Origin of the sequence: Gelidibacter sp. (assembly GCF_035577925.1) — a bacterium.
Taxonomy (GTDB): Bacteria; Bacteroidota; Bacteroidia; order Flavobacteriales; family Flavobacteriaceae; genus Gelidibacter.
The window spans coordinates 1-49029 of the sequence record NZ_DATJCY010000202.1 but is presented as its reverse complement, the minus strand read 5'-3'; the positions used below and the strand labels follow the sequence as shown (position 1 = coordinate 49029).

The following is a 49029-nucleotide window of genomic DNA, read 5'->3' as shown; positions in this document are numbered from 1 at the left end:
AAATAGATGATCGAAATTATAAGGAATCGAGAATGTTGGATGATATTGCTAATTATTGTAGAATAAACCTTTCAATGATTATCTTTAGAGCCTGTTTAAAAATTATAGTTTGAATTTTTGTAGTTGTTTTCAGATAGATTTTAATCTTTGACCATGCATATTTAGCGGGCTAAAGCAAGTAATCAACAGCTAAAAGATGCTAAAAAGAGCATAAAAATACAACTAAGAAAAATAAGGACTTTCAAAATAAATATTTCGTTAAAATTTAAACAAGCTCTTAATAAAAATTTTAATCACTTAAACAAAAATTAAAATACACCAAATTACTGTGTAACATTAGTTGCTTAAACTTTAATACAAGTTTTTTAATTTTGAAAAACACAAAAAAAAATGACGAATAAATTAATAGCTATTATGGTACTTATTGTTTCATTTTTTAGTGCAAATGCACAACAAAATGATCAATATTTGATTTTAGAAGTTCAGGCTTTCAAAGATTCCATATCTCATAAAAAAGTACAACTAATTGATGTAAGAACGCCTGAAGAATATAAAGAAAAACACATTAAATACGCTGAAAATATCGATTTTTTCTCCAAAGAATTCAATGCCGAGTTTAGTAAATTGGATATGCAACAACCTGTTTATATTTACTGTAGAAGTGGAAATAGAAGTAAACGGGCCGCAGACAAGTTATCTGCCTTGGGATTTAAAAAAATATACGATTTAAAGGGCGGGATTTTAAACTACGACTAAACTTATGAAAACTACAATACAGGTACAAAATATTGTTTGTAGTGGTTGTGCAAATACCATCACCACTAAACTTTCAAATCTTGAAAACATCACACACTTACAAGTAGATGTAGAACGTGGTAAGGTATCTTTCAATCATTCATCTGAAGGAGATGTGCCACTAGTAAAGGAACAATTGAAAATACTTGGATATCCTTCAATAGATTAAAAAACAATTTTTTTCCATCTAATTAAAAATGAGCAAATTTTCAGAATTAATCAATCAGGACACACCTGTTTTAGTAGATTTTTTTGCTGAATGGTGTGGACCGTGCAAAATGTTAGCACCTGTTTTAAAAGAAGTAAAAGATGATTTGGGCGACACTATTTCCATTATAAAAATAGATGTCGATAAAAACCAGGCTTTAGCAACAAAATACCAAGTAAGAGGTGTCCCTACCATGTTATTGTTTAAAAATGGCAAACAAGTTTGGCGGCAATCCGGATTACTTCAAAAGGAGGAAATTATAAATATCATAAAGACGTCCAATTAATGAATTTATCAGAGGCATTTTGGGACAATCGTTATAAGAACAAAGATACAGGTTGGGATTTGGGCATGATCTCTTCGCCTCTCAAAGCTTATTTTGACCAATTGACCAATAAGGATTCAAAGATATTGATTCCTGGAGGCGGAAATTCGTATGAAGCCGAATATTTGCACCATAATGGGTTCAAAAACGTGCATGTTGCCGATCTTTCAAAAACGGCGTTGGACAATTTTAAAAAGCGCGTGCCACTATTTCCATCCACACATTTGATCCATCGTGATTTTTTCGATTTAGAAATGTCTTTTGACCTCATTATCGAGCAAACTTTTTTTTGTGCAATCGATCCAAAATTAAGGGATTCTTACAGTAAAAAAGCTTCAGAATTACTTCGTGGCAATGGAAAATTGGTAGGTTTACTTTTTAATGACACCTTTGCTAATGACACACCCCCTTTCGGAGGTACAAAAACTGAGTATCTTAGTTATTTTGAACCTTATTTTGATATATTGATCATGGAAACCGCTTATAATTCGCATCCAAAGAGAGCGGACAGGGAATTGTTTTTCAAGATACAGAAGAAAAATTAATTGATCTCTGCGAACCATCAACACCAGAAAATAAAGCCCGATATCCAAATATTTATAATGTTTGTAATGATTTTCCTGACATTCTCAATGACATCCCAAAAATGCTATATGGTAAGTCCAATAGATTACAAAACAGCCTTTTATTAAACTTTATTTCTAAGCGAACAAATCAACAAGAATTGTTGAAAATCCAAATTTCTGGCTTCTTTTTAAAATTAAAACATGGAAAAGAAAAACAATACGAAATGCAATTTAATGTTCCGTATAAAATGGAGCACAACCACGCTATTGCAACCAAAGCTTATACCATAACACCTCAAGATATTGTCATCGATTTGTTTTGAGCAGAAGAAGAAATTAATTTTGTGCACGATCAAAACTCAATGGGATATCAAGAATTAGTCCCTGAATTGGTTCCTTTTTTATCAGATTCTGAACGCAATCGAAGTGAACGATATCATTTTAAAAAAGATCAAAACAGATTTATTATTTGTAGAATTATACTAAAACATCTCCTGGCTGAACATATAAATGAGGATATTACCAAAATAATCATTGATATTGATTCACACAAAAAACCCTATTTACCATTACATCCATCAGTTTTTTTTAATATCTCACACACGGCCAATTATGCTCTTATTGCCATTGCCAACAGTGCAATAGGTGTTGATATCGAATATATAAACACCGATTTTAATTATCCCGAAATTTTATCAAATATATTCAGTACGAATGAAATGGAAGGGCTTAACATGCGCCGCAATAAACATTTGACCTTTTATAAATTCTGGACACGAAAAGAAGCCATTGTAAAAGCCATAGGAAAAGGTATTGATGACCATTTAAAACACATTCCGGTAACTGACGGAGTCCATACCATCTCATCAGAACTAACTGATGGCTTCCATAAAATCAAGGCTTTGAGCTTCAATCTCAACAATGCATATGTTGGTACTTTAGCATTTACCAAAAACTTAAACGATTTTGATAAGATCGCCTTCCAGACTTCTCCATCCGTGGAAGAACTAAAAAAATTATTCCATAAAAAATAACACCCGGTTCAAGGTGCAAGTCCAATTATAAATAAGAAATACAACAATTTTATCCTTTTCGAAAAACAGAAAACAGCAATCAATTGTTAGATCGTAAAATTCGACAATCTAAGTTTTTACCGTATTTGTAACCCAAGTTACATTCATTCTACCACAAGATCGTTATCTTTATACAATCTCAAAATCAGCAATTTCTGTTTTCAGAATAGCAACAATATACCAATAAAACAAATGATGAATACAAAAGAACATTGGGAATCCTTATATAAAAACAAAAATCCGGATCAAGTTAGCTGGACGCAAATAAAGCCTGAAATTTCCTTAGCTTTGGTTAAAGAAGCAAATATGCCCAAAACAGCCAAAATAATTGATATTGGAGGCGGCGACAGTAAATTGGTAGATTTTTTGCTGGAAGAAGGCTACACAAACATTACTGTTTTGGATATTTCTGACCATGCTCTGGAAAAAGCAAAGAATAGATTGGGTACAAAAGCCGATAAAATACAATGGATTGTCTCTGACATTATTTCGTTTCAACCTACAATGACCTACGATTTGTGGCACGATCGTGCTGCGTTTCATTTTTTGACCTCAGCGTCAGAAATAAAAACCTACACAAACCTTACCAACAAATTTGTGACAGATAGATTGATTATCGGTACGTTTTCAACCCAAGGCCCTACCAAATGTAGTGGCTTGGAAATTTCGCAATATGATGAAAATGGATTGATTAAAACATTTGAATCGGGCTTTGAAAAAACAAGATGCCTAACAGCAGATCATTTAACTCCTTTTGGGACCACTCAGAATTTTCAATTCTGCAGTTTTAAAAAACTGACCACATGATTTCAACAATCCATAAAAATTACAGTCGTTTATAATATTTTTTATTTTTAAAATTTGAACATTATGAATATCAAACAATTTGAATACAAGCCTCTATCCCACTATTCCTACGCTATAGTGAGTGATGGCAAAATGGCCATTATTGACCCCGAAAGAGATCCGGAGCAATATTATGATTTTGCAAAAGCAAACAACGCCGATATAGTCGCCATTATCCAAACCCATCCTCACGCCGATTTTGTGAGCTCACATCTCGAAATCCATAAAAAAACCGGAGCAACCATTTATAACAGTAAAAAACTTGGTGCTGATTATCCACATATCGGATTTGATGATGGTGATACCATTACTTTAGGAACTGTCACTTTAAGCGCCATTAACACACCTGGTCATTCACCAGATAGTATTACGATTGTTGCTACTGAAAATGACAAAACCGCAATGTTTACGGGAGACACCTTATTTATTGGCGATGTAGGGCGACCTGATCTTAGAGAAAATGTGGGAAACATGACGGCCAAACGCGAAGAACTAGCCAAAATGATGTATGATACGGTTACCACAAAATTCAAGGACTTACCCGATAACGCCATTGTATATCCGGCCCATGGTGCAGGTTCTTTATGCGGAAAAAACTTGAGCAGCGCAGCAAGTAGCACTTTAGGTGACGAGCGCATGCATAATTGGGCCTTTAAAGAAAAGTCCAAAGAAAAATTTATAGATACCTTGCTTGATGGACAACCGTTTATCCCATCTTATTTTGGATTTAATGTGGACACGAATAAAACCGGTGCAGATAATTTAAAATCAACCATTGAAAAAATTCCATTTACCGAAAAAGCCTCGGCCACAGGCCTTATTATTGATATTAGAGATGGCAAAAGTTTTAAAAACGGCCATTTAAAAGGAAGTATCAATATCCAAGCGGTTTCAGATACTTCAAAATTTGAAACCTGGATTGGCGCTATTGTTTTACCGAATGAACCTTTCACTTTAGTTATTGATCACAAAGAAAACAAAAACAAAATTTTAAATCGTTTGGCCAAAATAGGCTATGAAAAACAGGTTAAAAAAGTGATTACTCTCGCTGATGAAAACCTCGTTAAAACACCATCATTGGATCTTGCCGATTTCAAGAAAAACCCAGATAACTATACCATTATAGATATTAGAAACCAAAGCGAAATCAGTGAAGGAAAAATTTTCAAAAACGCACTTACACATCCTCTTTATGATTTGCGAGAAACTTCAAAAAATATTCCAATCAACAAACCTATTGTAGTTCACTGTGCGGGCGGTTACCGCAGTGCAGCAGGAAGCAGTATCCTAGAAAATGAATTGAAGGGAATAGAAATATATGACTTAAGTGATGCCGTTGAACAATTTAAAAATTGAGCCCTAAAAGACAATTAAGATTCATTTACCACTATGGCAGCCTCACAAAAACAGAACAAGTTTTACGCGTTGTGCTTGCCCAAAATGCCATTATAGCTTAAGTTTATAAATTAAAGAACAAGATAACAATTATGGAAACAAATTTAGAATTACAAAACGTTAGGTCAATACCTAGAATTGGTGACAATGCGCCAGATTTTGAGGCCGTCACAACCAAAGGGAAAATAAAATTCTCGGATTTTGCAAAAGATAAATGGGTGGTCATGTTTTCGCACCCTGCCGATTTCACTCCGGTTTGCACTACAGAATTGAGTGGATTTGCATCTCGAAAAAGTGAATTTGATGCTTTAAATACTGAGTTATTAGGTTTAAGCATTGACAGCATCCACTCGCACATGGGATGGGTACAAAATGTCAGGGAAAAAACGGGCGTTTATTTTGACTTTCCAATTATTGCAGATATCGATATGAAAGTAGCAAAACTATATGGCATGCTACAACCTAATGAAAGTGAAACTGCCGCTGTTAGAGCCGTGTTTTTTATAGATCCGAGTAAAAAAATACGACTGATCATGTATTATCCTTTAAATGTAGGTAGAAACATGAACGAAATTTTACGAGTTTTAGAAGCACTTCAAATTTCGGACAAGCACAAAGTTGCCATGCCGTTAGATTGGAAAAAAGGCGATAAAATTATCGTTGGACCACCAAAAACATTAGACGAACTCAATGCAAGATTAGCTGACGATTCTGTCGAAAAAGTAGATTTCTATCTGGCAAAGAAAGATCTTTAAAACTTCCTTATCAGTCTTGATTGCTCCTTACTAATCAAGACTGATATTTAACGGTTTTTAAAAAATATTTCAAAATTACACCACAAATCTTCGTGGTCATCTTTAAGATAAAACAAAGCTTGTTTTTATAAGAAAGAATGATTTTAATTTAGGGCATTTGCTTCTAACAGTATGTTTACAATCTCATCCATACCCCTATTTTTAGCATGTTGCAAGGGTGTTATTCCTTCTTTATCTTCAATATTAACATCGCAACCTGCCTCTACCAATATTTTTACAATTGCAACTTGTGCTTTACCTTTTGGCCCCAAAATAATCGCCTCCAATAAAGCCGTCCAACCAAGATTGTTTATATGATCAATAGGATAATCAGGTAGTTCTGACAATACTTTGACAACTTCCAAATGTCTTTTTTCAGCTGCCGGTATTAAAGCTGTTCCACCATAGCGATTATAAATGTCAAAATTAGCACCATTAGCAAGACACAATTTTAAAATCGTCAAGTTTCCACTGGCACCCGCGTATAAAAAAGGACTATTCAACATGCTATCTTGTGCATTAACATTAGCACCAGCTTTTATAAGCATTTCAGCAATCAAATTATCTTGATTATATGTGGCGATCATCAAAGCCGTTCTTCCTTTGTTATCTTTTACTTCCATATCTGGTTTAGATCTTAATATTTCAGCCACAAGCTTTAAATCTTTTTTAGAAACAGCACTTATTAATGGCGATGTAAAATCGTTATTGGAATTTATCATATAATTAGTTGTATTTGAACCACTACCACATTCAACGGATGCTGTGCTAAAGGTTACTAACAAAATCATTGCATGGATCAGGTTCATGTTTAACTAAATTTAATCGATTACAATCTTAAAATACAAAATAAAAGCGAATATGATTGTTAAATTTTACCGCTTTATAATATTTAAAAGCTTTGTCTTTCTTGATATTGGAATTAAAAAAGTGATTTAACCACTTTTGAAAAAATATTCAATCCGGAAAGATCGACGAAAAAATCACTAAAAATTAACTAACAATACTTTTTAGTTTTCTTGATTATCATAACCGTATAGAAAAAGGATTATTTTACTAATACCTTTTAAAATAGTGCTAAACAAAAAAGATTCTGTTATATAAAAATAACAGAATCTAATAAGTGTTAAATATCATTCTAATTTCTATGAAGATATTATTTTAATATACATAGCAATAGTCAACTATTTTATTGTGGATAGATAACCATCTTACTAATTGTGGTTAGATGTCTTTCCAATTTAGCTGGCAATCTGTCCAATGCACCAAAATGCGAAACATAACCACGACGTGCAGAAACCATAACAATAAAGTCGGTCTCAGAAATTTCTCGTGAAAGAACAAAAAACTCTTCCCAATCTTCAAAAACAGAAAAGCTTATTGGAAGAGAGATCTTGTTGGTTTCTGCAAATTTTAAAATGGCATCATGGGTTTTTTCGGTACAATTGAGTTGGATAGGAATTGAAAGCTCTACCGATAATTTCGCTATTTTATTAATCCAAATAGCAAAACCTTCTTCAAATTCTGCATCAGGCGGAACAATCAAAAAAATGCGTTTATGGTTGACCAATGGAATTTGAAAATCGCATATAAAAAGTGTTTTATCTGTATTATCCAGAATACTTTCCATTTTATCGCCAATTAATTTATCCAAGAACCCTGTTTTCTGTGGCCACCCCAACAAAATAATATCGGCCATAAGCTCACGGGCACTACGCGAAATACCACTTGCAGCGTTGTGATCTATAATTACTTTAACTTTTAACTGCGTATCTGAAGCAGAAGTTTCAGCAACAAATTTTTCGAGCTCCTGACGGGATTTGATAATACTTTTTTCTGCTTCATCCGTATTTGGAACTACGGTCAAGATGGATACTGGATTGACCGACTTTTTATCTTTGATAAGAACCGCAAAATCCAGTACCTTTTCAATATTTACAAGATTCGCAATAGGTATTAAAATTTGCTCTTCCTTTATGGTATCGTCCAGGGCAGGATCACCATTTTCCTCAATTTCCTTGACCATGGCTTTGGCAGCATGTTCTGTAACAAATGATGCAACCAAACAAGAAACCAAAATAATGATAACGGTGGCATTCAAAATAGCATCGTCCACAATACCTTCACGATGTCCAACCATAATTACAGCCAACGTTGCGGCAGCGTGTGCACCACTAAGTCCAAAAATAAGATTGCGCTGGGTATTGCTAAACCTAAAAGCGAGTTGGGTCAAATAGGCCGCTAGCCATTTTCCAAACAATGCCGCAACGGTTAGAACAGCAGCGATAGCCAATGCTGTCCATCCACTAAAAATGACACTAACATCAACAATCATCCCGACACTGATCAGGAAAAAAGGAATAAACAACGAGTTTCCGATAAACTCAATACGGTTCATCAATGCTGACGAACTTGGAATAAGTTTATTTAATGCCAAACCAGCCGCAAACGCACCAATGATAGCCTCAAGTCCTGCAATTTCTGCTAAAAACGCCGAAAAGAAAACAACCGAAAGCACAAATATATAATGCGAATGTTTTTCGCTTTCCAATTTCCTAAAAAACCATGATGCAATTCGTGGAATAACCAAAAACATAACCAAGGAATATAAGAAAAGGGATATTACCAAACGGATCCAGAATTCCTGCGTTAGTCCACCAGTATGCGATCCCAATATAACTGCCAAAATAATAAGGACCGCGGTATCTGTCAAAATTGTCCCTCCTACAGCAACAGCAACTGCTTTATCTTTAGAAATACCAAATTTACTGACGATTGGATAAGTTAAAAGTGTGTGCGTTGCAAACATACTCGCTACAAGCAAACTTGCTCCAAAATTGAAGTTCTCATCCCAAATACTCAATAGGTAATAACATAATGGAAAGCCAATACTGAGTGGGATAATAAACGTAAAGATACCAAATACAATACTTTTGTTTTTATTGACTTTAAACTGGTTCAGATCGAGCTCCAAGCCGGCAATAAACATAATATACAATAGTCCAATTGTTGAGAATATCTTAACAAACTCATTATCTTCCAGAATGTAGAGACCTTTTGGTCCAATAATTATCCCTGCTATAATTAAACCGATAATACCCGGAATTCGGATGCGCTGCAACAATATGGGCGCTAACAAAATAATAAAAAGAATTAATGAAAAAATCAGAACAGGATTATGAAGTGGCAATTGAAACTCTTTGATAAGTAAATTAATTATAGCATCCATGTTATATCGGCGAATAAAATATTAGACTGAATAATTTAATAATTAAATTTTAAAATGATAAATCAAATATTAAAAATTCAATTATAAGGCTTTTGTTAACTATTGCCATACGTTTTAGCAATTCATTTGACAAAAATACAACTCCAGTTTAAATATGAAATAAAAAAATCATATACTTTCATATAAAACTAGTCGTCTACACAGTACTTAATCAAACTGCGTTAAAAAACACCAAACAATATGAAAATCAAAAACATAACACTTTTAACAATCAAAGATCAATTGATTAAAATGATCATGAATACTCTTTAAAAGTTAAAGACATTAAAAAATATCTATAGGTCAGTCAACATTTTTTATCGCCAAATTTAATTCCAAAATTAAAATTACAATACTTTGTAACTAATATTACACTAAAATATTTATAAGTAAACTATTTTTGACACCTAACGTATTTTTATGGAACTTATAGAACTTTTTGGCTACCTCAGTGCCTTAGCCATTGGCATATCTTTAGGCCTCATTGGTGGTGGCGGTTCAATTTTAGCAGTTCCCGTTTTGGCTTATTTATTTGCCATAGATGAAAAAGCGGCAACGGCATATTCTTTATTTATTGTCGGAACTAGCTCATTGGTTGGGGGATTAAAACAGCATTCAAAAGGTTTTGTAGATTGGAAAACGGCAATAGTATTTGGCATTCCATCTGTCATTGGCGTTACAATGGTCAGATATTTTATAGTACCTATACTTCCAGAAGTTTTATTTACGCTAGCCGATTTTGAGTTTACAAGACGTATGGGCATGTTCGGTCTTTTTGCCTTATTGATGATTCCTGCCGCCTTTTCAATGCTTAAACAAGAAAAGGAAAAGTTACTGGTTCCGAATGAAAATGTAACCTACAATTATCCTTTAATATTGGCTGAAGGATTAATAGTAGGTGGAATTACAGGATTGATCGGTGCTGGCGGTGGATTTTTAATTATTCCAGCGCTGGTTTTATTGGCCAAAGTCGAAATGAAAGTTGCCGTTGGAACTTCATTAATAATTATTGCTTTCAAGTCCATTTTGGGTTTCTTTTTGGGAGATGCGTTGACCATGACCATAGATTGGCCTTTTTTAATGACCTTTACCGGAATATCACTGGTCGGGATTTTTATTGGAAGCTATCTTAGCAGTTTTATGGATGGTGATAAATTAAAGAATGGTTTTGGCTATTTTATTTTTGCAATGGCCATTTTTATTTTCTACATGGAATTTATTATTACCCAATAGTTTTATCCTTTGGTTAAATTTTATTGAAAACCTCTTCCGTTTTTAAAGCACATTTTATACTTATTTGATTATAAGATAATTATTACCAAGTATTATATTTTTGAAACCAAAAATAGTATCTCAAAGATATTTTATTATCTTTGTTAACCAAATGGTTAAACTGATTGGTTGAAATGAAAAAAGAAGAAACTACAGAACAGCAAATACTTGATGCTGCTAAAAAGGTTTTCCAATCCAAAGGAATGGACGGTGCCAGAATGCAAGAAATTGCTGATGTTGCAGGTATTAACAAAGCCATGCTCCACTATTACTATAAAAGTAAACAAATGCTTTTTGAAGCGGTTTTTAAAAATGTATTCGCACTACTTGCACCTCAATTAAACATTATTTTAAATGATGATTCTTCTATTGAAGATAAAATCAGGGATTTTACAAGTCATTATATTTCGTTTATGTCAAAACACCCTTACCTTCCAAATTTCATCATTAGCGAACTGAACAGAAATGATAGTTTTATTCAAAAAATAAAACAAACACCAGGGTTTCCAAATCTCGAAAAATTTAAAGCCAAAGTAAACTTTGAGATCAGTCAAGGCATCATAAAGCCAATAGATGCCGAACAACTTTTTGTAAATATTTTGGCACTCAATATCTTTCCATTTATAGGAAAACCGTTAATAAAAGCGTTTACAAGAAAAGATGAAGCGGCTTATAATCTATTTTTAGAAGATCGAAAAATAGAAGTTGCAAATTTCTTGATTAATTCTATAAAATGCCCATAATATGAAACGGATAATCATCATTTTCATAGGATTGATAAACTTCTCAATGGTTTCACAACAAAGCCTATCGCTTGATGATTGTTATAAACTAGCAACCTTAAATTATCCTTTAGCCAAACAGTTCCAATTGCTGGCGACTCAAAATCAATTGGAACTTGAGGCAATTACCACTGCCAAATTTCCACAATTAAGCTGGGATATGCAGGCTACATATCAATCGGAAGTGACCGAAGTTCCTATTCCGAATACTGGTATTAATCCACCAAACAAAGACCAATACCGCACTACAATTTCGGTCAATCAACTTATTTATAATGGTGGTGCCACGGATGCATCTTTAAACTTAAAATCCGCGCAGTTCAAAGCCAAACAAAAACAAGTTGAAGTCAGTTTATACCAGATCAAACAAAAAATCAATCAGCTTTATTTTTCGATTTTATTGGCGCAGGAAACAGATACTTTGTTAAAAGCAAAACAAAATCAACTGGAAACCAAGTTGAAAGAAGTGAAATCTGGCATTACTCATGGTGCTCTTTTGCCTGCATCGGACAAAATTATTGAAGCCGAACTTTTAAAATTGAATCAACAATTTACCGAAGTAAAAAGTTCAAAATCAACGTTTATTAAATCGCTTTCACAACTTATAGGTCAGCCTTTGGATACTTCAATTACTTTTCACAATCCTTTAATCGAAACAAAAATAAATTCGGATTTGAGCCGACCAGAACTGGATTTATTTCAACTTAAAAAAGAAGAAATTGAAAGTAGCTCACTTTTGCTTTCCAAGCAAAACGCTCCTAAACTTATTGGCTTTGCATCGGGCGGCTATGGCAATCCTGGATTAAATATGTTGGATAATTCTTTCCAAGCTTTTTACATGATTGGTGCAAAATTGAACTGGAACATTTTTGACTGGAATTCCAATAAAAAACAACGCGAATCCTTAGCTATCAATAAAGATATCATCGATACCGATACCGAAACATTTAAGTTGAATACCACTATTGAACTGATGCAACAACAAAAAGAAATTGAAAAAATTGAAACATTTATCACCTCCGATCAAGAAATAATAAAACTCAGGGAAGACATTCTAAAATCGGCAAGTTCGCAACTCAAAAACGGCGTTATTACCACTTCGGCATACATCACCGAGCTGACCAATTTGTATGAAGATCAAACCAATTTGATGAAGCATAAAATTGAATTACAACTGGCAAAAGCCAATTACAACCTCATTAAAGGAAATTAAATTATGAAAACCAAGAGCTATATATTAGGATTAAATCTTTTGGCCACCATTTTATTTTCTTGCGGAAATGGTCAAAAGAAAGCAGATGGCTATGGTAATTTTGAAGCTACAGAAATAACCATTTCTGCTGAAAACAACGGAAAACTGATGCAATTTGATGTTAATGAAGGCGACAAGCTCAAAAAAGAGCAATTCATTGGTTATATCGACACCATTCCATTGGCATTAAAACGTGAACAATTGGAAGTTTCAAAAGCAGTCATCATCTCAAAATCAAAAGGTGTACTATCTCAAATTGACGTACTGAACGCCAAATTAAAAACAGCGAATACCAATAAATCGCGTGTTGAAAATCTGATAAAAGATAATGCCGGAACGCAAAAACAATGGGATGATGTTCAAGGAGAAATCGATGTGATCAAAAACCAAATTCGCAGTATTGAAATCCAAAATGCGCCCGTGGTCAACGAACTAAAAAGTATTGACGTACAGTTAAAACAATTGGACGATCAAATCCAAAAAAGCAAAATAATCAATCCGATAAATGGTACTGTTTTATCCAAATATGCTGAGCCCAATGAAATTACCGTATTTGGAAAACCACTCTATAAAATTGCCAATTTAAATACGATGCAATTGCGCGTGTATGTAAGTGAAACACAATTGGCAAGCATAAAAATAGGCCAAAAAGTAACCGTTAAAATTGATAGTGCCGATACGATGGCATCTTATGAAGGCAAGATCAGTTGGATCGCTTCGGAAGCAGAATTCACACCAAAAATCATCCAAACCAAAGAAGAACGCGTTGCATTGGTATATGCCGTAAAAGTAGATGTTGTCAACGATGGCAGTCTAAAAATAGGAATGCCTGCCGAATTATGGATCGAATCATCAACCACTTCCAAAGAAAAGGGAGATTAACAAAAACAAATAGTTCAAATAATTAATAATAATCACTAAAATCAAAAACAATGAAACATTTATTTTTTACAATCGGCCTATTGGCTTTAGTAGGCTGTAAAGACAGCAAAAACGCAGAAACGATCACAAAATCAGACGCCGTTGAACACGCTGTTGCAGTTGCAAACGAACATCATGACGATGAACACTCGGACGTGTATGGCAATGCCTGGAAAGAAGAAATTGAAATGGACAATGGCTCCAAATGGCAATCTGATGCAACAACAAACGAAGGTGCTCAAAAACTGCAAAATACTTTCAATTCGCTAACAACAAGCACCTTGCAAGACTATCACAAATTGGCCGAACTGTTAAATGAGGACAAAAATTATGTTGTTAAAAACTGTACAATGCAAGGCCCGTCACATGATAACCTACACATTTGGCTACATCCACTGATCGAAAAAATTGCGGCACTTTCAAAAACCGAAACCGTTGAAGATGCTTCGAAAATCAAACACAGTATTGAAGAAAACATCTCTGGATATTACGAATATTTCAAGTAAATGGATATTTCCATTTCCAACATATCAAAATCATATAAAAATGTAAAAGCCTTACAAAACATCTCTTTTGATGTTAAAAAAGGTGAACTTTTTGGACTTATAGGCCCTGATGGCGCGGGTAAAACTACGCTATTCAGGGTTTTGACCACATTGTTGGTCGCGGATGAAGGTTCAGCTTCTGTGGCAGGTTTTGATGTTGTTAAAAACTATAAAGAAATTCGGAAAAATGTTGGGTATATGCCGGGGAAATTTTCATTATATCAAGATTTAACGATTGAAGAAAACCTCAGTTTTTTCGCCACTATTTTTGGAACTACCATCGAAGAAAATTATGAGCTGATAAAGGATATATATATCCAAATTGAACCTTTTAAAAACCGTAGGGCCGGTAAGCTCTCCGGTGGCATGAAACAAAAACTCGCCTTATGCTGTGCGCTCATTCATAAACCAAAAGTGTTGTTTTTAGACGAACCAACAACTGGTGTTGATCCTGTATCTCGAAAAGAATTTTGGGAAATGTTAAAACGCCTGCAACAAAAGGACATTACCATTTTGGTTTCAACGCCATATATGGATGAAGCCGAACTTTGTGACCGAGTGGCACTTATTCAAGATGGGAAAATATTGGAGATTGACACACCTGAAACTATCGTGAAAAACTATCCAAAAGCAATCTACAATGTTAGCACGGATAATATGTACCAATTAATCAATGATTTAAAGGCCTATGAATTCAGCCATAGTGTTTATCCTTTTGGTGAATTTGTGCATTACACCGATAAAAGATCCGATTTTAATCCGAAGGAATTACTTGGATATTTAGAATCAAAAAATCTATCAAAAATTGAAATCGAAGAAACCAAAGCTACAATTGAAGACGTTTTTATGGAATTGGCTAAATAGCTTACAAGTTATCCCATCCTGCAAGGTTTCCAAAACCTTGTAGGTATAAATCAAACCTTGTAGGTATAAATTTAAAAAAATGAACAAAGTCATTCAAGCAGAAGGATTAACAAAGACATTCGGCGATTTCATAGCGGTAAACGCCATCACTTTTGAGGTTGAAAAAGGCGAAATATTTGGTTTTTTAGGTGCCAATGGCGCAGGAAAAACCACCGCCATAAAAATGCTGATCGGTATTTCTACACCAACTTTTGGCAAAGCTTCTGTAGCAGGATTTGACGTTTATAAGAACCCAGAAAACATCAAAAAGAATATTGGCTATATGAGCCAAAAATTTGCTTTGTATGATGACCTAACCGTTAAAGAAAACATTACTTTTTTTGGTGGAATTTATGGTTTATCAAGAAAAACAATCAAAGAAAAATCAGAAGCATTAATTAAAGAATTAGGTCTTGAAAAAGTTGCCGACCAGTTGGTAGGCTCGTTGCCATTAGGCTGGAAACAGAAACTATCGTTTTCAGTGTCCTTGATCCACGATCCTAAAATCGTGTTTTTGGACGAACCCACAGGAGGAGTTGACCCCATAACGAGACGTCAATTTTGGGAACTAATTTATAAAGCGGCCGATCAGGGCACCACGGTTTTTGTGACCACACATTATATGGATGAAGCTGAATATTGTGATCGTGTTTCCATCATGGTCAACGGAAAAATAGAAGCTTTGGACACACCAAAAAAGCTTAAAGAACAGTTTGGAGTGGACAGCATGAATGATGTGTTTTTGAAATTGGCGAGAGGTTAGAAGGAGTTTTCAGTTAGAGTTTACAGATTTAAAAATCTGCGGGAAATATTAATATAAAAAATAAAGATTTCTGCTTTCGCGGGTAGTAGCATGAAAAGATTCAAAGGTTTTGTACAAAAGGAATTCTACCATATTTTTAGAGATAGACGCTCGCTGTTTATTCTCTTCGGAATGCCCATTGCCCAAATTTTACTGTTTGGTTTTGCCATTACCAATGAAATCAACAATGTGGATATTGCCATTTTGGACCATTCAAAAGATGCCAATACGGAAGAAATTATTAATAAAATAGCAGCTTCAAAATATTTTAGCATCAAGCAAATCATCACGCGCGAAACGGATATTGCTGCTGTTTTTCAAAACGGAAAAGTCAAAGCCGTTTTAAATTTCGAAAAGGACTTTAGTAAAAACCTCATTAAAGACCACAAAGCAACGATTCAGATTATTACAGATGCCACGGATCCGAATACCGCAAATACCATTACCAATTATGTAAATGCCATTCTCCAACAATATCAAAAGCAACTGAACAAGGATATTACACTTACTTACCAAATAATACCACAAACGCGCATGGTTTATAATCCGGAACTGAAAAGTGTTTATATGTTTGTTCCCGGCGTGATGACCATTATTTTGATGTTGGTTTCCGCAATGATGACCTCGATTTCTATCACTCGAGAGAAAGAATTGGGTACTATGGAAATCCTTTTGGTATCGCCTTTAAAACCCTTTCAGGTCATCGTAGGAAAGGTATTTCCCTATATTTTTCTGTCCATCATCAATGCCATAATCATTGTGGCGATGAGCATTTTTATATTTAAGATGCCCGTTCAAGGGAGTTTGTTTTTGCTAGGATTGGAAAGCGTATTGTTCATCATCACCTCATTGGCATTGGGCATATTAATCTCTACTATATCGGCAACCCAACAAACGGCAATGATGATATCATTAATGGGCTTGATGCTTCCTGTAATATTATTGTCTGGATTTATTTTCCCTGTTTCGAGCATGCCTATACCGCTTCAAATCATTAGCAACATCATTCCTGCCAAATGGTTTATCATCATTATAAAAGGCATTATGCTAAAAGGCGTAGGGCTGCAATTTATATGGAAAGAAACCCTGATTTTATTGGGAATGACGCTATTTTTTATTGGATTGAGCGTGAAAAAGTATAAAATTAGACTGGAGTGAAGTTTAGTGGGTAGAAAATCCTGCAAGGTTCTGGAAGCCTTGTAGGTCTCAAAAAAAACATCATCAACCGTCAGGTTTACAGCACATTTAGAAAGAACGAACAACTTAAAAAGAGATTCCTTCCCGATAACTATCGGAATCGCAGGAATATTATGAAAACAATCCTTTATATCATACAAAAAGAGTTCAAGCAAATCTTTAGAAATAAAGGCATGCTTCCGATCATTTTTGTTCTGCCTCTACTCCAACTCGTTATTCTGTCGAATGCTGCTACTTTTGAGGTTAAGAATATCAAATTTAGCTATATCGACAATGATCATTCGTCCACATCAAGAGCATTAATAGAAAAATTCAACGCCTCAACTTACTTCGATGTGTTAACAGATTTTCCTTCAGAAGCAATATCAAGTGCCGCGATGTTAAAAGGAGAAATCGATGTTGTATTGGAGATTCCGCGGCATTTTGAACGTGATTTACAAAAAGAAAAACACAACACGTTAGGGGTCACTATAAATGCCATTGATGGTGCCGCCGCTGGTGTTCAGAATGTATATATAACACAAATAATACAAAGTTACAACAAGAATATTAGAACCAATTTAGCGCAAATTTCAGATCTTCAAATTCAACCTATACATATTGATACCATCCCTCTATTTTGGTATAATGAAACCTTAAACTATAAAACTTTTATGGTACCTGGCATTTTAGTTTTGTTGGTGACCATGATCACCCTTTTTCTATCAGGAATGAATATTGTCAGAGAAAAAGAAATTGGCACGTTGGAGCAGATTAACGTAACGCCCATCAAAAAAAGTCAGTTCATCATCGGAAAACTCTTTCCGTTTTGGGTTATTGGAATGGGATTATTAACTGTTGGATTGGTATTGGCACGCTTGATATTTAACATTCCCATATTAGGTAGTTTGGTACTCCTGTACTTCTACACTTCCATCTACATTTTAGTGGTTTTGGGCATTGGTTTATTCATTTCAAACTTTACGGACACGCAACAACAAGCCATGTTTATTGCTTGGTTTTTTATGGTGATATTTATTTTAATGAGCGGCTTGTTTACACCCATTGAAAGTATGCCAAAATGGGCACAGATCATTACCGAATTTAATCCTATAAAATACTTTGTTCAAGTGATGCGGATGGTCATGCTTAAAGGTTCTGGGTTTATGGATATTTTGCCTCAAATTATCAAAACACTTGTTTATGGTCTTGTCATGAACGGATTGGCGGTTTGGAGTTATAAAAAAACAAGTTAAGTGTAAAATATGAACAAAAAAACAAGAAGCTATCATAACTATTAGGTTAAAAACCAATCACAAATAGCAACATTTAAAAAAATAGTATCGCTTTTACAAATTTATAGTAACTTTATTGACCGTTTGTAGTCTTATAGACAATCAAGCTTAACAAGAACACCTCGCTTTTATGTTTTCATTATTCAAAGAGAATATCAGAATTGCATTCAATTCCATTCGTACTCAACTGCTTCGTACCATTTTAACTGTTTTGATAATTGCCATTGGTATCACGGCTTTGGTGGGAATTTTGAGTGCGGTATCTGCTTTGGAAAACACTATTTCGAGCGACTTTTCATCTATGGGTGCCAATACTTTCAATATTCAACGCTATGAATTTAATACGCAGCGTGAAAGTGGCAAGGAAGTTCAAAAAATCAATCCAATCATAGGTTATCGTGATGTCAAAGATTTTGAAACCCAATATAATTTTCCATTCACACAAGTATCTGTTTCATTTATAGGAACGCAATCGGCCGAAGTAAAATTCGAAAACAAAAAATCAGATCCTGAAGTAATGGTTTTGGGCGTTAATGAAAATTATATCCAAAACTCTGGATTGGAAGTAAGCGAGGGGCGCGAATTTAACTTTTTTGATATAGAAAACAGCAGTTCACTCTGTGTTATCGGAAGTGATTTGGCAAAGGCACTTTTAAACAACGTCAATCCAATTGGTCAGACACTAAGCGTAAGAGGTGCCAAATTTAAGGTAATAGGCGTTTTAAAGGCCAAAGGTTCGAGCTTTGGAAACAATCAAGATTTGCGCATGATGCTGCCCATTCAAAAAGCACGAACACTTTTTACGAATCCAAATATTAACTATAGTCTAAGTGTCAAAACCGACAACAAAGACATGTTGGAAGGCGCGCAAGACGATGCTATATTGACTTTTAGAAATATTAGAGGGCTTAATCCTATCGAAGAAAATAATTTTGGAATAGAACGCAGTGACGACTTAATCAACCGCATTGGATCTATAACCAATTACCTGTATGTTGCGGCATGGATCATAAGCCTGATTACCATTTTAGGATCGTCCATAGCTTTGATGAATATTTTATTTGTATCGGTCACTGAGCGAACGCGTGAAATTGGCGTCCGTAAAGCCTTGGGTGCCAAACGAAAAACCATCGCTACACAGTTTTTTATGGAATCCATCATCATCGGGCAACTGGGTGGGATATTGGGGATAATTTTAGGTGTGCTGATTGGCTATGGCGTTTCGGCTGCAGCCGATTTCCAGTTCTCCACACCATGGTTGGCCATGTTCAGTGCATTTACAATAGCATTTATTGTAGCAGTTGTAGCGGGATTATTACCGGCTGTAAAAGCTGCTAAACTAGATCCGGTGGAATCATTGCGCTATGAGTAAAATTTGAAATTGAAGTTGAAATTGAAATTGGATAGAACCCATAAGAGTTTAAATATCTCTTGACTTTCAAAAAACAATTTTAGTTTGATTCTTAAATATTAATTTTATTCTCCAAGCACTAACTTCTCAAAATACTTAAACAAATTACCTTTGGTAATAACACTTCCTTGTTGAATGAGCTTAAATTTATCTAAGGCTTTATCTTCAGAATAGTCTTTATTGGCTGTTAAAAATTCGACATCATCAGAAAGTAGATTATTTCTCAACCAGTCAAAACCTTGATTGGTGGTTAAATCTATAGTGTCAATTTTAAGCTTTATTGCTATCAACTGCATATTTTTTTCCGTCAGATGGAATAAATGTATTTGCTGTGGAGAAATATGTTCCAGATAAGCTACTTTACTCAAAACACCTTCCCATACCAAATCACTGAACACATCCAATTCTTCCTCAGCTACTTCTGGTGTATTTGTTTTTATAGCAGCCCATTCATCAGCCGTTATGGATTGTGTTGCCAAAAAATTGATGAATTCCTGATGCAGTTCCTCAAACTGCTCTTTGCTAAGTCTTGTATATTTCATGATTCCTTCTTGATCTCCCCAAAGGGAAGAAACCTATTTTAACATAAATGTGAAGTTATTGAAATGTTGGTTCTTTTTATTAACAATAACTTTAATACTTAATTAAGAATAAAAATTATGTTTATGAAAAAAGCCTCATTCCATTAAAGGATTGAGGCTTTTACAGTTTTTATTACAAAAATTATGCTTCTGCAATAACGTCAAAAGTCATATCAACTGTTACATCTCTATGCAATCTGATCACAGCAGCATATTGACCTAAACGTTTGATGATACCACCAGTTACAGCAATGTATTTTCTATCTACAGAAATACCAGCTTCTGCCAAAGCATTTGCCAAATCGATATTCGTAATAGATCCAAATAACTTATCGCCAGCAATTGCACCTGCAGCTGCTTTAGAAGTCAATCTGATTTCCAATGCTTTAATTGCTTCGGCTTGTTTTTGAGCCTCTTCAATAATTTGTTTTTCTTTAAAAGCACGTTGTTTCAAGTTCTCAGCCAATACTTTTTTAGCCGAAGCCGTCGCCATAATAGCTTGTCCTTGAGGAATTAAGAAATTTCTACCATAACCGTTCTTAACCGTTACAACATCGTCTTTAAATCCTAAATTTTCAACGTCTTGTTTTAATATAAGTTCCATAGTTATGTTTTAATTATTTTAATAAGTCTGCTACATAAGGCATCAACGCCAAGTGACGCGCTCTTTTTACTGCTACAGATACTTTTCTTTGATATTTTAATGATGTTCCTGTTAAACGTCTTGGCAACAATTTGCCTTGCTCGTTTACAAATCCTAACAACCAATCAGCATCTTTATAATCAACATATTTGATACCAGATTTTTGAAAACGACAGTATTTTTTCGTTTTGCTTGTGTCAATATTCAATGGGGTCAAATATCTGATTTCCCCATCTTTTTTTCCTTTGGCTTGTTGTTCTATTGATGACATAATTATGCTTTTTGTTTTAATTTAGTTCTTCTTCTTTCAGCCCAAGAGATTGCATGCTTATCCAATTTCACTGTCAAATAGCGCATAAAACGTTCGTCACGTCTAAACTCTAATTCTAGTGCGTTGATAACTTCACCAGGTACAGTGTACTCAAACAAGTGATAAAATCCACTTTTTTTGTTTTGGATTGGGTAGGCCAATTTTTTTAAGCCCCAATCTTCTTTGGATACCATCTTTGCTCCTCTAGAAACAAGAAAATCTTCGTATTTCTCTACTGTTTCCTTTATCTGTGTTTCAGATAAAACGGGATTTAAGATGAAAACAGTTTCATAATGATTCATATTATTCAATTTATTAATTAAAAATGTCTGCAAAAATAATCATTATAAATGGTTCTCACAACTAAATATTATTTAAATTTACGCTAATATTATAATGGTAAAAATATGTTAAATTGAACACTTTGCCGACGATATTAGGTTTTTATCCGAATTTTTTGTACTATTGTCGATATCTTAACCTAAATAAATGAAATGTTATGACTTTAAACTGTGTAGTAGTTGATGACTCTGCGATACAACGCTTATCGATTGTAAAGTTAATTGAAAACCATCCTTCACTTAATCTTATTGCTGAATACAGCAGTGCCCTTGAAACCAAAAACGGTTTAAATACCCATAAAGTGGACCTCATCTTTTTGGATATTGAAATGCCTGTTCTCAATGGTTTTGAATTACTTGATGTACTCAACAACAAACCTCAAATTATTTTTGTTACTGGTAAAACCGAATATGCGTTTAAAGCCTTTAACTATGATGCTACAGATTATTTGCACAAACCGATCACAAGAGAACGTTTTAATGTTGCCGTAGAAAAAGCTGTAGAACTACATAAATTGAAACTCGATTTCAATGAGGCCGATGGCGAGCACATCTTTGTTAAAAGTAATCTTAAAAAACGTAAGGTTTACATCAAAGACATTAAGTGGATTGAAGCACTTGGTGATTATGTAAAATTGGTCACCGAAGAAAACAGCTTAGTGGTGCTTTCGACCATGAAAGCTTTTGAACAGGAACTTCCGGAAGGCAAGTTTTTAAGAATCCATAAATCGTACATTGTCAACTTGGACAAAGTAGATCGATTTAACAGTAAAAATGTTGAAGTCGGTGCCTATGAGATCCCATTAAGCAGGAACAAAAAGACCGAACTTGTAGATGCCTTAAATAACATCTAAACATTGATAGATCTGTCCCAAACCAAATCTAATCAATCATGAAAATTTTATCGTATTAGTAATTATCGACATTTAGAATTACCCTAACCAACCTAAATTCCTTAATGCTCAAAAAGCTGTTGTTAATCTTAACGATGGCTTTTTTTGTTTTTGATAAGGATTGTTGCTGTGGAATCTTAATCAAAATATTTTTATGAAACTGATTCCTGATTCTCGAAATAGGTGGAAACTCAGGCCCTAGAACATTACTTTTAAACACCTGCTTTAGTGCCGTAGCATACCATTCGGCGCCAATATTTACAATATTAAAATCTTTGTGCCTTAAGGTAATTTTAATCAACCTATAAATTGGCGGATATTTAAAGTTATGACGTTCGTCCATTTGCTCGGCATACATCTCGACATAATTATTGGTCGAAACTTGTTGTAAAATCTTGTGGTGCGGATTATAGGTTTGAATCAGCACTTTTCCTCTTTCATCGGTTCGTCCTGCCCTACCCGATACCTGCATCATCAATTGGAAACTCCGTTCATGCGCTCTAAAATCAGGGAAATTGAGCATATTATCGGCATTCATAATCCCTACCAACTTCACATTCCTAAAATCCAATCCTTTGGTCAGCATTTGTGTACCTACCAAAATATCAATTTCGTTTTGCTCAAAAGCGGTTATTAATTTATCAAAACCAAATTTGCCGCGCGTCGTATCCAAATCCATACGCGCCACTTTATATTCTGGAAAAAGTGCTTGGGCTTCTTCTTCAACTTGCTCTGTGCCAAAACCTTTATTATCCAGCTCGACACTGCCACACGCCATACAGTTTTTGAGCATCACGGTATAATAACCACAATAATGGCAGCGCAACTCATTTTTGTATTGATGGTAAGTTAAACTCACATCACAATTGGGACATTGTGGCGAATGACCACAGGTTACACACTCTACAATAGGCGAAAAACCACGTCGGTTTTGGAACAATATAATCTGATGGCCTTCTTTTAAAGTAGCGGTCATTTCTTCAATCAACCGATCACTAAAATGACCCGTCATCCGTTTGCGTTTTTGCTTATCCTTAATATCTACCAATTCAATATCGGGCATCAACACATTATTATAACGGTGTGAAATTTCTACCAAACCATATTTTCCCTGTTTTACATTATAATAGGTTTCCAAACTAGGTGTTGCCGATCCTAAAAGTGTTTTACTTTTAAAAAGAGAAGCCAAAACAATAGCTGCATCACGAGCATGATAACGCGGTGCCGGATCAAATTGCTTAAACGACGTTTCGTGTTCTTCATCAACAATGACCAATCCTAAATTTTGGAATGGCAAAAAAATTGACGACCGGGCACCCAATACAATTTGCGCTTTAGGTTGATTATGCAACACATTGTTCCATAGTTCAAGCCGCTCATGCGATGAGTATTTGGAGTGATAAACAGAAACATTGCCGCCAAAATAAGTTTCTAATCGACTCACCAACTGCGTAGTCAACGCAATTTCAGGAAGCAAATACAATACTTGTTTACCTTGCGCAATCACTTCTTCAATGAGTTTTACATAAACTTCAGTTTTTCCGGAAGATGTCACCCCATGGAGCAAAGTAATATTAAACGCATCAAAAGACTGCTTAATTTCCTCAAGCGCTTTCTCTTGATAAATATTCAAGGTTTTTGAAGCTTCGTTGTCATCTCCAGAATAATTGATGCGGTCTTCCTGAAAATAATACTCTTCCAAAATCAGCTTATCGATCAATGTTTTAACAATCGATGAGGATGCACCGCTCGTTTCGATCAAATCTGAAACTTTAACAGGTTTTTTGGTTCGGGCCGAAATCGAAAACAAGGTCATGATCACATCCCTTTGCTTAGGTGCCCTGCTCAACTCTTCTAATAATTCTTGAAGTTTATCGGCTGCTGAATATTGGGAATTCAACTTGACATAACGCACCAATTTCGGTTTATATTTTTCATATACCTCCTCTTGAAGTAAGATCGCCTCCTTTTCTAAAAGTGAATTGATCACAGAAAGCACATTTTTCTTATCAAGAATATTTACTAAATCATGAAGTTTTAATGATGACTGATGATGAAGTGCCTCATACACCAAAAACTCATCGTCCCTTAAATCACTCTCATTAATAACCTTATCATCATTTTTTGTAATTACGGCCTCGCTTTCAAGCAAAAAAGAATTAGGCAACGCGGCGCGAAGCACATCGCCTAATGTGCACAAATAATAATTGGCTATCCACTGCCAATGCGCCAATTGGTTCTGCGTAATTATTGGCGCCTCATCCAAAATTTGATGGATATCCTTAGCTTCGTATGCCAAGGGTTGTTGTTGATGAATAGCGAAAACCAAACCCGTATAAATTTTACTTTTCCCAAAAGGCACAGCTACGCGCATACCGGGTTTCAAAAACTCTGACTCGGCTTGGGTAATACCGTAAGTGAAAAGTTTTTCAAGAGGAACAGGAAGAATAACATCTATAAAATGGGACATGTAAAAAATTAAGAAAGTTCTTTTAATGATTTGTTCCGATTAAATTTTTTCAATAATCTGATGGTGGCATTAAGCTCAAAACCAAGCAATAATATATTCGAATTTAACCATAGATAAAACAATAGAATCAATAAAGCACCAATTGAACCATAAAGTTCATTATAGGTTGAAAAATACGTAACATAAACGCCAAACAAGTACGAAAACACGATAATTAATATGGTTGTTAGCAAAGCACCGGCCGAAAAGAATTTAGAGTCCTTACCTTCACGAGTACCAAAATAATAGAGAGTTGCCGTAGCAATATAAACCATAATCACAAAAAACACATACTTAGCAATGGCCACCATAAGCAAACCTTGCTCATAGGTTTCATAACCTTGTCTATCCATATAATACAGCAAGCGTTGAATAATATAAATTTCAAAATATCCTAAAACAGCAATCGTCACAATCAATAATAAAACTAAGATAAGGGCCACCATCACGGAATACAAATACTGCTTGACCACACTGCGCGTAAGCTGCTGATGATAAGAACTTTCAAATCCCGAAAAAAGGGCACTAATTCCGTTGGCCATTAAAAAAACAGACAATAAAAATACCGTTGAAATCAATCCGCGGTTGTCCTTTTTATAAATATTCTGAAAAATATTTTCAAAGAAGAAATCGGAGGTTTGTGGTGGCAGTACAGAATTTAAAAACTCTTTAAACTCATTTTCAAATCCTGGCACAGGAATATAAGGAATTAAAATAATAATGAATAATAAGAACGGGAATATGGCCGTAAAAAAGCTAAACGCAATGGCACTTGCCCTACTGGTCACCGCTCCTTTTATGATACCTTTGACATAAAGCCTTAAAAAATAATATAAGGTAAGTCCCTCAAGCGCAGGTAGTTTTATTTTTTTTAATAGTTTGACAACATGTTTTAATACGGGGATTTTTTCAAGTTTATCCTCAATTTTATCCTCGATATTTACATCTGTATTATCCGACATCTACACGGCTTTTAAACTTAAGTCCATATTATATACCGAATGGGTCAATGCTCCCGACGAAATATAATTAACGCCACACAATCCATAATCTCTTACGGTGCTTTCATTGATCCCGCCAGACGATTCGGTTTGACATTGGTCGCCAATCATTGCCACCGCTTTTTTGGTGTCTTCATAATTAAAATTATCAATCAAGATCCTATAAACACCATCTGATTTAAGAATCTCCTCGATCTCATCAAGGTTTCTTGCTTCGACAATAATTTTTAAATCCAGATGATTGTCTTTTATATACGCTTTGGTTTTTGTAATGGCTTTGGTTATGCCACCAGCAAAATCTATATGGTTATCTTTCAGCATGATCATGTCATAAAGCGCAAATCTATGATTTTCACCACCGCCAATTTTTACAGCCCATTTTTCTATGGCCCTAATTCCTGGTGTGGTTTTTCTGGTATCCAAGATTTTCGCACCTGTTCCTTCCAACAAATCAGCAAAAATTTTAGTTTTTGTAGCAATAGCGCTCATCCGTTGCATAGCATTCAAAACCAAACGTTCGGCCTTTAGGATAGATTGCGATGACCCTTCAACATAAAACACAATATCACCATGCTTCACTTCGGCACCATCATCGATCAAGGTTTCCACTTTAAGATCTTTATCAATATATTCAAAAACACGCTTTGCAAAAGCAACCCCAGCTATAATGCCATCATCTTTTACCAATAACTTTGCCTTTCCATGTGCATCAAAAGGAATACATGCCAACGAACTGTGATCGCCGTCGCCCACATCTTCCCTAACAGCATTGGCAATGATAAGCTCTATTTCTTTATTGAATTGTTCTTGTGAAATCATTTTTGGGATATTTTAGGTAAAAATACTAATTGATTCTGAAACTATACAAATTCCAAATTCTAAATCCTGCTTAAATTTGTAAATTTGTGATATGCAAATAAAACTTCTTGCCATCGGTAAAACCGATAATCAGCAATTACAACAACTTATTGATGACTATCAAAAACGCTTGGGTTTTTATATTAAGTTTGAATTTGAAATTATTCCTGATATAAAAAACGCCAAAAATTTAAGCGAAAAGCAACAAAAACAACGCGAAGGTGAATTGATTCTTGCCAAGGTTGGCACGAGCGATCTTCTTATTTTATTGGATGAAAATGGCAAGCAGTACGATTCGGTAAGCTTTTCTGAACATCTTCAAAAACAAATGAATTCGGGTATTAAACAATTGGTTTTTGTTATTGGCGGCCCTTATGGTTTTTCGTCGGAAGTTTACACAAAAGCAAATGGGAAAATATCCTTATCTAAAATGACATTTTCCCATCAGATGATTCGTTTGTTCATGATTGAACAACTTTATCGTGCCTTCACAATATTACGAAATGAACCTTATCATCATCGTTAAATTGGGTTTTATTCTTGTTATTAATAAGTTTTAAAAGTTTGCTTTTTTTTCTTTAACTGAATTTGCAAATCGGAGATCGTCTCCTTTACGGCCATCTCAAAATTCTTCTCATCGGATGTTGCGAACACATCTGGTCCTGGCACTCCCAATTTAATATTACAGATTTTACCTTTGTCAGGATTGGTGCCTTCTTCTTTGAAAAACACATCGGCACTAATCAACCATTCATATTTTTCAAGGAGTTTATTTAATTTTTTAGTAGTGAACTCTGCCAGTGAATCGCTATAATCCAGATTCACGAATTGAATGTTTATTGTCATAATAATCGTTTTTATATTACGATACCAAAATACAGGTTTAATAACAAATGGGTCATGATATAAATCATAAATAATATTTAAAGTTATATGCTTCATAAAACTGCCAGCCGTTTCTACAGAATCTAAATTTTAAAGTACTTTTGTAAAAGACAACATCAAAAAACCAATTTAGCCATGCAACTTGTTTTTGCCACAAACAATATTAATAAACTTAGAGAAGTTCAAAGCTTAATTCCGAATCACATTAAATTATTGAGCCTAGAAGAAGTTGGATGCTACGAAGATGTGCCAGAAACCCAAGAAACTATTGAAGGCAATGCCATTCAAAAAGCAACCTATATCAAAGAAAAATATGGATACGATTGTTTTGCCGATGATACGGGTTTGGAAGTTGACATATTAGATGGAGCACCGGGAGTTTATTCGGCAAGATATGCTGGCGAACAACGAAGTTCTGAAGATAACATCCAAAAAATCCTTAAAAACATGGACAACGCCACCAATAGAAAGGCGCAGTTTAAAACCGTTATTGCATTGGAATTTAAAGGCAATCAACATTTGTTTACCGGAATTTGCAAAGGAGAAATCACACATCAAAAAATAGGCGACCATGGTTTTGGCTATGATCCTATTTTTAAAGCAGAAGGTTATGACCAAACTTTTGCCGAAATTTCATTGGAAGAAAAAAACAAGATTGGCCATCGTGGAAAAGCGGTTCAATTGTTGATAAATTTCTTAAATTCCAACGCCTAAAAAAGCCATAATCATAATAGGAAGATCCCTAAAACTAGCGCAACATTGTGCTTCTCTACACCTTAACATACCCTAAATATTGTTTTTGTCGAAAAAAAATCAAGAAAAATAATTTTGATTAAAAAATAAATCGTACATTTGCACCTTCAAAAATTTCCTCAAGGTGAGGATGTGTTACTGGGAGTTTAGGTTAAGTAAGTCGATTCGCTTCTGTTGTAACACTGTAGAACATAATCGAAATACTTATTAAATCGAATGAACACATTCCAAGATTTAGGTCTTAATGATGACCTATTGCGGGCAATAACTGACATGGGTTTTGAAACTCCAAGTGATGTCCAATTAAAAGCAATTCCAATTTTATTAGAACAAGACACTGATTTAGTGGCTTTGGCACAAACAGGAACAGGAAAAACCGCTGCGTTTGGCTTTCCTATGTTGCAAAAAATTGATACCGAAAGCAGGACAACCCAAGGGTTAATCCTCTCTCCTACTCGCGAACTTTGTTTGCAAATAACAAACGAATTAAAAAATTACGGAAAATATTGCAAAGGTTTTAATGTGGTCGCCATTTATGGCGGTGCCAGTATTACCGAACAAGCCCGTGAAGTTAAAAGAGGCGCACAAATTATTGTAGCCACTCCTGGGCGTATGAAAGATATGATCAATCGTAAAATGGTTGATATTTCCAAAATTGAATACGCTGTGCTTGATGAAGCCGACGAAATGTTGAATATGGGGTTTTATGAGGATATCACTGATATTCTTTCATTTTCTCCAGAAGACAAAAATACGTGGCTATTTTCTGCAACGATGCCAAAAGAAGTATCGAACATTGCAAAAAAATTCATGGATTCGCCAGTTGAAATTACTGTTGGAAAGAAAAATGAAAGTACAAGCCAAGTCACCCACGAATATTATTTAGTAAATTCTCGTGATCGTTACCAAGCTTTAAAACGTTTGGCCGACGCAAATCCGGATATTTTCTCAGTAATTTTCTGTCGTACAAAAAGAGATACACAAAAAGTAGCCGAACAACTTATTGAAGATGGCTATAGTGCCGGTGCGCTACATGGCGATCTGAGCCAAAACCAACGTGATATGGTGATGAACTCATTTCGTAAAAACCAAATCCAAATGTTGGTGGCCACGGATGTTGCCGCTCGTGGAATTGACGTTGACAACATTACGCACGTTATCAATTACCAATTGCCGGACGAAATTGAAACCTATACGCACCGTTCAGGAAGAACAGGACGTGCGGGGAAAACTGGAGTTTCGATGGTTATTATTTCTAAAAGTGAACTGCGTAAAATTAAAAGCATTGAACGCATCATTAATAAAAACTTTGACAGAAAAGATATTCCTGATGGAATGGCCATTTGTGAAGTGCAATTGATGTCTTTGGCAAATAAAATCTATAAAACAGAAATAAATCCAGAAATTGAAGAGCATCTGGGCAAAATTAATGAACTGCTTGAAAACACCACAAAAGAAGAATTGATACAAAAATTCTTTTCAGTAGAGTTTACAAGATTTTACAACTACTATTCAAAATCGAAAAACTTATCGGTATCCGATAGTCGTGGAAGTGACAGAGATGGAGATTCTGGACGTGATTTTGGAGGCAGCGATAATTCAACACGTTACTTTATCAATGTTGGTAAAAAAGACGGTTACGATTGGATGAGCTTGAAAGATTTCCTTAAAGAAATTCTAGATTTAGGAAGAGATGATGTTTTTAAAGTAGATGTCAAAGATAGTTTCTCCTTCTTCAATACCGAAAAAGGTTTACAAGAAAAAGTATTGGCCTTTTTCAATGACTACAAACATAATGGACGTTTTGTAAATGTTGAAGTCAGTGAAGATCAAGGTGCCGGTACAAGCAGAAACAAAAGACGTCCTAGCGGTGGCGGAAGACGTTCTGATGGCGACTTTAAACCACGTGGTGAAAGACGTACAGGTGGCGGCGACAGAAGAAGTTCTGATTTTAAACCAAGACGTTCGGGCGAAAGTTCTGGTCCAAACCGACGCGAAAGACGTGCAGCAGTAAGCGAAAAATCATCTGACGCTTCTTCTTTTACAAGAGAAAGACGTTCAAGACGCTAAAAAATAAATGCAAATTTGAAATATATAACGAAGTGGAAAGTACATCTTTTCACTTCGTTTTTTTATTATATAATATTTGGTTTTGCCACTAATGCCACATTACGTTTCTAATGACATTCGCTAAAGTTAATATTATATCAAAATTATCTTATTTAGTGACTTATCTAAGTTTAGTTTCTTATTTTTATCGCTTAAATAAACCAATGAGGCACCTACTCTTACTTATCGTATTTATAGCTTTTTCCTCACGTTGTATGGCTCAAGACCCAACAACCGTTATGGGTGTGGTTTACAGCACCTCCACAAATGATGTTTTAGAAAGTGTCAATATTGTCAACCTAAATCAAGTGATCGGAACCACTACAAATGGTGAAGGCAAATTTGAAATTAAAGCAGCCGTCAACGATACGTTACATTTTTCATTCTTGGGTTATAAATCAATAAAAGTCCGAGTAACCAATGACTGGTTAAAATTTGGGGAAACCAAAATTGAAATGACTGAACTTGCACTTGCACTTGAAGAAGTGGTAGTCAATCAATTAAGACTTACTGGTTTTTTAGAACTCGATATCAAACAACTTCCCATAAAAACCAATTACAGATATAGTATTTCCGGGCTGTCTTCTACAGGATATGAAGCAGGAACTACCAGTACCGGTGGCGTAAATAAAGTATTGGGCTCTATTTTTAATCCAGCTGACTTTTTATATAAAACGTTTGGCAAAAAAGGGAGAGAATTACGTAAGTTAAAACAAGTGAAAAAAGATGATGAAATCAGAAACTTGTTAGCTTCTCGTTTTGACCGCGAAATGCTTATGGTACTTTTAGAAGTCGATCGGATTGATTTGGATGAAATTGTCAGCCGTTGCAATTATTCCAGAGAGTTTATCATATCGGCCAACGACCTTCAGATTTTAGATGCCATAAACGAATGTTACGAAGAGCACAAAGTACTGAGCCGAAGTAATAAAAAGAATGATTAGTCGATTTTATTTTGATTGATAATAACGGGCAACGATCTCATCATAACTTTTTAGCGTCTTTGAAATCCAATCCAATCGTTTTTCCAATTGTTCTTGTTCTGACAACTGCCATTTTACATCAGATTGCCTCAATTTGTTAGTAACATCCTGTAAAATTATTGCTGCAGAAACTGAAATGTTAAGACTTTCGGTAAACCCGACCATAGGGATTTTTAAATAACAATCGGCAACATCCAAAACCGCCTGTGACAAACCTTCGGTTTCTCTTCCAAAAAAGAAACATGATTTCTTTGTAATGTCAAAATCTGCAAGGACCTGATCATTGTGATGTGGCGTTGTTGCAACAATCTGATAACCATTATCTTTTAAGTTATTTACGCAATCTCCAACCGTATGATAGCGTTTTAAATCCACCCATTTTTGTGAACCCATTGCAATTTCCCTATCAATGCGTTTAGAATTTCTTTCTTCTACGATATGAACTTCCTGAATCCCAAAAACATCGCAACTTCTAATTACGGCACTGGTATTATGTAATTGGTATACATCTTCAGTGGCCACGGTAAAATGTTTGGTCCGATTAGGAAGTACGGCATCAAACCGTGCTTTGCGCTGTGGGGTCAAATAGGTTTCTAAATAATCTAAAAGTTGAAGGTCAATCATTGAAAATCTTTATATTTAGGCAAATTAACAAAACAAATGTAAGGCAAGCTCTAAACGCCATCTATATTTTTTAAGAATATAGGATTTTAAAAATGGAGATTTAGATATAAAAGGATAAGCACTTAAAAACAACTTATCTGCAGAATAAAAAAACACCTTAGATCAATACCAAAAATGAAACATATTGTTATACTTACAGGCGCAGGAATAAGTGCCGAAAGCGGAATAAAAACTTTTAGAGATGCCGACGGATTATGGGAAGGCCATGATGTTATGCAAGTCGCAACTCCCGAAGGTTTTAAAGAAAACCCCGAATTGGTCCTTGAATTTTACAATCAAAGAAGAAGACAATTACTAACCGTCAGACCAAATACTGCACATATGGATTTGGCATCACTCGAGAAAAAATATAAGGTAACGATCATCACTCAAAACGTAGATGATCTTCATGAACGTGCTGGAAGTTCTAATATCATTCATTTACATGGCGAACTTTTAAAATCAAGAAATATCCATGACGAATTTACATTTTATGATCAAAAAGGAGATATCAAATTAGGCGACACATGTCCTAACAATTATCAATTAAGGCCCCATATTGTGTGGTTTGGAGAAGCTGTGCCAATGATTGAAAAAGCAATGGAAGTTTGCGCTACTGCCGATATTCTAGTCATTATTGGCACCTCAATGCAAGTGTATCCTGCTGCTGGATTGATGCATTATGTGCCAGAAGACACTCCCACTTTTTTTATAGACCCAAAACCCACGATGGAGAGTCGAAATAATCTGACTGTCATTGCCGAAACTGCAACAGTTGGTGTAAAGCAGCTTATTAAACTATTGGAATAATAAAAACCGATTTTGAACTATAATCACGATTTATTTTGATTGATTCATTACTTTTATAACCTGTAATTTTAAAAACAGGCACTAATATTTTCTTATCCTATTAAATATCCTCACGAACAACCTTTTTGTAACACTCAATATTTACTTCTAAATAAAATTTAAGGATTGTTATCGCATTTAGAATTAGCGGTACAGTCATGCTGTTTTTTGTTGGTAACATAAGTTACTGACCATCATCTTCACGCCTCGTATTTTTGTCATATAAATAATTATACTGATGAAAAACAACACATTTATTCTAATCCTTTCTTTCATAGGCTTTACTTCGATGGTTAAGGCCCAAGAGATAATACCCATCTCAAAAGCCATCGTTTTGCAAAAGGTTAGTCAAGAAAATAGCTCACTAAAAATATCAGAACAAGAATTTATCCAAGCCCGAGCAGACTACCGACAAACCAATGCGGTGTTTTTACCAAACATTTCGGCAAGCCATATCGGTACGGCTACAACAAATCCACTCATGGCCTTTGGGTCAAAATTAAACCAGGCCATCTTAACGCCCAATGATTTTGATCCTGCCGTGCTTAACGATCCGGCGCAAGTCCAAAATTTTGCCACCATTTTTGAAATCCAACAGCCTATTATCAATATGGATGGTGTTTACCAACGTAAAGCCGCAAGAGCAAAAATGGATGCCATGGCTTTTAAATCAGAACGCACCCATGAATATCTGGTTTTTGAGGTCGAAAAAGCATATATGCAGTTACAGTTGGCCTACAAAGGCGTGAATGTTTTGAAAAAGGCTTTATTAGCTGCCGAGGACAATAAAAAATTGGCCGATAATAGTTTTCTCCAAGGATATTTGCAACGTGCCGATGTTTTGAATATGGAAGTACGCGTTACGGAAATCCTAAATCAATTACAGATAGCAAAAAGTAATGTCCTAAATGCATCCAACTACCTGTCCTTTTTGATGAACGATGAAAACGATGTGGTTTACACACCGACGGATGACCTGATAATTTCAGAAATGGGGATTGAAGAAAAAAGCATTTCTGAAAACCGATCGGATATCAAAGCCATGCAATTGAGTGCCGAGGCTTATGAAGCCATAAACAAAGCCGATAAGATGGCTTTTTTACCGCGCCTTAACGCTTTTGGCCGCTACGAACTTTATGACAATAAAATGTTCCAAGGAGATGCCAACGGGTATTTAGTTGGTGCACAACTATCCTGGGATTTGTTTCAAGGATCCAAACGAATCGGAAAACTACAAAAAAGCAAAGCAGAGCTTGAAAAATCAAAACTGGAATACAATCAATATGTATCACAAAGCCATCTGGAATTGAACAAGGCAAAACGAGCCTTGACCGATGCCAAAAACAAATTGAACCTTACCGCTTTAGCGTTAGAACAATCGAAGGAATCTTTAAGGATCAGAACCGATCGATTTAAAGAAGGCTTAGAAAAAACATCCGATTTATTAATGGCCGAAACACAATACGCCCAAAAAGAAATGGAATACAACCAAACCATTTTTGAATACAACTATGCACAGGCCTATCTCCACTTTTTAACCAAACCATAAAAGCAGAAATAAAATTAAAAATCCAAAGTAGTACTCGCAGATCTTGATCTTAAAAAACATCTAAACATGAAAAAAACACTATATACAATCGTCACATTTTCCATCGCGTTGGTCATGACCAGTTGTGGTAGCGACACCAAAAAATCGGCTACTGACAATGCTCCGGCAATTACTGTAACAACAAATAAAGTATCTTTAGGAAACACCAATCCGTTTTTGTCGGTAAGTGGAAAAATACAGGCCGCCAACAGTGCCGATTTAAGTACCCGGATGATGGGGTTTGTAAACAAAATCCACGTTAACATCGGTGACCATGTCAACAAAGGTCAATTGTTGATTTCGATAAACAACAGCGATCTTCAAGCCAAGCAAGCGCAGGTAAATGCAGGTATCACCGAAGCTACGATAGCTTTCAAAAATGCCGAAAAAGACTATCAACGCTATCAAAATTTATTTGCCAGTGCTAGTGCTTCACAAAAGGAAATAGATGACATGAGAGCCAATTTTGAAATGTCAAAAGCCAGACTGGAATCGGCAAACCAATTAAAAAACGAAATCAATGCGCAATTTGCCTATAGCAATATTACCGCTCCATTTAGTGGTCGAATAACCGGAAAGAACATTGAAACTGGCGATATGGCCCATCCAGGAATGCCCTTGATGAGCATTGAAGCTCCGGGACAATTTGAAGTTATTGCCATGGTTCCGGAGACCGAAATTTCAAAAATTATAAAAAATACAGAGGTCGATGTTTTAGTAAAATCCATTGACCAATCGTTAAAAGGCAAGGTACATGAAGTGAGTGTATCCGCAAAAAACACAGGTGGCCAATATTTGGTGAAGATTGTACTCGATAAAACTGATGCCAATATTCTTTCCGGCATGTTTGCGAGCATCCAATTCCCAGTCGAGAAACAAACCACCACCGATATGGTTTTAGTTCCTACCGAAGCCATTATTACCAACGGCCAACTATCTGGAATTTATACCATAAGCCAAAACAACACTGCCATATTGCGCTGGTTGCGGTTAGGACGCACCTATGGCAATGAGGTAGAAGTATTATCAGGATTATCGGCGGATGAGGTATATATCGTATCAGCGAATGGAAAACTGTTTAATGGCGCAAAAATTAATATTCAATAAATAATACCAATTAGTACAGTTCTAAAAGGTTTTAGAGCTTGTAAGCATCAACAAAAATAACATATCATATGAAAGAAGGTATCGCAGGAAAAATCGCCAAGATATTTATACAATCAAAGCTCACAGTGCTTTTGATGATTGTATTTATGGTTATTGGCGTATATAGTTCGTTTTTAATACCACGCGAGGAAGAACCACAAATTGATGTGCCCATGGCCGACATTTTTGTGGGCTATCCGGGCGCAAGTCCAACGGAAGTAGAATCCCGCATCATAAAACCACTCGAACAATTAATCTCAAACATTAAAGGTGTAGAATATGTGTATTCTACTTCCATGAAAGAACAAGGTATGGTAATCGTCCAATTTTATGTTGGCGAAGACATAGAACGCTCGTTTGTAAAACTGTATAACGAGATTAGCAAACACATGGATAAAATGCCGCAGGGCGTAACGTTTCCATTAATAAAAACACGCGCTATTGATGATGTACCCATGCTTGGATTAACCTTATGGAGTGAAAATTATGATGATTATCAACTTGGTCAAATTGCGCAGGAGCTCGAATCCGAAATTAAAAAGGTGCATGATGTATCCATGACCCAAAAAATTGGTGGAAGGGAGCGGCAACTAAGAGTGGTATTGGACAAAGACAAACTTGCTGCTGCAGGCTTGGATTTCTTATCGGTTTCTGAAATGATCAAAGCCAATAATAGCCAGTTGAACTCTGGAAGCTTTGACAATAACGACACTGAATTTTTAGTCAATACTGGAAAATTCCTGCAATCGGCAACCGATGTTGAAAATTTAGTGGTAGGTATCCAGCAAAATCAACCTATCTATTTAAAACAGATTGCAAAAATTCTTGACGGTCCTGAAGTTCCACAAAACTATGTCAGCTTAGGATTTGGGCAAGGCAGTCAAAAAATTGAAGATTACCATTCAGAATATCCGGCTGTAACTATTTCGGTGGCCAAAAGGAAAGGTGCCGATGCCATGCAGATTGCCGAAGTAATTATGGATAAGGTCGAACATCTTCGAAGTACTTTAATTCCGGATGATGTTCACGTAGAAATCACAAGAAACTATGGTGAAACAGCTTCAGATAAGGTATCAGAATTGCTATGGCATCTCATAGGATCGATCATTGCCGTAACCGTGGTAGTGATGTTGGCCATGGGATGGCGCGGTGGATTGGTTGTCTTCCTATCCGTACCCATCACCTTTGCACTAACGTTGTTGAGCTACTACATGATGGATTATACCCTTAATCGAATCACATTGTTTGCTTTGGTTTTTGTAACAGGAATTGTAGTGGACGACTCCATTATTATTGCCGAAAACATGCACCGACATTTCAAGATGAAACGCTTACCATTTAAACAAGCGGCGCTGTATGCCATCAACGAAGTAGGGAATCCAACCATTTTGGCAACCTTGACCGTTATTGCATCCGTATTGCCAATGGCTTTTGTATCGGGGTTGATGGGACCTTACATGGCACCTATGCCCATCGGTGCCTCTATTGCCATGATACTTTCGCTTTTTGTAGCCTTAACCGCAACACCTTATTTAGGGTATATTTTCTTAATAAGTAAAGATAAAAAAGGACATCCCAAAAAGATTGAAAAACCACTTGAAGACACTCGGATTTATAAAATTTACAACAAATTTGAACGTCCGCTACTCGAAAACACTACAAAACGCTGGGTATTCCTGGGTGGTGTTTTCTTGCTTCTGATGTCAACCATGATTTTATTTTTCACAAAATCGGTAGCGGTAAAAATGTTGCCTTTTGATAACAAAAACGAGTTTCAGGTAGTCATTGATATGCCCGAAGGTACCACATTGGAACGCACGGGTGTCGTAGCGCAAGAAATATCTCAGTACTTGGCAACACGCCCTGAAGTCGTAAATTATCAAAACTATATTGGCACCTCGGCACCAATAACGTTCAACGGATTGGTACGTCATTACGATTTGCGCGGCGGAAGCAATATGGCCGATATTCTGGTAAATCTCATTAATAAAGATGAAAGAAAAGCTCAGAGCCATGACATTGCCAAATTGTTGCGACCGGATATTCAAAAAATTGCCACAAAGTACAATGCCAATGTCAAACTAGTGGAAGTACCACCAGGGCCTCCGGTATTATCGACAATTGTTGCCGAAGTTTATGGTCCTGATTATAATGAGCAAATAAAAATTGCTGATCAAATCCAAAACATTTTAAAAAACACCGATGATGTTGTAGATATTGATTGGATGGTTGAAGCCGATCAAACTGAATTTCAATTTGAGATCGATAAAGAAAAAGCAATGCTTTACGGAATTACGCCACAACAAATAACCCATACCATGAATATGGCATTGTCAAATAGGGCCGTCACCACATTGTATGACGAAAATGCGAGCCAACAAGTAGGATTGATTTTAGCTTTGGATGAAAAAGAAAAATCTACAATTTCTGACATTTCACAATTAAAAGTAAAATCACAGCAAGGCCACTTGGTCCCCATTGCCGACTTGGTATCAATTAACGAAACAATCAGCGCAAAAAGCATTTATCGTAAAAATCAAAAACGCGTAGTTTATGTATTGGCCGATATGGCGGGCGATTTAGAAAGTCCGGCGTATGCCATTCTGGGAATGGAGAAAAAGTTGAAAGAAATCCCGATGCCCGAAGGTTATGATATTCAAGAATTGTATTTAAACCAACCGGACTACGAAGATAATTATACCGTAAAATGGGATGGCGAATGGCAGATTACCCTAGAAGTTTTTAGAGACTTGGGCATTGCCTTTTTAGGTGCGATCATTCTAATTTATATCCTGATTGTAGGATGGTTCCAAAACTTTAAAGCTCCAATTGTGATGATGGTTGCCATTCCATTATCCCTCATCGGAATTATTTTGGGGCATTGGGTCATGGGCGCATTTTTTACCGCAACCTCCTTTATCGGAATGATTGCATTGGCCGGGATTATGGTTAGAAACTCGGTTTTACTTATCGACTTTATCAATCTCAGAACTGCCGAGGGCATTCCATTAAAACAAGCGGTTGTCGAGGCCGGAGCGGTACGAACAACCCCTATCCTACTTACGGCAGGCACCGTGGTCATTGGAGCGTTTGTCATTTTGTTCGACCCAATTTTTCAAGGTTTGGCCATTTCATTAATGGGCGGAACCATTGTTTCTACAGTACTCACGCTATTGGTCGTCCCCTTAGTGTATTATATGATTGAAAAGAAAAAACATAATAATAATTAACACTATTTTCTGGCAGGTTTTTAGAACCTGTCAGAAATTCCTAACCCAGCTTTTACAGTTTCAAAAAAATCTAAATCCTAAAAACTTAAGCTAAAAATATTGAAGCCTATGAAATTAGTTATCGTAACAGCCGTCGAAGAGTTTAGAAAAGATGTTCTAAACCTCTTTAAAAATGCAAATATCCACAACTTCAGCAGTTCGGATATTGATGGATATAAAAACGGATCGTCCATATTAATGACCGCCGGATGGTTTCCGGGTGAAAAATTCAGTAACGAATCGCGAATGTTTTTCTCTTTCACGGAAGACGATAATATCGATGCTTTGTTCCAATTAATTCAAGAATTTAATCTCACCTTACAAACCAGTAATGCCGTAAGAGCAGTTGTCGTACCAATCGAAAGAAACATTTAAATCCAATAACATGCTAAATACATATTTTAGAATTATCGTCGGCACTATGGTGCTTTTGAGTGTTGTACTCACCGTTTATGTCAATCCAAACTGGATGTGGTTTACCGTTTTTATCGGTGTCAACCTTATCCAATCGGCATTTTCAAAATGGTGTTTATTAGAAAACATTTTATTGAAACTTGGCGTAAAAAATTCCGGTGGCGGATGTTCTGTCCCATCGCAAAAAAACAAAAATTAAAGTATCTTATGATAATGTTGAATCCCCAGTAATTGTTAAACCATTTTTCAACAAAAAGGCTTGGTATATTAAAGTTCCGATTTTAATATAAACCAAGCCTTTTAATTGATATACGACTCAAATTTTATCTAAATATGTTCACAAGCTTTTTCGATATCTGCAGTTTTCCCTATCATAATTCCTTGGGACTGTCCTTTGCCAACATAGGCATTGAACCAATTCCAGAAGGTCCTAAAACGGTTTCTATAACTTACCAATAAGGCCAAATGCACAAATAACCAAGAAAACCATGCAAACCAACCCGTAAAGGTCGTTTTTGGAAATGTCATATCGGCAACGGCCTTTTTATCACCAATGATGGCCATTGCCCCTTTGTCCCTATATTTAAAAGGTTTCGGTTTTTTGTTTTCAACTATGGCAATAAAAATTTCTGCCAGAGCTTTTCCTTGCTGCTGTGCAACACTTCCCAACTGTGGATGCCCTTTTGGAAAATTCAAATCTGACATTTGCAAACACGCATCACCGATGGCATAAATATTATCGGTTTTATCCACTTTATTAAAAGCATCTACCAAAAGTCTGTTGCCATTTTGGTAAGATGTTTCAGGAATACCTTTGAATCTGATCCCGGTGACGCCGGCGGTCCAAATTAAGGTTTTGGTTTCTATGGTTTCGCCATCTTTAAAATAAACTTTATCATCCTTAAAGTCAGAAACCATCTTGTTCAGTAAAACATGGATTCCCATATTTTTTAAGGTTTGTAAAGTATATTTTTGTGATTTCTCGCTCATCGGAGGAAGCACGGTCGGTGCACCGTCAACCAAATAGATATTCAATTGCTCATTGACCAATTCGGCATAAATATCCATGAGTTTCCGATTTCGCATTTCGGCAATCATTCCGGCTATTTCAACCCCAGACGGCCCAGCTCCAGAAATAACAATGTTTCGCATTTTACGCTTTTCAGCGGCATCTGTGCAATAGGTATATTTTTCGCCTTGCATGATAAGGAAATTCCGCAATTTGATAGCATCGTTGACCGTTTTCATTGGTAAGGCATTCTGTTCAATATTATCCATACCAAAATAATTGCTTTTTGTGCCGGTTGCAATTACCAAAGCATCATAATGCATTTCGCCTGTAGTTAATAGGATTTTATTTTGTTCGGGAATGACTTCTTCCAATTCGCCAATCCTAAAAAACAAATTGTCTTTTCCTGTAAACAATGATCGAAACGGGATTGAAATACTTGAAATATCCAACATCCCGGTGGATACTTGATATAGTAATGGCGGAAAAAAATTGTAATTGTTCTTGTCAACCAAAGTTACTTTTATTCCTTTTTTATTCCCCAAGGCTTTGGCCATATATACGCCGGCAAAACCGCCACCAACTATTACAATATGTTTATCTTTCATTTTATTTTGAGTTATTAAATCGTATCCAACACCTCAATATATAATCGTCAAAGTATGTATGAATGTCTTATGAGTTTTATATTTAAATATGATGTTGTTGAAAAAAACGACTTTAAGATCAGCTAAATAAAAAATAACCTACATATTAATTAGCACAATCACCTCTATAAAGGTATCGATTTTAGAAGTAATAATAGAAAAACAAGTCCTTGATTTGACGAGGCCAGAAGTTTTTATTTTATAGAAACGGAGATAACAACCTGACGGCTCTTTCCCATAATAAAACGTAGGTGGGACGATTTAGCCAAACCTCAGCATCTATCAAATCAGCATCTTTGATGTCGTTATAAAAAACGTCGGTTAACTGCTTTGCGATAGATTGGCTATATACCATCGCATTGACTTCAAAATTAAGGTCAAAACTTCTGTAATCCATATTAGCAGATCCAACGATAGCCAAATTATCATCAATGACCATTGTTTTGGCATGTACAAATCCTTTGTTGTACTGATATATTTTTACATCATATTTCAATAATTCGGTATAATGTGCTCGCGCTGCGGCATTGACCATTTTTGAATCTGAAATTCCAGGAATTAAAATTTTGACATCCAATCCACTTTGAATGGCAATAATCAGGGCATCCATTAAGCTTTCGCCAGGAATAAAATAAGGACTCGTGATATAAATATTCTTTTTTGCCGAACCAATAGCTTCCATTAAAGAATAGAAAATTACGGGTTGCGCACTATCTGGTCCCGAAGCGGCAATTTGCACCACATCATTTTCGAGCTTTGAATTTTGCAATTGATCTGGAAAATATATTTTATCATAATCCAAACGAACTGGACTGCAAAAATTCCAATCGCACAAAAACAAGTATTGGAGATAAGATGTCGAAATTCCTTTAATCATCAAATGCGTATCTCGCCAAAACAAATGATTATCCTTTTGGAGATCATTTCTATACCTGTCGCTCATATTGATACCACCAATAAACCCAACGTTGCCATCAATAATAATAATTTTACGGTGATTTCGGTAATTGATACGGTTGGCAAAAGCATACCAAATGATCTTATAAAACGGCGCCGTTTGGACACCTGCATCCTCCAATCTTTTAATAAATGTCTTTCCGAGTCCGTGACTGCCAAAATCATCATATAAAAACCGAACTTCTACACCTTCTTTAGCTTTTTTGATGAGCACATCGGCCACAGCATTTCCGGTAATGTCATTCTCATAAATATAATATTCGATATGGATATGGGATTTTGCATTTTCTAAAGCTTTTAACAATTCGGGGAATTTTTCTTCGCCATTAATCAACAATTTCACCTCGTTATTGGCTGTTAAAGGGCTGCTACCGGCCTGGCGGATATATTCGGATAATTTTTGATACCGATTGTCCAACAATCCTGATTTACTTATCGACTCGGAGTAGGCAATCATTGCGTCGCGAATGCTATTCCTAATAGGTCCGTCCTGAATAATTTTTCTGGAGTAGAGCTTTCGTTTTCTATAGTTGATTCCTACAGAAAAATAAAAGATCATGCCAACAAAAGGAACAAACACAATAAAAAGGATGTAGGCTAAAGCTTTTGTAGTACTTCGTGTGTCGTAAAGTACTTTTAAAATAACAGTGATTGCCAAAAGTGCATAAGCAATCTCTCCAAGTAGAATCCAGTTCATAACATAAGTTTTTCTGTAGGGTTAAATTAACGCATTTACATCAATAAAAAGACCTCACAGTCCCAAAATTCTCAGGATTAAAATCTGCGAGGCCTAAATTTTATTATTAGTGATTTTAAGAAATCTTAGAACTTATGTGCGTTGCAATTCACTAATATCCTCCAGAACTTCTTCACTTTCATCAAAGTAAAGATAGCGTTCTTTACTGTCATCCAATTCATCCATCCATTCGGTATGGTGTGTTTCGGCCTTGGTACCAGTAACCACACTTTGAAATGTTTTATCTCGATAGGTTAAAATATTATCTTCCTTATCCTGAAGCCACTCTTTAAACATCACGGCCACTTTATCGACATTAAAATCTGGATAATCAGAAAGTTCCAATAAATCTTTGATATAAGCTGATTGAAAATCGACATCATCAGCGCCAGAATCCAGTTTTTCATTGGCTTCCAACCATTTATCAATATCAATGCGACGCTCTGCTTTTGACGGCAAACTATAACGTCCCATCATAAAATCTCTAGCCAACCAAGCTTGTGCATCAAACATATTAAAGGTATAATATTGATCCTGCATGCCCAAATAAACCAATTTTGGCAAAGCGTTATAAAACACACCTTTATAAAGATGATCAGGATACAGATTGTTTTTGGTCTTTAATCGCAATTCATCTGGAAGAAACGGGAATTTATGTTGATATCCCGTACACATAATAACAGCATCAAACCTAGACGATATACCATCTTTAAAATATGCAATGTCATTTTCAAAATGCGTCAATAACGGCACTTCCTTAATACCTTCTGGCCAATTGATGCCAATCGGGTTGCTTCTATAACTTAAAGTGACAGTGTTGGCGCCGTGTTTGTGGCATTGCACACCAATATCTTCTGCCGAATAACTACTTCCGATAATCAATAAATCTTGATCTTTATAAGGATCCGCACCTCTAAAATCATGGGCATGCATCACTTGTCCAGGAAAATGCTCGATCCCTTTAAAGTATGGCATATTGGGTGTTGAGAAGTGTCCTGATGCCACAACAATGTAATCAAACACTTCGGTATAAGTTTTGTCAATTTTCAAATTGTCCAAAACCATTTCGAATTTCTCGGTTTCCTCATTATAATTTATCCACCGGACCGTAGTATCAAACCGAATATAATCACGCACCTGATTCTTTTTGATCCGCCCTTGGATATAGTCGAACAGCACAGGTCGTGGTGGATAAGAGGATATTGGCTTTTTAAAATGCTCGTCGAAGGAATAGTCTGAAAATTCCAAACATTCTTTTGGTCCGTTTGACCATAAATATTTGTACATACTGCCATGAATGGGCTCGCCGTATTTACCTACACCTGTTCGCCACGAGTAATTCCACATGCCACCCCAATTACTTTGTTTCTCGAAGCATACTACTTCTGGTACTTCCAATCCTTGATTTTTTGCAGCTTCAAAAGCTCTCAATTGTGCCAGTCCACTTGGTCCCGCACCAATGATTCCGACTCGTGTTTTAGTGGTTTTACCATTTTTTTTGTTACTCATTTATATAAATAGATTTGCTGTTTGTAATAAGAGTTCAAAATAGAAGCACTTTTACAAACAATTAATAATTCTGTTTTTTCAAGGAAAAAGCCACTGATTAGCAGCAAAAGAATTGAGATTTAAAACGCCATGTTTACAACCTCAAAATATTGAATATGTTATTATTTTTCCGAAGTGCAAAATATAATGTTTTTCGAATGAAATTACAATTCTTATCCAGACAAAAACTCAAATAAAATATTTTTTTTTAAAAAAGTTACTTTTAGGCCGTCCATGCTTAGTCAAATACATAATCTACATTCTTAAAAATGTTTTCCGAGTTTTTTCCTCCAAACGATTTCCCTATATTTGCCTTTCGTGAAAAAAATAAAGACCCATAAAAACGATTTGATTTTTAAGCAGATTTTAGCTACAGCTCTGCTATTGTTGGTTCTTTTATCTTCTTGTTCTTTAAAAAGAGGAGTCAAGGTTTTATTTGATATTCCTGTGAAGACGGAGCGAACGGGAGCCTTAGGCCACCATATTCACTCTTTAAACCATGGCGAAACGGCCTGTTTTAAATGTTCGGATCTTCAAGTAGTTACTGCCGATTCCTTTGACCATTCACTTATAAAGAATATCTCTTCAGCGATTTTTATTAGTGTTATTTTTTCACTTTTAATGATGCCGTTTTTTAAGCAAGAAGAAACACATCACTTCAAAACACCTACACTTGGACTTAGTATCCCCAAGTATTTACTTTTTAGCAAACTTCTTTTTTACGACATACGATAATTAATTCTTTTTTTTAGACAAAAGAGTGAACAGAATTCCGTTATGCTTTGTTATTTGCTGGTTCTTGGCATTATAAAAGCATAAGCATTTATTCTATTTACCAACTTCCGTCTAAAATTCTCAATTTAATCCTCGCTTGAAATAAGCCTGTTTCTCTTGGTCATCAATATAAAATTTGGTCTAGAGATTATCATTAACCGTAAAATAAAATCAATGACAAGAATTCTTGTAACCGTCCTTGGCACTGCAATATTCCTTGCCAACTGCCAATCCTCCTTTGCGCAGCAACATGAAGGACATCTAAATATACTATGGGACGAAGTACAACGTTCCTACCCTGGTTTGGAGACCAGAGAAGCCACCGTACAAGCGGCACAAATGGAGGAACGTTTCGTTTTTGGAGAACGACTTCCCCAACTGCGTCTTCAAGCACAAAACTCATATGCCACTTATGAAGGAATCAGTGGTGCTTTTTTTCCGCAACCAGGACTTTTTAATATCAGTGGAGCAAATGGTTTGACCGGTCCCTCATGGACCTTCAATACCTACGCTTCCTCCACTTTGGAATGGGAACTTTTTTCCTTCGGAAAATACAATTACAAATCCAAAACTGCCCGAGCAAAGACCCACAGTGTCCAAGGTGAAAAAGACACTTACAGCCTGCACCTTAAAAAAGAGCTTTCCCATCGTTATCTCCAACTGCTTTTAAAGGAAACCAAATTGGAAACTAACCATCACAATCTGAATCGGCTCAACACCGTCCGAAGCATTACTTCCGCTTTGTCAAAAGCGGGATTGAAATCGGCAGCAGACAGTCTGTTGGCCACGTCCTCTTTCAATCAAGCATTAGGAGATAGCGAAAAGCTAAAAGGTGAAAAACAGGCGGCACTCATTCAACTTCTTGAACTCACTAACGGCAAAGAAACCAATTATCTGGCTTCGGTGCCACGGTTTTTAGAACCTCTGAAAACCCCCTTAAATAAGACTACTGAAATCGATGCAACCCATCCTGTTTTGACTTCCCTTGAAGAACGACGCAAAAGTTTGGATTACCGAGCAAAAAGTGAAGCGAGCTCAGCCTTGCCTTCCGTAAATTTAATTGCTGGCTATGCTTATCGCGGTGTTGGTATTGGAAATGGCGGTACGGTTTCGGACCATTGGAACGACGGATTTTCAAACTCTGTGACCAATGGTTTGGTCGGTGTGGGAATAACATGGAATATTTCCGATTTATATACCCAAAAACAACGTTCCGGCAGTTTGAAGAAACAAGCAGAAAGTGAAGGCCACCGCTACAAACAATATGAACAGGAAATGCAGGCAGAGCTGGCTTCCATTCAATACAAATTGCAACGACAATATACAGAAATGGAAAAAACCCATGAAGCGCAACAGCAGGCCAATGCGGCATATCAAATGTATTTATCGCGATATAAAAGCGGATTGATGGATTTAAGCAATCTGCTTCAGATCCAGATTTTACTGGAGCTGGCAGAAAAAAAACACATCAATGCTGCCTTTGATTTTTGGATGCTCATGGTTGCCGAAGCGGAGCTAACAGCTGATTTTTCACATTTGTTTACCAATCTTTAATTAAAAAAAATATGAATAATTTAATTCGATTTGCACTGCGGAAGCCCATCTCGATTATGGTGGCAGTTTTGGCCATTGTTTTCTTTTCGGTCATTGCGGTACAAAAAATAAACGTAGATATTTTCCCCGAAGTGGAATCCCCTGCCATTTACATTGCCATGCCCTATGGCGGACTTTCGCCTGAGTATATGGATGGCTTTATGGCCAATGAATTCCAAAAAGTACTCCTATTTGTGAGCGGCGTCAAAGACATGGATTTTAAAAGTATCCAAGGTCTTACCTTGATGAAGCTCACCTTTTATCCTGGAACGGATATGGCACAATCTGCCGCTGAATTATCCACTTCAGTGTCTCGAGCAATGGGCTTTTTGCCCGCCGGCGCCGTACCACCCATGGTGGTTCGATTTGATGGAAGCTCACTACCGGTTGGGAAACTGGTTTTTGAAAGTGATCACCGATCCATCAACGAAATCCAAACAGAGGTATTGACAAAAGTCCGTCCAATGTTGGTCAATATTCCTGGTGTTTCGGCACCCGCGCCCTTTGGAGGAAGTGCCCGATCAATTGTCGTGAATGCCGACCCTGATTTGCTTCGGGCTAACAACTTGAGTGCTGAAGATGTGACCATTGCCATTGCCAAAAGCAATTTGCCATCGCCGGCAGGAAATCTTAGAATAGGTGATAAAAACATGATGGCCCCCATTAATTCCCTCTCCGCAGGACCTGAGGAATTTCTGAACACACCAATTAAAAGAGTGAACGATCGCACCATTTACATTCGTGACGTAGCCCACGTACAGGACGAAGGCGATATGACATATGGCTATGCGATGGTCAATGGAAAACGAACCGTATATCTGCCTATTATTAAAAAAGCCGATGCTTCCACGCTTGATGCTGTTCAAAATGTAAAGGCCTCACTTAAGGATTTTGAGCACATACTGCCGGAAGATATGAGCGTACGCTATGAATTTGACCAGTCTAAATACATTAAAACTTCCTTGACCAATCTACAGATCTCTGGACTTTTGGGAGCCATATTAACAGGGTTAATGGTGTTGCTTTTTTTGGGCGATTTACGTGGAGCCTTGATTGTGGTACTTACCATCCCAATTTCGTTGATGGCAGCGATTTCTGTTCTGTATTTAATGGGACAGACCATCAATATCATGACCTTAAGCGGGTTGGCACTTTCTATCGGAATTTTAGTAGACGAAGCCACGGTAACTATTGAAAACATCCACCAACATTTGGAGGTGGGCAAGCAAAAACAAAAAGCAATCTTAGATGCACTTTTCGAAATCTCCGTTCCGAAGTTATTGATTTTGCTGAGCATTTTAGCGGTGTTAACGCCAACACTTATTATGACGGGAATTTCTAAAGATATGTTCTTGCCATTGTCTTTAGCCGTTGCCTTTGCCATGATTGCCTCGTTTATTTCCTCTCAAACTTTTGTTCCTATTTTGGCCAACTGGATGATTAAGACCAATGAAAATCCAATACCGATTTCAAAACGTAAACGTGCATTCTTCGACAAGTTCCGAGTGAGATATTCGTATACGCTGAGACGCTGGGTTCCAAAATCACTTCCACTGTTCTTTATTTATATAATCAGTTCAGTTGCTATTGTGGCACTGTTAATAAACCGAGTTGGAACAGATGTCATGCCAGTATCCAACAGCGGCGATTTTCAGCTCCGGATCCAAGCACCTACGGGAGACCGATTGGAGCTAACCGAGGAACTGTACAACAATGTCATTGCAGATATTGAAGAAATCCTTCCAGATGGTGCCGTATCTATAACTTCAGGCTATGTGGGACCACAATCACCTAATAGCCCGATCAATCCGATATTCTTATTTACAAGTTCTTCCGACCAAGCGGTTCTTGAGGTTTCCGTAAACCAAGACATCTATTCGGGTTCCATGGATGCTGTCCGAGAGAAATTGAGAGAAACCATGGCACAAAAATATCCTGAAGCTTCCTTCAACTTTGAACCGATGGAACTCACCGAAAAAATTATGGGGCAAGGAGCGATGACACCCATAGAAATAAAAGTTGGCGCAAGACAATTGAAACAAGCCGCCGGATTTGCAAATCAGATCAAGGAACATCTGGACAAGATCGATTTTCTCCGAGATATTCGCATTGCCGAACAAGTGAATTATCCAGTTCTTAATATCGATATCGATAGAGATCTTGCTGGCCAATTTGATTTGGGCGTAGATGATATCACAAGAAATTTGGTAGCAGCCACCTCATCCACCCGATTTACCAATAAGAATTTATGGATTGATCCACGCTCGGGATTGCCATTCCAAACACAAGTAGAAATCCCTTATGCCGATATCCTAACAGAAACCCAATTGCGTTCCATGCC

At 36.1% G+C, this 49029-nt stretch carries 47 protein-coding genes; 33 read left to right on the top strand and 14 right to left on the bottom strand.

All coding sequences use genetic code 11. From position 1 onward, the window contains the following. Positions 1 to 390 precede the first annotated feature (390 nt). The 9 genes from VNJ50_RS07900 (at position 391) to VNJ50_RS07860 (ending at position 5963) form a co-directional block, all read left to right on the top strand. Complete coding sequence (locus tag VNJ50_RS07900) at positions 391 to 756, top strand: rhodanese-like domain-containing protein (RefSeq protein WP_325580676.1); 366 nt, start codon at positions 391 to 393, stop codon at positions 754 to 756. Positions 757 to 760: 4 nt separating this feature from the next. Continuing rightward, positions 761 to 964 carry a heavy-metal-associated domain-containing protein gene (locus tag VNJ50_RS07895; protein ID WP_325580674.1) on the top strand — a complete coding sequence of 68 codons (204 nt, stop codon included), beginning with the start codon at positions 761 to 763 and terminating at the stop codon, positions 962 to 964. A gap of 28 nt (positions 965 to 992) precedes the next feature. Then, positions 993 to 1289 carry a thioredoxin gene (gene trxA, locus VNJ50_RS07890; RefSeq protein WP_325580672.1) on the top strand — a complete coding sequence of 99 codons (297 nt, stop codon included), beginning with the start codon at positions 993 to 995 and terminating at the stop codon, positions 1287 to 1289. Beyond that, a complete protein-coding gene (locus tag VNJ50_RS07885) occupies positions 1289 to 1873 on the top strand; it encodes a methyltransferase domain-containing protein (RefSeq protein WP_325580670.1) in 585 nt (194 codons plus the stop codon). The genes trxA and VNJ50_RS07885 overlap by 1 nt, the downstream gene beginning before the upstream one ends. Before the next feature lie 182 nt (positions 1874 to 2055). After that, on the top strand, positions 2056 to 2217 hold the full coding sequence (locus VNJ50_RS07880; protein WP_325580668.1) for a hypothetical protein: 162 nt from the start codon (positions 2056 to 2058) through the stop codon (positions 2215 to 2217). 39 nt (positions 2218 to 2256) lie between these two features. After that, complete coding sequence (locus VNJ50_RS07875) at positions 2257 to 2928, top strand: 4'-phosphopantetheinyl transferase family protein (protein WP_325580666.1); 672 nt, start codon at positions 2257 to 2259, stop codon at positions 2926 to 2928. Positions 2929 to 3162: 234 nt separating this feature from the next. Beyond that, a complete protein-coding gene (locus VNJ50_RS07870) occupies positions 3163 to 3774 on the top strand; it encodes a class I SAM-dependent methyltransferase (RefSeq protein ID WP_414652881.1) in 612 nt (203 codons plus the stop codon). Positions 3775 to 3837: 63 nt separating this feature from the next. Beyond that, positions 3838 to 5169, top strand: coding sequence for a rhodanese-like domain-containing protein (locus tag VNJ50_RS07865; RefSeq protein ID WP_325580662.1), 1332 nt, complete (start codon positions 3838 to 3840; stop codon positions 5167 to 5169). Between the two features lie 131 nt (positions 5170 to 5300). Further along, a complete protein-coding gene (locus VNJ50_RS07860; protein ID WP_325580660.1) occupies positions 5301 to 5963 on the top strand; it encodes a peroxiredoxin in 663 nt (220 codons plus the stop codon). 143 nt (positions 5964 to 6106) lie between these two features. Here VNJ50_RS07860 and VNJ50_RS07855 read toward each other — a convergent pair whose 3' ends face one another. Both VNJ50_RS07855 and VNJ50_RS07850 read right to left on the bottom strand, forming a co-directional pair. Then, complete coding sequence (locus VNJ50_RS07855) at positions 6107 to 6811, bottom strand: ankyrin repeat domain-containing protein (RefSeq protein ID WP_325580658.1); 705 nt, start codon at positions 6809 to 6811, stop codon at positions 6107 to 6109. A 380-nt stretch (positions 6812 to 7191) separates the two neighbouring features. Beyond that, complete coding sequence (locus VNJ50_RS07850) at positions 7192 to 9231, bottom strand: cation:proton antiporter (protein ID WP_325580656.1); 2040 nt, start codon at positions 9229 to 9231, stop codon at positions 7192 to 7194. Positions 9232 to 9690: 459 nt separating this feature from the next. Between VNJ50_RS07850 and VNJ50_RS07845 the strand changes: the two genes are divergently transcribed. The 10 genes from VNJ50_RS07845 to VNJ50_RS07800 all read left to right on the top strand — a co-directional run bounded on the left by VNJ50_RS07845 (position 9691) and on the right by VNJ50_RS07800 (position 19590). Beyond that, positions 9691 to 10503 carry a sulfite exporter TauE/SafE family protein gene (locus VNJ50_RS07845; RefSeq protein WP_325580654.1) on the top strand — a complete coding sequence of 271 codons (813 nt, stop codon included), beginning with the start codon at positions 9691 to 9693 and terminating at the stop codon, positions 10501 to 10503. Between the two features lie 173 nt (positions 10504 to 10676). After that, the gene (locus tag VNJ50_RS07840; RefSeq protein WP_325580652.1) at positions 10677 to 11285 is read left to right on the top strand and encodes a TetR/AcrR family transcriptional regulator; all 609 of its coding nucleotides are present in this window, start codon (positions 10677 to 10679) and stop codon (positions 11283 to 11285) included. Between the two features lies 1 nt (position 11286). Next, entirely contained in the window at positions 11287 to 12537 is a 1251-nt protein-coding gene (locus VNJ50_RS07835) for a TolC family protein (RefSeq protein WP_325580650.1), read from the top strand. Between the two features lie 3 nt (positions 12538 to 12540). Beyond that, complete coding sequence (locus tag VNJ50_RS07830) at positions 12541 to 13458, top strand: HlyD family secretion protein (protein ID WP_325580648.1); 918 nt, start codon at positions 12541 to 12543, stop codon at positions 13456 to 13458. 50 nt (positions 13459 to 13508) lie between these two features. Further along, positions 13509 to 14003 (top strand): hypothetical protein, encoded by a 495-nt coding sequence (locus tag VNJ50_RS07825; RefSeq protein ID WP_325580646.1) that lies wholly within the window; start codon positions 13509 to 13511, stop codon positions 14001 to 14003. Continuing rightward, positions 14004 to 14906 carry an ABC transporter ATP-binding protein gene (locus VNJ50_RS07820; protein ID WP_325580644.1) on the top strand — a complete coding sequence of 301 codons (903 nt, stop codon included), beginning with the start codon at positions 14004 to 14006 and terminating at the stop codon, positions 14904 to 14906. A 79-nt stretch (positions 14907 to 14985) separates the two neighbouring features. Next, positions 14986 to 15708, top strand: a complete 723-nt coding sequence (locus tag VNJ50_RS07815; RefSeq protein WP_325580642.1) for an ABC transporter ATP-binding protein — start codon at positions 14986 to 14988, stop codon at positions 15706 to 15708. Between the two features lie 90 nt (positions 15709 to 15798). Continuing rightward, a complete protein-coding gene (locus VNJ50_RS07810; RefSeq protein ID WP_325580640.1) occupies positions 15799 to 16905 on the top strand; it encodes an ABC transporter permease in 1107 nt (368 codons plus the stop codon). Positions 16906 to 17057: 152 nt separating this feature from the next. Continuing rightward, positions 17058 to 18179, top strand: a complete 1122-nt coding sequence (locus VNJ50_RS07805) for an ABC transporter permease (protein WP_325580638.1) — start codon at positions 17058 to 17060, stop codon at positions 18177 to 18179. 169 nt (positions 18180 to 18348) lie between these two features. Continuing rightward, positions 18349 to 19590 carry an ABC transporter permease gene (locus VNJ50_RS07800; protein WP_325580636.1) on the top strand — a complete coding sequence of 414 codons (1242 nt, stop codon included), beginning with the start codon at positions 18349 to 18351 and terminating at the stop codon, positions 19588 to 19590. A 104-nt stretch (positions 19591 to 19694) separates the two neighbouring features. Here the strand turns inward: VNJ50_RS07800 and VNJ50_RS07795 are convergent, their stop codons facing one another. The 4 genes from VNJ50_RS07795 to rpsF form a co-directional block, all read right to left on the bottom strand. Beyond that, positions 19695 to 20171: a DUF6495 family protein gene (locus VNJ50_RS07795; RefSeq protein WP_325580634.1), complete on the bottom strand. Its 477-nt coding sequence runs from the start codon at positions 20169 to 20171 to the stop codon at positions 19695 to 19697. A 181-nt stretch (positions 20172 to 20352) separates the two neighbouring features. Continuing rightward, complete coding sequence (gene rplI, locus VNJ50_RS07790) at positions 20353 to 20814, bottom strand: 50S ribosomal protein L9 (RefSeq protein ID WP_325580632.1); 462 nt, start codon at positions 20812 to 20814, stop codon at positions 20353 to 20355. Between the two features lie 13 nt (positions 20815 to 20827). Beyond that, a complete protein-coding gene (rpsR, locus tag VNJ50_RS07785) occupies positions 20828 to 21124 on the bottom strand; it encodes a 30S ribosomal protein S18 (RefSeq protein ID WP_027124835.1) in 297 nt (98 codons plus the stop codon). Positions 21125 to 21126: 2 nt separating this feature from the next. Then, the gene (rpsF, locus tag VNJ50_RS07780) at positions 21127 to 21465 is read right to left on the bottom strand and encodes a 30S ribosomal protein S6 (protein WP_325580630.1); all 339 of its coding nucleotides are present in this window, start codon (positions 21463 to 21465) and stop codon (positions 21127 to 21129) included. 197 nt (positions 21466 to 21662) lie between these two features. Here rpsF and VNJ50_RS07775 point away from each other — a divergent pair, with 197 nt between their 5' ends. After that, positions 21663 to 22358 (top strand): LytTR family DNA-binding domain-containing protein, encoded by a 696-nt coding sequence (locus tag VNJ50_RS07775; RefSeq protein ID WP_325580628.1) that lies wholly within the window; start codon positions 21663 to 21665, stop codon positions 22356 to 22358. Positions 22359 to 22413: 55 nt separating this feature from the next. Here the strand turns inward: VNJ50_RS07775 and priA are convergent, their stop codons facing one another. From priA to nadC, 3 genes are read right to left on the bottom strand one after another with little or no spacing between them, the layout of a single operon-like run. Then, the gene (priA, locus tag VNJ50_RS07770) at positions 22414 to 24867 is read right to left on the bottom strand and encodes a replication restart helicase PriA (protein WP_325580626.1); all 2454 of its coding nucleotides are present in this window, start codon (positions 24865 to 24867) and stop codon (positions 22414 to 22416) included. 8 nt (positions 24868 to 24875) lie between these two features. Beyond that, positions 24876 to 25868, bottom strand: coding sequence for a YihY/virulence factor BrkB family protein (locus VNJ50_RS07765; RefSeq protein WP_414652880.1), 993 nt, complete (start codon positions 25866 to 25868; stop codon positions 24876 to 24878). Further along, the gene (gene nadC, locus VNJ50_RS07760) at positions 25869 to 26726 is read right to left on the bottom strand and encodes a carboxylating nicotinate-nucleotide diphosphorylase (protein ID WP_325580624.1); all 858 of its coding nucleotides are present in this window, start codon (positions 26724 to 26726) and stop codon (positions 25869 to 25871) included. A 91-nt stretch (positions 26727 to 26817) separates the two neighbouring features. Between nadC and rlmH the strand changes: the two genes are divergently transcribed. Then, positions 26818 to 27291, top strand: a complete 474-nt coding sequence (gene rlmH, locus VNJ50_RS07755; RefSeq protein WP_325580622.1) for a 23S rRNA (pseudouridine(1915)-N(3))-methyltransferase RlmH — start codon at positions 26818 to 26820, stop codon at positions 27289 to 27291. Positions 27292 to 27311: 20 nt separating this feature from the next. Here the strand turns inward: rlmH and VNJ50_RS07750 are convergent, their stop codons facing one another. Beyond that, on the bottom strand, positions 27312 to 27611 hold the full coding sequence (locus VNJ50_RS07750; protein WP_325580620.1) for an HPF/RaiA family ribosome-associated protein: 300 nt from the start codon (positions 27609 to 27611) through the stop codon (positions 27312 to 27314). 174 nt (positions 27612 to 27785) lie between these two features. On the opposite strand from VNJ50_RS07750, the gene VNJ50_RS07745 reads away from it, so the two are divergent. The 3 genes from VNJ50_RS07745 to VNJ50_RS07735 all read left to right on the top strand — a co-directional run bounded on the left by VNJ50_RS07745 (position 27786) and on the right by VNJ50_RS07735 (position 31456). Continuing rightward, on the top strand, positions 27786 to 28364 hold the full coding sequence (locus VNJ50_RS07745; protein ID WP_325580617.1) for a non-canonical purine NTP diphosphatase: 579 nt from the start codon (positions 27786 to 27788) through the stop codon (positions 28362 to 28364). Positions 28365 to 28619: 255 nt separating this feature from the next. Further along, complete coding sequence (locus tag VNJ50_RS07740; RefSeq protein WP_325580615.1) at positions 28620 to 30473, top strand: DEAD/DEAH box helicase; 1854 nt, start codon at positions 28620 to 28622, stop codon at positions 30471 to 30473. 203 nt (positions 30474 to 30676) lie between these two features. After that, positions 30677 to 31456 (top strand): carboxypeptidase-like regulatory domain-containing protein, encoded by a 780-nt coding sequence (locus tag VNJ50_RS07735; protein WP_325580613.1) that lies wholly within the window; start codon positions 30677 to 30679, stop codon positions 31454 to 31456. 6 nt (positions 31457 to 31462) lie between these two features. On the opposite strand, the gene VNJ50_RS07730 is transcribed toward VNJ50_RS07735, so the two are convergent. Beyond that, on the bottom strand, positions 31463 to 32119 hold the full coding sequence (locus VNJ50_RS07730) for an RNA methyltransferase (RefSeq protein WP_325580611.1): 657 nt from the start codon (positions 32117 to 32119) through the stop codon (positions 31463 to 31465). 174 nt (positions 32120 to 32293) lie between these two features. Here VNJ50_RS07730 and VNJ50_RS07725 point away from each other — a divergent pair, with 174 nt between their 5' ends. From VNJ50_RS07725 to VNJ50_RS07700, 6 genes are all read left to right on the top strand, one after another. Continuing rightward, on the top strand, positions 32294 to 32968 hold the full coding sequence (locus tag VNJ50_RS07725; RefSeq protein WP_325580609.1) for an NAD-dependent deacylase: 675 nt from the start codon (positions 32294 to 32296) through the stop codon (positions 32966 to 32968). 277 nt (positions 32969 to 33245) lie between these two features. Then, positions 33246 to 34556, top strand: coding sequence for a TolC family protein (locus tag VNJ50_RS07720; protein ID WP_325580607.1), 1311 nt, complete (start codon positions 33246 to 33248; stop codon positions 34554 to 34556). 66 nt (positions 34557 to 34622) lie between these two features. Beyond that, positions 34623 to 35702, top strand: coding sequence for an efflux RND transporter periplasmic adaptor subunit (locus VNJ50_RS07715; protein WP_325580605.1), 1080 nt, complete (start codon positions 34623 to 34625; stop codon positions 35700 to 35702). 68 nt (positions 35703 to 35770) lie between these two features. After that, positions 35771 to 38971, top strand: coding sequence for an efflux RND transporter permease subunit (locus VNJ50_RS07710; protein WP_325580603.1), 3201 nt, complete (start codon positions 35771 to 35773; stop codon positions 38969 to 38971). A 108-nt stretch (positions 38972 to 39079) separates the two neighbouring features. Then, a complete protein-coding gene (locus VNJ50_RS07705; protein ID WP_325580601.1) occupies positions 39080 to 39385 on the top strand; it encodes a hypothetical protein in 306 nt (101 codons plus the stop codon). 10 nt (positions 39386 to 39395) lie between these two features. Beyond that, entirely contained in the window at positions 39396 to 39623 is a 228-nt protein-coding gene (locus tag VNJ50_RS07700) for a DUF2892 domain-containing protein (protein ID WP_325580599.1), read from the top strand. A 128-nt stretch (positions 39624 to 39751) separates the two neighbouring features. On the opposite strand, the gene VNJ50_RS07695 is transcribed toward VNJ50_RS07700, so the two are convergent. The 3 genes from VNJ50_RS07695 to VNJ50_RS07685 all read right to left on the bottom strand — a co-directional run bounded on the left by VNJ50_RS07695 (position 39752) and on the right by VNJ50_RS07685 (position 44282). After that, positions 39752 to 41041 (bottom strand): NAD(P)/FAD-dependent oxidoreductase, encoded by a 1290-nt coding sequence (locus tag VNJ50_RS07695; RefSeq protein WP_325580598.1) that lies wholly within the window; start codon positions 41039 to 41041, stop codon positions 39752 to 39754. A gap of 238 nt (positions 41042 to 41279) precedes the next feature. Continuing rightward, positions 41280 to 42734: a cardiolipin synthase gene (cls, locus tag VNJ50_RS07690; protein WP_325580596.1), complete on the bottom strand. Its 1455-nt coding sequence runs from the start codon at positions 42732 to 42734 to the stop codon at positions 41280 to 41282. Positions 42735 to 42866: 132 nt separating this feature from the next. Then, positions 42867 to 44282 carry an NAD(P)/FAD-dependent oxidoreductase gene (locus VNJ50_RS07685; RefSeq protein WP_325580594.1) on the bottom strand — a complete coding sequence of 472 codons (1416 nt, stop codon included), beginning with the start codon at positions 44280 to 44282 and terminating at the stop codon, positions 42867 to 42869. 357 nt (positions 44283 to 44639) lie between these two features. Here VNJ50_RS07685 and VNJ50_RS07680 point away from each other — a divergent pair, with 357 nt between their 5' ends. From VNJ50_RS07680 to VNJ50_RS07670, 3 genes are all read left to right on the top strand, one after another. Continuing rightward, the gene (locus VNJ50_RS07680; protein ID WP_325580592.1) at positions 44640 to 45056 is read left to right on the top strand and encodes a hypothetical protein; all 417 of its coding nucleotides are present in this window, start codon (positions 44640 to 44642) and stop codon (positions 45054 to 45056) included. Between the two features lie 213 nt (positions 45057 to 45269). Then, positions 45270 to 46649, top strand: a complete 1380-nt coding sequence (locus VNJ50_RS07675; RefSeq protein ID WP_325580590.1) for a TolC family protein — start codon at positions 45270 to 45272, stop codon at positions 46647 to 46649. A gap of 11 nt (positions 46650 to 46660) precedes the next feature. Then, positions 46661 to 49029 (top strand): efflux RND transporter permease subunit (locus tag VNJ50_RS07670; protein ID WP_325580588.1); only part of this gene is annotated, 2369 nt, incomplete at its 3' end.

Excerpts from the sequence above, each read along its gene's own strand:
- VNJ50_RS07805 (WP_325580638.1), top strand. The coding sequence starts at position 17,058 with ATGAAAACAATCCTTTATATCATACAAAAAGAGTTCAAGCAAATCTTT.
- VNJ50_RS07675 (WP_325580590.1), top strand. The coding sequence starts at position 45,270 with ATGACAAGAATTCTTGTAACCGTCCTTGGCACTGCAATATTCCTTGCC.
- VNJ50_RS07720 (WP_325580607.1), top strand. The coding sequence starts at position 33,246 with ATGAAAAACAACACATTTATTCTAATCCTTTCTTTCATAGGCTTTACT.
- VNJ50_RS07845 (WP_325580654.1), top strand. The coding sequence starts at position 9,691 with ATGGAACTTATAGAACTTTTTGGCTACCTCAGTGCCTTAGCCATTGGC.
- nadC (WP_325580624.1), bottom strand. The coding sequence starts at position 26,726 with ATGATTTCACAAGAACAATTCAATAAAGAAATAGAGCTTATCATTGCC.
- VNJ50_RS07750 (WP_325580620.1), bottom strand. The coding sequence starts at position 27,611 with ATGACAATAAACATTCAATTCGTGAATCTGGATTATAGCGATTCACTG.
- priA (WP_325580626.1), bottom strand. The coding sequence starts at position 24,867 with ATGTCCCATTTTATAGATGTTATTCTTCCTGTTCCTCTTGAAAAACTT.
- VNJ50_RS07850 (WP_325580656.1), bottom strand. The coding sequence starts at position 9,231 with ATGGATGCTATAATTAATTTACTTATCAAAGAGTTTCAATTGCCACTT.
- VNJ50_RS07900 (WP_325580676.1), top strand. The coding sequence starts at position 391 with ATGACGAATAAATTAATAGCTATTATGGTACTTATTGTTTCATTTTTT.
- rpsF (WP_325580630.1), bottom strand. The coding sequence starts at position 21,465 with ATGAATCATTATGAAACTGTTTTCATCTTAAATCCCGTTTTATCTGAA.
- VNJ50_RS07815 (WP_325580642.1), top strand. The coding sequence starts at position 14,986 with ATGAACAAAGTCATTCAAGCAGAAGGATTAACAAAGACATTCGGCGAT.
- rpsR (WP_027124835.1), bottom strand. The coding sequence starts at position 21,124 with ATGTCATCAATAGAACAACAAGCCAAAGGAAAAAAAGATGGGGAAATC.
- VNJ50_RS07795 (WP_325580634.1), bottom strand. The coding sequence starts at position 20,171 with ATGAAATATACAAGACTTAGCAAAGAGCAGTTTGAGGAACTGCATCAG.
- rlmH (WP_325580622.1), top strand. The coding sequence starts at position 26,818 with ATGCAAATAAAACTTCTTGCCATCGGTAAAACCGATAATCAGCAATTA.
- VNJ50_RS07775 (WP_325580628.1), top strand. The coding sequence starts at position 21,663 with ATGACTTTAAACTGTGTAGTAGTTGATGACTCTGCGATACAACGCTTA.
- VNJ50_RS07865 (WP_325580662.1), top strand. The coding sequence starts at position 3,838 with ATGAATATCAAACAATTTGAATACAAGCCTCTATCCCACTATTCCTAC.
- VNJ50_RS07830 (WP_325580648.1), top strand. The coding sequence starts at position 12,541 with ATGAAAACCAAGAGCTATATATTAGGATTAAATCTTTTGGCCACCATT.
- VNJ50_RS07740 (WP_325580615.1), top strand. The coding sequence starts at position 28,620 with ATGAACACATTCCAAGATTTAGGTCTTAATGATGACCTATTGCGGGCA.
- VNJ50_RS07695 (WP_325580598.1), bottom strand. The coding sequence starts at position 41,041 with ATGAAAGATAAACATATTGTAATAGTTGGTGGCGGTTTTGCCGGCGTA.
- VNJ50_RS07765 (WP_414652880.1), bottom strand. The coding sequence starts at position 25,868 with ATGTCGGATAATACAGATGTAAATATCGAGGATAAAATTGAGGATAAA.
- VNJ50_RS07700 (WP_325580599.1), top strand. The coding sequence starts at position 39,396 with ATGCTAAATACATATTTTAGAATTATCGTCGGCACTATGGTGCTTTTG.
- VNJ50_RS07870 (WP_414652881.1), top strand. The coding sequence starts at position 3,163 with ATGAATACAAAAGAACATTGGGAATCCTTATATAAAAACAAAAATCCG.
- VNJ50_RS07705 (WP_325580601.1), top strand. The coding sequence starts at position 39,080 with ATGAAATTAGTTATCGTAACAGCCGTCGAAGAGTTTAGAAAAGATGTT.
- VNJ50_RS07840 (WP_325580652.1), top strand. The coding sequence starts at position 10,677 with ATGAAAAAAGAAGAAACTACAGAACAGCAAATACTTGATGCTGCTAAA.
- VNJ50_RS07710 (WP_325580603.1), top strand. The coding sequence starts at position 35,771 with ATGAAAGAAGGTATCGCAGGAAAAATCGCCAAGATATTTATACAATCA.
- VNJ50_RS07825 (WP_325580646.1), top strand. The coding sequence starts at position 13,509 with ATGAAACATTTATTTTTTACAATCGGCCTATTGGCTTTAGTAGGCTGT.
- VNJ50_RS07735 (WP_325580613.1), top strand. The coding sequence starts at position 30,677 with ATGAGGCACCTACTCTTACTTATCGTATTTATAGCTTTTTCCTCACGT.
- VNJ50_RS07855 (WP_325580658.1), bottom strand. The coding sequence starts at position 6,811 with ATGAACCTGATCCATGCAATGATTTTGTTAGTAACCTTTAGCACAGCA.
- VNJ50_RS07685 (WP_325580594.1), bottom strand. The coding sequence starts at position 44,282 with ATGAGTAACAAAAAAAATGGTAAAACCACTAAAACACGAGTCGGAATC.
- VNJ50_RS07715 (WP_325580605.1), top strand. The coding sequence starts at position 34,623 with ATGAAAAAAACACTATATACAATCGTCACATTTTCCATCGCGTTGGTC.
- VNJ50_RS07860 (WP_325580660.1), top strand. The coding sequence starts at position 5,301 with ATGGAAACAAATTTAGAATTACAAAACGTTAGGTCAATACCTAGAATT.
- VNJ50_RS07885 (WP_325580670.1), top strand. The coding sequence starts at position 1,289 with ATGAATTTATCAGAGGCATTTTGGGACAATCGTTATAAGAACAAAGAT.
- VNJ50_RS07745 (WP_325580617.1), top strand. The coding sequence starts at position 27,786 with ATGCAACTTGTTTTTGCCACAAACAATATTAATAAACTTAGAGAAGTT.
- trxA (WP_325580672.1), top strand. The coding sequence starts at position 993 with ATGAGCAAATTTTCAGAATTAATCAATCAGGACACACCTGTTTTAGTA.
- VNJ50_RS07725 (WP_325580609.1), top strand. The coding sequence starts at position 32,294 with ATGAAACATATTGTTATACTTACAGGCGCAGGAATAAGTGCCGAAAGC.
- VNJ50_RS07895 (WP_325580674.1), top strand. The coding sequence starts at position 761 with ATGAAAACTACAATACAGGTACAAAATATTGTTTGTAGTGGTTGTGCA.
- VNJ50_RS07810 (WP_325580640.1), top strand. The coding sequence starts at position 15,799 with ATGAAAAGATTCAAAGGTTTTGTACAAAAGGAATTCTACCATATTTTT.
- VNJ50_RS07800 (WP_325580636.1), top strand. The coding sequence starts at position 18,349 with ATGTTTTCATTATTCAAAGAGAATATCAGAATTGCATTCAATTCCATT.
- cls (WP_325580596.1), bottom strand. The coding sequence starts at position 42,734 with ATGAACTGGATTCTACTTGGAGAGATTGCTTATGCACTTTTGGCAATC.
- rplI (WP_325580632.1), bottom strand. The coding sequence starts at position 20,814 with ATGGAACTTATATTAAAACAAGACGTTGAAAATTTAGGATTTAAAGAC.
- VNJ50_RS07730 (WP_325580611.1), bottom strand. The coding sequence starts at position 32,119 with ATGATTGACCTTCAACTTTTAGATTATTTAGAAACCTATTTGACCCCA.
- VNJ50_RS07820 (WP_325580644.1), top strand. The coding sequence starts at position 14,004 with ATGGATATTTCCATTTCCAACATATCAAAATCATATAAAAATGTAAAA.
- VNJ50_RS07875 (WP_325580666.1), top strand. The coding sequence starts at position 2,257 with ATGGGATATCAAGAATTAGTCCCTGAATTGGTTCCTTTTTTATCAGAT.
- VNJ50_RS07835 (WP_325580650.1), top strand. The coding sequence starts at position 11,287 with ATGAAACGGATAATCATCATTTTCATAGGATTGATAAACTTCTCAATG.